Genomic DNA, 55,596 nt, shown 5'->3' with positions numbered 1-55,596 from the left:
GTCATCACTCCTCATGATCGAGGAGGGGGTCCGTTTTCAACCGTCGCCAGGGGGTCAGTTTTCACCCGTCGTCGACAGCCTGGATCACCTCGGCCCTGGCCTCGGGGGCACGGCGGTGGACCCGAGCCAGCGCCGCAGTGATCCTCGACCTGGACAGCCGCGCCGCCCGCGCCGGATCCGGGGCGCGCTCGAGCAGCTCCAAGGCATCGGCGGCGGCCAGTTCACGGGGAAGGCCTCCAGCGCGGCGGGGAAGAACTCCCGCAGTGCGCTGCGCAGCCGCTGCAGGTGACGGGTGCGGTCCCAGATCGCGCTCTGATGCACCCGCGCCACCAGCTTCAGCCCCTCCACCTGCGGGCTCTCACCGGCCATCGGCCGGTGGTGCGCCCGGTCCAGCCGGACGATCTCGGCCAGCACATGCGCATCCCCACGGTCGGACTTCGCACCCGAAGCACCGTGCCGCTCCCGGTAGCGGGCCACCTGCACCGGGTTGAGCGGGAACACCTGATAGCCGGCTGCGACCAGCGCCGACACCCACGTGCCACGGTCGGTCTCGATCCCGATCACCACGTTCTGCCCGACGAACCCGGTCTGGGGATCCACGTCCTCATCAGTGAGGTGCTCGGCGATCAGCTCGTGCAGCCGGGCCAGCCCGGCGATGCCCTCCGGCAGCCGGGCCCGGGCCAGCCGGCGCCCGTCTTGGCCTTGGACCTCAATGTCGTGGTGGTCCTCGGCCCAGTCATCCCCAACGAACAACATCGCCCCCCCCCCCCCGGTCGGCTCACTGCGGTCGGCAGCGCGGAGGGAAACAGCCAGCGGACTAATGGTCAAGTGCTCACCGGACAGCGCCCGGGGCACGTCATCCCATCAGCGGTCACGCCCCCTCACGACCGGTGGGCGCACGATCTGAGCGTAGGAATCAACGCGTTTCCGTCGAGGAGAGTGCTGACCCACCGGCCGCTACCGGCACCGAACCTGCCAGAGGACCGGAAGGCTCGGTAAGCCCCATTAGTCGAGCGTAGGCGGAGCGGAACGAGTCGATGGGAAATGGCCGACCGGACGAGCGTTGGCACTAGCCAGGCGCTCAGGAGCGGACGGCTGTCAGGTCAGCCACCCTCTGTCCCACAGCGGCCCACTATGGGACACCTGGTCTGGCTCGCGCTTCCTTGGCCCCGCCACTGTCCCGCTGGGCGCATCGCTCGCCCAGTGACCCCCTTTGGGGCAGGCGCCCTGGACAGGACCCGGTCCAGTTCGATAGCGATGCCATGTCTGCAGTTGGCGTCAGCCGTGTTTGGCGCCGCTTTGCTCGTGGCGCATGCCGCGCTGGTCCTGACCCTGACGACCATCTTCTTCGTGGCAGTGCTGACGACCGCGCCCGAAGATGGCGCCAACATCGGTGCGGAAACTGGCTCGGCCCAACTCGCGCACGCCGTGCAGGTGGGGGACCTGTGCGACTGGAGACGCCTTCCCTCCCGGGACGCGGACTTCACGGCCTTTCGGAACGGGGTCTGACGAAGCCTGGAAGTGAAGAAGCTTCGCCTCGGCGTCGAATCCGGCCTGACCGCCGCCAAGCGCAAGACGGCTACTGATCACTGAGCATTTCGCTCGTCGACTCTCTTGAACACCGTCTCGATTGCTTTTTGTGGTGGTTCGGGCACGCTACGGGAACCACTCCTGCTGGGTAGTCGATCCTGCTCAGGGAAGGTTAACCAAGGTCGCAAGTCGTCAATCAACTGATGGTGTCGAGGTGCACCGTGGTGGTCCACAGCTGCAATGGCCTTGCGACGCCATTCGTACGCGTCCTGCAAATGATCCCATACCCTTCTCGCGGCCGCTTGTGGAAATATAATCTCCAGCTCTATGTACAGCTCATAAGCGTGCGCCCATTTTTCTTCCCGGCTGTCATCCTCGAGCTTTGCCCTTTTTGATGAGCCACGCGAGCCGAGGATCGCGGCGCGCGTTGAGTCCAATGCTTGATTCAAAGCAACGATGAATCTGTGAAGGGACAGTCTGCGTTCATTCCATAGCTTGTGTAACGCTTCATTCCGTCGTTGAGCACGCGAGTGCCATGTGTTCCAAGCTTGGGTGAGTACGACTCCGGCCAGGGCTGCTGCGGCCGGAATGACACTGGAGGGCACATCAACCATGATCGCCAGTATGTGGCCAGATAGCGATCTTGCCTGCCGTCAACCCAGCCGGGATGAACATCAGCAAGGCCGTTGTCCTGCGGATCGCCTGGACGCCGATCTCGCTGGTCTCGTCGCGCCCGGCCCCGACCTGGTGACACGGCATGGCGCGACGGTCGCCCGAGGTCGTCCTGGAGCCGCCCTTCGGGCGAGCTCGGTGACGTCTCGCCGGGCGTCACCGCATGTCCGGCGCTGGTGTCCCAGAGCGGCCCACTTTGGGACACCCCAAACTCGACAACCCGGTCCTCCTCAGCTGATGGCGATGAACCAGTCGCCAGCAGCCTTGACGACAACGAGTAAGGGGCCGGCCGGCCACGGGACGGAGCCGGCGTAGGGATCGGTGGTGTTCACGACGCTTCGTGACCGCTTGTCCGAGCTCGCGTATACCTTCACCGCGAAGTGTCGGGCCGCGTGGTTGCCCGAGATCGCGGCTATCCCAGCCGGGCCTTCGTACCGGAGCACGGCGTCACCGGTGCCGGTCTGAGAGTCGGTCGGAAGCCGCGGGGATGTGCCGCCCTGTCCCCAAACGGCTCACTAGGGGACACCTTGGCCCTGCCCGCTGAGGGCGATGTCCAGTGGCCCTGACTCCGATGTCGGGTTGGAGTTCAAGAACGTGCCTTCGTGCATCTACTCATACTTCTCGAGCGTTGCAAAGCGCAAGTTTCGGGCTGTCCCAGTGCATGCTTGTGCGGCCCTATGTTGGAGAACGTCAGCCTCGCTTAGCAGTGCAAGCCAACGATCGTCAGGGGCCGATATCAATACCCGGAGTTCTCTCCGAAGACGTTCTACGGCGAGGGCGGTTGGCAGGCGCGTCCGAAGACAATGATGGCCTGCCCAAACCATTGTCCAGAGTCTGTAGCAGATGTAGCAGGTGCCGGCTGGATTCAATCAGCTCTACACGGAACTTCGCAGCATTAGCCCCTGGAGCTTCGTCGAGACGAATTAGCGCAGTATTGACGGCCACGAGGACGGCAGCCTCGGGCTGGGGTGTGTCCTTCATCCAGCTGGCAAAGCTCATGTCACTGTCTGTCAGTAATGTCTCCAAGGCCTTCAAGCGTTCGGAGTCTCTGCGCCACCCGAGAACCTGCGAGTCAAATCGAGGTCGGACAGTGGCACGTCCAGCACCCGCCTGACCCGTTGCAGGGGATGGCCCTGGTTCCGGAGTCGACGAGCTGGCCTCGCCCGGAGACAAGGTGGAGGGTGTGGCCTCGGGAGGGGGCGGCGCAGCTCCCCCCGCGTGTTGCCTGGTGGCCGGCGGGCGCGGCGCGGGGGAGACCGTGGCTGGGCCGTCGAGAGCTACACCCTCCCGGTCCGCCGGGTCCTCATCCAGCGCCGGAGGATCCTGGGCAGTTCGCGGCGTCGCTTGTACGGCGTTGACCTCAGCGATCAATTGCGCTTCAGCGGCGTGCAGGCGCTCGCGCTCGCCGGGGAGCGAGAACGGTCCCCAACCGACCGTCTGCAGCCCATCGCGGACTCGTCTGCCCATGCTCTGACCTTACGCCGCTTACTGCAACAAGGAGGTCGCAGCGAAGCCGGCGGCCGCCAAGGAGAAGAGGACCTGGAACTCTGCAGCGTGTCGGACGGAGCTGACCACGATCTCGTTCTCGCCGTGAGCCTGTCGCATCTTTCCGCTCAGGTACCTGAGGAGTTGGGCTTCGGTCCAGGTATTCGTCGTCTGAAGATCCAGCGCGGTCTGCCTGTCCGGCCACTTCAGTCGATCAAGGCCGACAGCGCACAGGGTCAAGACAAAGGCGATGGCGAGCATGGCGACCGCGGACTTGTCCCAGCCGTTCTGTGGTTCCACCTGCAGCGCGGTGGCGACCAGGGTGCCAGCGATACCCAGCGTAAAAGTCACGAGGAGCTTGATCGTCTCGACCTGGGCGGTATGCCGAGCGAAGGAACGGTCCCAGTGCTGGTCGGACCACGCGTCAAAAGATGCCGGCACAGGGGGACCCTATCGAGGTGCTAGGACTTGATCGCACCTATCTTCTGGCTTGTCGTCGCCCTCTCCTCGTAGCGAAGCTCCGAGGTGGCGCGCCGGAGTGTCCCCAAGGCCGCCTTCAAGGCGGGTGTTGCCGGGGGAGCGGACGTGGCCGAGGAGACCAAGACTTCGATCAGGTAGGTCTATTCGGCTGGGTCAGCGATGCGGAGGGCAGCCAGGTCGAGCTGTACGGCAGCTCAGCTGACAGCGCCTTCCGTAGACAGTGGTGGTCCTGTGGCGGCTCGATCGGCTCAGCGGGCGCCGTGCAGCGATGCCGCGACCTTGGCCTGCCACCACCGGTCGCACTCGGCCTCGTCGTAGAGCACCCGACGGCCGGCTTTGACCCCGGTGGGGCCGATGCCGATGTGGCGCCAGTAGCGGACGGTGGCCGGGCTGGTGCGGAATCGTGCGGCTACCTCTTCTGTGGTCAGCAGGCGAACGGCCACGGCATCTCCTTGGACGACGACGGGTGGAGCCGGTCATCCCGGAGAGGCGCTGGTGCCGCTCGATTGCTGCCAACAGCGTTGGGGTGACATTCAGCTGGTCGACGTCACCCCGGGCTGACTGGCATGTCACCACGGCGTCTTGGTCAGTTCGGGCGGGATGCCGTGCGGCTGCGGATGTAGAGCCGGCGGGTCATCGAGACGCCGACCGCGGTCAGGGCGATGGACAGCTCGTCCAGGTCACGGTTGTAGATGCGGCCGGTGTCGAGCTGGGTGACCAGCTCACTAAGCAGGCGGGGCCAGTCGTGCCGGGTCGGCTGGAGGGGCACCGGGGTTTCCACGCGTCGTTCGACGACTTGCACCGCCGAAAGCCCGGACGAGGCCGCGCGAGCCTGCTCCCAGGCTCGCTGCCGGCACGTCGCTGAGCACCACTTCGGGAGCCGCCCGGTCGCCTTGACGGTGATTGGCCCGCCGCACCACCCGCACGTCGACGCGGCTCGCCGTCGAGGCAGGGCGACAGACTCGACTGCCTCCGCCGAATCGCCACCCGGGTCACCGCACGGCGACGTGTCCGGCCGACCAAGCTGCTGGACGCCCGTTGTTCGGCGCCGGGTCTGAGACCGCCCGGATGCACTTCGACGTCTGCTCATGCCGGCCACTGTCCGGATCGATGTCCCAGCCGACGTCACCCCGATCCGTCACGACGGAAGGAGAACCGTGGATGCAAGAGGTGTGATCGATTGCGATCTTGGATCGCTGCCCTTGGGGATGAGAATGGGCGGGTCGTCCGGTGACGTCGTGACACATTGGTGCGGGGGAGCCCGCTGAGGTGTTTGGCGCGGGGTCCTCGGGTGCCCCTTGATTGCTGCCGTGAGCGCGTGGGTCTGTTTCCTGGCAGAGGACCCTCCGGGCGACGCCCCATCAGTCGCGGACCGCAAGGAGGGGTCCCAGTGGAGGTGTTGTTCGAGCGGGTCGCCGGGCTGGACATCGGCAAGGCGTCGCTGACCGTCTGTGTGCGCACGCCGGGCTCGCGGGGCCGGCGCAGTGAGGTCCGGACGTTCTCGACGACGACCCGGGCGCTGGAGGTCATGCGGGACTGGCTGCTGTCGTGCGGGGTGACGGTGGCGGCGATGGAGTCGACGTCGACCTACTGGAAGGCGCCGTTCTACTGCCTGGAGGAGGTGATGGAGGTCTGGCTGGCCAACGCCGCGCACATCAAGGCCATCCCGAGACGGAAGACCGACGTGCGGGACGCGGAGTGGATCGCCCAGCTGCTGGAGTGCGGGCTGGTCCGCCCGAGCTTCGTGCCACCGCCGGACATCCGCCGGTTGCGGATGCTGACCCGCTACCGGGTGCAGCTGATGGGCGACCGCACCCGGGAGGCCACCCGGCTGGAGCTCATGCTGGAAGACGCCTCGATCAAGCTGTCGGTGGTCGCCTCCAGCCTGACCACGGTCTCGGCGCGGGCCATGCTGAACGCGCTCATCGCCGGCGAGCGTGATCCCGCGATCCTCGCCGAGCTGGCCAAGGGCAAGATGCGCGCCAAGATTCCCGCGCTGACCGAGGCGCTGACCGGCCACTTCGACGCTGGCCACGCCCAGTTGGCCCGCTCCATGCTGCACCGCTTGGAGCTGGTCGAGGACGCCCTCGCCGAACTCGACGCGGTGCTCAAAGCGGGGTTCGCCCCGTGGGCGCACCAGTTGGAGCTGCTGCAGACCATTCCCGGAGTGGGGGAGAAGGTCGCGCAGGTGATCGTCGCCGAGACCGGCGCGGACATGTCTCGCTTCCCGACGGCGGCACACCTGGCCGCCTGGGCCGGCGTGGCGCCAGGAGTCCACGAATCAGCCGGCAAGCACACCGCGGTGGGCACCCGCCCGGGCAACAAGTGGCTGACCGCGATGCTGGTCGAGGCCGCCGGCTCGGTGGGGCGGATGAAGGGCAAGAACTACCTCGCCGCCCAGCACGCCCGGCTCACCGCCCGGCGCGGGATGAGCCGAGCCCAGGTCGCGGTCGCCCACTCGATCCTCGTCTCGGCCTACTACATGCTGCTGCGGGACGAGCCCTACCGAGACCTGGGTCCCGACTGGCTCGCCCGCCGCAACGACGAGGCCCACACCCGCCGGCTGGTCGCCCAACTGGAGAAACTCGGACACAACGTCACCCTCGACCAACCGGCCGCCTGACCAGCGGGGTGACAACCCCGGGCTGGCGCCCGGGGCGCTGACGCGCGCCTGCAACTCACCTATTCACGGGTCTGTGTCGGAAAGGCCTCTTCGGGTTCACGGCTCTAGCTAGCGCGTCGGGACACCCGTCAGCAAGCTGCCGGCCGGCCGCGCCGGCCGCCTCGCTCGCCGGCCACGCCGGCCGTCTACCAGTTCAGTCGGGGGCGCGACCTCACCCTGGCCGGGCACTGGCGGTGTGCGACAGGACAACCAGCCGGGAGCGTGGGCGTCAGTTGTTGAACATGCGGCAGGACCAGCCTTCGGCGTCCATCGCCGCTTCGATCTCCCGGGCTTGTTGGACAGGGACGTCCTGGCGCCGCACCACGGCCATGATCAGCGGGGATCCCGTGTAAGGCCACGCTGTGCCCTCGGGAGGGACGACGTAGTGCTCGACGTGGTGCACCACCGGCATCAAGTCGATGACGGGATCAGCAGCCTGCCCCAGGGCACCCGGGGCGAAAGACTCGCCGGCTCGGGGGGCGGCCGCGGCTTGCAGGTCCTCACGCAGGTAGGCGGTGTGCAGTTTCTCGTCGGAGTAGAGCTCGATGCGAACACCCAGGGGGACGGTCATGGTGCACCCTCCCAGACGGTAGGGAAGCCAGCTAGCTCACCTTTCGCGGGACAACGGCTCCAGGTCACGGGGCTGCGACCGGGCAGCTGGAGACACCCGGCGCCGTGCCGTACCCGCCCCGTCCCCAGCTGCAGCCGCGGCCGGAATTCGCCGGCACCCGGGATAGCGCACCCGCTGCTGCAGGAGCGGCTCGAAGCCTTCATCGTCGCCAGCTACCGCGAGGGCCAATCCCTGCGCGAGGTCGCCGAGCTCTTCGACCGGTCTCAGACCGCCGTCCGCGGCGCGCTGGACAAGCACCAAGTGCCCCGCCGCCCCAGCGGCGCGGCCCTGATCGCCTGAGACGCGTGGACGTCTTCGTCCTCTGAGGACGACACATCGGAAAGTTTTTAAGGGGTGCTGGACGCCGCCAGCCATATGAGCCAGCAACACCGGGATCTAAGACGCGACGGTTGGCGCGGGAAGGTAGGCGGAAGCTTTGTCTTTGCACCAGTATGAAGAGATGACCCACCTTGACCAGCGCGGCTCAGCGCCGATCGTGGAGCGGACGATCGCTCTGCGCGGCATCAGCTGGGCCGAGCGCGACTTGGTGGAGGTGATGCGAAGCGACCCGGGAACCCGACGGGAACGACTTCGTGTCAGCCGTCTACGGGAGGACCTCAGCGATCACCTCTACGGGGTGATGTTCAAGGTGCTCAAGAAGAAGCTCCGGCTGGGGCTTCTTGATGCCGAGCTTCCCTGGCCGGCCGTCTACCAGCCGGGGGATCAGCAGGCGCTGCGGGACAGTGAAGCAGTGCGCGACGACCTCGTCTGTGACGTCATCGCCATGGCCCTGCCGTTGTTCTGGACGCGTGCCATCGACAGTGGTTGGTGGGACCCCGACCGCGAAGGCGGCGCTGGGCTGGAGAGCTATGCGGTCGGCGCGGCCTTCCAGGTCTTCCCGGACGCCTACAAACAGTGGGCTCGCGTCCGGCACGAGAAGCTGAGGGATCGCTTCCGCGACGTCCCAGACGTGGCGTCTCTGGGCCCCTCTACGGAAGACGGCATCGCCATCAAGACCTCGTTCAACGAGGTGATGCAGCTGGCCCGTCCCGTCACGAGGAAGCTCCTGTTCCTGCAGCGCCTGGGCTACAGCGCCACGGAGGCCGGGGCAGTGCTCGGTCTGACGGCCCGCTCGGTCGAGGGTCACATGAGGCGCCTGCGTGATGACATCGCTGTTGCGCGGAGTCGCGGGCGGATCCGCCCACCCTGGGACACCAGGCCCGCGCCGCATGGCGGGGTGCCCCACCTCGACTTAAGCGTGCCGACCCGTGAGCAGCTGCGCCGGCGAGGTTCCGTTGTCCGCTGACCAAGAACTCGACCAGGGAGAACTCCCGGGCCGCGGGGAGCAGGGACCCGACGGGCCGTCCCGACCCAGCGATGAGGGCGCTAGCAGTGCGCCGGTGTTGTTGAGCAAGATCTTGGCCTCGTCGGTCACGCAGTCCTACAAGCAGACGTTCAACACCATGTGGCTCACCTATGGCGCAGAGCGACTTCTCCGGGCCGGCACTCCAAGCTTGGACGATGCGTCCACGGCGCAGGCTGACGGTCACCTGGCTCCTCGGAAGCGAGCCGTAAGAAGGTGGCTGACCGGCGGATGTCTGACCGTTCTCGCCACCGTGGCTCAGGCGAACGGCTGGCTCGAGCAGCTGTGGCTGTGGTGAGTCCCGAGCGGGAGGTGACGCCGACCTGGCTGCTGCGCTGCCAGGTCGGCACCCCGGGCTCGAACGGAGGGGACGGTCAGCGGAGGTCAAGGTCCTGCCGCGTCCGCCCGGCGCACCAAGCTCAGGGTCGGAGCGGTGCGCGGGTCGGCGGGCAGGGTCTCCCACGTCTCTTCGGCCTGGACCTGGAGGGTCCCGGTCAACGTCACCCGTTCACGGAAGATCGCGAGCGTCTCCCCCAGGCCGGTGGCTGAGGGTGCCAGCACCGCCTGGATTTCCAGCTGGTGGGCTGCGGCGGCGACGCGCTGGCAGGCCTCATAGTCATCGACCGGTGACCGGAGGTCGTCCTCGGTGAGCCCTACGGTGGCCAGGTTGTCGGTGTCGGTGAGGTCGAGGACCTGGGCCACGTCGACGGTCACCGTGTAGAGCCTTCGGGGCTGTACCGACTCAGCGGGGATGCCGTACTCCTCCACCAGGTGCCGGTAGGCCTCGGCCGTGACCGAGGAGACCGGGCGGCCCAGGTAGATGACGGGGAAGGTCTCTCCCCAGCGCCCCTGGTCCCCGCCGGCGAACGCATCACGGTTGAGGGCCGCATGCCGGTGGAACGTCCCTTCGACACGGACTGGCGTGACGGCTGCGACGCGTTCGGCGGTGGACCTCTGCACGATCAGCGGACCTTCGGTCCGCCGGCCAGCCGCTGCACCAGCTTCAGCACGGTCTGGAATTCACCTGTCTTCAAGACGTCCAGTGGGCGTCTGCCCTGCAGGGCGCGCTGAGGAGAGTGCAGCCAGATCTCCACGCCCTCGGGGCGGTAGACGTCGGACAACTCCTCGATCACGTACTGCAGTTCCAGTAGCCGGTCCCGCTTGGCGCCTTCGGGGCGGGCGGTGCCGGCGGCCCACTTCTGGATGGCGCGCTCTCCGGCGCCGACGATCTCGCCGATTTCCACCAGCGTCAGGGCGCGGCGGGTGTCGGCGACGACGTGTTGGTACAGGGGGGAGCTTGCAGATGATGCGTGTGGGGTCGCTGATGACGCCGCCGAAGCGGCGTGGGTAGTGCTCATGGGTGGTCCTCCTGGTGGGCTTCCGGTAGCTGTCCGGAGTGCCGTCTCGACCATAGAGGACCACCAGCATTCGCGTCTAGATACGCACTGGAGTTCGTGCTAGCGTTCACCCCAGTGGGCGACATTCGCCCGTAGGAGGTGCCACATGGACCTGTTGATCCGAGCTGGCCGCGAGGACCACAAGGTGATCGAAAGGCTCTGCGCACCGGCCACTGCTGGCCTGTGGACCCCCCGCGCTCTGCCGCTCACCGGGGTGGTCGCCGACGCCCACGTCGCTGTAGAGCGCCCCACTCTCTGCGAGACCGCCCAGATGGCGGCCATCCCCTTCCTGATCGATCCCCTCACCCACCTGCTCACCGACGAGCAGGTGCCGGGCAAGGGCTGGGCCGCGCTGCCCTACGCCCACCCGGAGAAGCTGTCGGCCGCCGACCTGGGCCACCACGCGCTGCAGGACGAGCTGATCGACCAGGTGATCGGCTTCCAGCGGGAACAGGGAGCGACCGTCCTCATCCCGCCCTACGTTTACGTCGACCGGCGCAACAGCGCCTGGCTGGGGGTCAACCACAACCTGCTCAAGCGCACCGCGCGCTACCTCGAGCGGGAGAACATCGACCTGCCCGTCGCCCCGGTCTTCGCTGCATCGCTGCACCAGTTCGGCCCCCAGGCCACCTGGACGGCCGGTCTGGACCCCTTCCTGGCCGTGGCCGATGAGATGAACACCCGCTACGTGGCCGTCTCCTACACGTGGAGCCAGCAGCGCAAGGCCAGCTACCAGGCCGTCGCGATGCTGATGACCGCGGTGCAGCACGCGGTCGGCGGTGGAGCGCGCCGGGTGTTGCCCTGGCGCCAGGGCCTCTACGGCGCCGCCCTCACCGGTGTGGGTGCCACCGGCTACGAGACCGGCCCCGGGCACGCCGAGGCAGGTCACTACCCCCAGCTGATGGCCCGTCGCCGGCCCACCGACAAGCCGAAGCAGGGCGGCGGGGGAGAGGCCAACGTCTACTTCAGCGCCTTCGGCCGCAGCTTCGACCGCACGCCGTCGGCTGCGATCCTGGGCAATCGCCTTTTGCGCGCCCAGCTGGTCTGCCCGGAGAACTCCTGCTGCCCCGACGGTGCCACCAGCATGACCACCGACTGGCGTGAGCACGCCGTCCGCGCCCGCCACCGGGAGTTGGTCGACATTGAGCGGATGCCGGCATCCCCCAGCTGGCGGCTGAACAAGATCGCTCGCGATGCGGAGCAGGCCGCCGGCCACGCCCGTGCCGCCAACGATGTCCTGCAGGACAAGAAGATCAGCTGGCAGCTGCCTGTGGACACCTACCGGCACGTCAGCGAGGTCGCCGACGACATCCGGGCCAACCTGGCCCGGCGTGTTGCCTGAGACGAGGAGGAGCAGCGATGGCCAAGGGTGACGTGCACACAGTGCCGCACGGCGAGGGGTGGGCGAACAAGGTCGAGGGCAACCAGCAGGTGTCCAACACTGCCGCCACGAAGGCCGAGGCGCAGGAGACGGGCAAGGACATGGCGGTGAAGCGGGACGCGGAGCACCTGGTGCACAAGAAGGACGGGACCATCGGCGAGCGCAACACCTACCCCCGCAGCCGAGATCCCAAGAAGTCCCGCGGCTAGAACCAGCGAGCGAGAATCAGTCGAAGGGGGTGTTTTCGGTGCTGCTGACCGTCTGGGACGGCTTTCAGGCACTCGTGCGCTGATAGTGCCTCGTGGGGCCGTCCACGGCTGCGTGCTCAGCCGAGTGCCGAGACGGCGGTCCCCACAACGACAAGGAACAACCCGAACAGCTCCAGCCGTGCGCTCCCGGCCGCAACCCTGGCCAGGTCGGCGCTCAGCTCCGCCTCCCGGGCGCGTGCTTCGGCGATCGCCTCGGAGACCATCTGTGTGATCTCCCGCTGCACCTGGCCTAGATCTTTGCGCACATCGGCTACGTCGTCGAGCAAGTACGACACCCGCCTGCGCAGGAACTGGAGCTGTTCTGGGACCGGGGCGTCCTCGGCAACCGGCGCTTCACCGACCGGTGTGCCACTGAAGGTCCAGGAGCCGGTTGCGCTTCCCTTCGCAACGGCGGTCCCAGCGGTCCGCCGGCCGAGCTGGTGCTGCATCCACTCCAGCGCCCGGGACGCCGCCGGGATCATCCCGCGGCCGTCGCCGTAAGTGCGGAGGTTGTCCCGCAACGCCCAACCTGCCGCGAGCGTGCCGACGATCTGGAGTGTCATGCCGACGATCCCCCAGCAGCTCATCTCTGGCAGCCTGCCAGGGGCAGGTCGATCCTTCCGGTGGGCGCACGGGGACGCGGGCGGGTGCTATTCGTGACCTCGCTCCGATGGCTCCTGTGACGTCGGCCGTTGCTGAGGTTGTCCGGGTCCTGCCCGCCGTCGCCCGGGTCTCGCTCCACCAGGACAACGACGGGACGCCCTGCTTCCGGCCGTACTGGCGCACAGGCGGATCGCAGTCCGGGCCGGACGCGTCTCAGTGACGGCGCAGTGCCTGGGCAAGGGAGTAGGCCGGGGAGCGGTCGAGGTTGTGTCGGGTCCGGTCATAGCGGCGGGTCGTGCGGGGGTCGCGATGTCCTTGGGCGTCCTGGACGTCTTGGAGGGGATTCCGATGGCGAGCGCTTCGGTGGTGAATCCATGGCGCAGGCTGTGCGGCTTGATCAGGTCGGCGGAGGGGATGCCGGCGGTCCTCGCGAGGCGCTTGATACTCGTTCCGCGGGATCTTGTCCCGCGGGAAGGATGTCGCTGTGCCCAAGCAGTTCCCGCCGGAGTTGAAGCGTGACGTCGTCCGGGTCGATCGCCGCGGTGATCTGAGCTAGGCCGAGGTGGCTGCCGACCTCGACATCTCGGTGGAATCGGTTCGCCGCTGGGTGCGCCAGGCCGACATCGATGACGGTGTCGTCGATGGTCAGACCAGTGCCGAGCAGAACGAGTTTGTGCAGCTGCGCCGGGAGAAGCGGCGGCTGGAGATGGAGAACGAGATCCTGCGCCGAGCCGCGGCCTATTTCGCCGCCGGCAGTCTTCCAAAGTGAGCTACCCGCTGGTCCGTGACCTGGCCGCCGAGGGCATCCCGGTGCGGCGGGCCTGCGGGGTGCTGGGCCACTCGACCCAGGCCTACTACGCCTGGACTGCCGCTCCCATCAGCCAGCGGGACCTCAAGGACGCCTACCTCACCAACGCCCTCATCGACGACCACGGCGATGACCCGGAATTCGGCTACCGGTTCCTCGCCGACGAAGTCGCCGGTGCCGGTCTGGTCGCCGGTGAGCGGCGCATCTGGCGACTGTGCTCGGAGTAGAAGCTGTGGTGGACCACGGTGCGCAAGGGCCGGCGAGGTGCGGGCGACGGCCCTGGCCCGGCGGTGCACGACGACTACGTGCAGCGGAACTTCACCGCCCAGCGCCCCGATCAGGTCTGGGTCACCGACATCACCGAACACCCCACCGCCGGGGGCAAGCTCTACTGCTGCGCGATTAGGGACCTGTTCAGCAACCGCATTGTCGGCTACGCGATCAACGAACGCATGACCGCCCAGCTGGCTGCCACCGCACTTCGGTCGGCCGTTGCCCGGCGCCGGCCAAGGGGTCTTGTGGTGGTGCATAGCGACCGCAGCTCCCAATTCCGAGCAAGATCCTTCCGCGCCATTCTGGCCGCCGCCGGCCTGCAGGGATCGATGGGACGCGTCGCCTCCGCGGGTGACTACGCCGCAATGGAGTCCTGGCACGCGCTGCTGCAGAAGAACGTTCTGGACCGCCGGCGCTGGCGCACCCGCGACGAGCCCCACGCCGCGACCGTGTTTTGGACCGAGCACACCTAAAACAGCCGCCGCCAGCGTGCCTTCGGCAAGCTCACCCCAGCCGAGTACGAAATCGCCTTCACCGCTCAGGCCGCTGTCGCGGCATGATCAGTCCCAACCACCGTCAACCGAAGCTGCAGCAGTCCCCTTCGACTGCCCAGGGATATCGCTACGCCGGCCGCCAACAGATCGGCGTTACTACTCACCTCCACCGCCTAAGCTGGCTATCCGGCGGTGGCGGTTGGAGTTGGCCCACTCCGACCCTGGTTCTGCGCCGTTCGCCCTAGTCCGACGAAGCGGCAAACCCCTGACGTCAGCCCTCCTCGGAAATCCGCGGACTTTGGCGAATCACGTCAGGTCGGCTGGCGCTGTGCGGGTCAGAGATTCGACTTCCTTAGCTCGCCCCGAGCTGCCGAGTCACCAGCACTCGCTCATATGTCTACGCTGACCGGCGAAGGTCTGGACGCTGGCAACCCGGTATTCGAGGATGGCTGCTTGGTCGTGAAATTAAGCGATCACTTGTTTGGCGTCGGTGAGCATCAATGACCTCACGAGCATTGAAGGGTGGTTTGCGGCCGAATGTCGCCGCGATATCACATAACCCTCTTAGTCGTCCTGGAGCCAGTCTTCTCCTGCGTCATCAACATCGAGTCCGGCTATCTTTAGTCGTTCGGCGATGACCTTTTTCTTACTTGGGGAGCCGTCATAGCGAACGGCATGTCGGCCACTCGCGTCGCTGAACGATTTTACGGAGCCGATTTCTATCATGACGGTGCGTTGCCGACCAATGGCATCCGCGAAGCCAGCTTCATAGTACACGTTCGGTCGAGCTTGATAGCGCAACTCCTTCTCATCGGCGCCATCTCCATCGTGCACTAACTCGTCACGCAATCTGACTTCGTCGTCCGGGGTCAGCAAAACGACAGCAGCCGTTGCCATGCCCAGACCCGCCTCCACGACGTCCCCGATGAACGGGTTGGGCGTACCGGTTCGCGCAACCGCATGCTCCCACTCAACGATGCGCAGGCCTAAGCGGCGGAGAAGATTCTTCACAACCCGCACCTGTTGATGGTCGCGGCCATGAATCAGAAAGACAGCATTGTTCACCCGTGCCCCCTTCGATGCTTCTTTGCTGGTCGCGAGCTGCGTCAGCATCTGGCCTGGTGGTCCGGTGATGAATTCGTCGGTAACATCACGGGCGCGAGCCGCTGCTCGCCAACTCATTGATGGGCCGTCGAGAAAGACGGTGCTCCCGGAGGCGTCCGCGATTCGGAGCTGCTGTATCAGTACGTCGGAAGGCTCGCTGCTGGTGGATATCCGAATGCGCGTCAAGTGGTCCGGCGGAATGACGGTACCGTTGACTACCATCGAGCGACCCTCACGGTATGGCTCCAAAAAACGGTCCTCGAGCTGGCCTTCGGTTATGTCATTAGTGACTTCGTCATGCTTTTCGCCCTCCCGCGACAGGCGGACGTGGAAGTATGTCACTCGTGGTCTCCTTGTCGCGACTCTCTTGGCGGCCCCTGATCGCGAACAGCGCGTCGTCGTTTTGAATCCGGGCGGTTGGCCCGCGATGCCGAGGGCGGGGCTACTTCGTCATGGGCCCGCTTAGGCATGAGAGCCGGCGCGTCGTTCGCAGTACCTGGCTGGTTGCGGGCTGGGGCGCGGGCGCTGGATCGATCAATGTGACGACGACTCTCCCCGCTCGAGAGCGCGGGTGGAGATTGTGGTGTGGGTCCCTTGGTTGGAGCCGTTGGCGTTGCCGTGGTGCGAGTCACGGACTGGGGTCTTCCTCGCCCAGGGTTCGGCGGCTCGCTGTCGAGAATGTTCAGTTTGACTCGCCAGCCGCTGTGAACGAGCAGATCTTCCGACAGGTTCAATTGCGCTTCGGGGTTGCGGTACTTGAATACAATCCTGTTGCGCCTACCATTAGCCCCTGGGACGTCGCGGACGTTTCCGACGGCGCTACATTCAAACAGAATTTGCAGCACCTTGGTTGCGTTCAGGCCACTAAAAGACGCGTCGGCAACGCGCATGAACTCTTCAGGGGAAAACCGCTGACGTCCGATCGCGGTGAGAAGTGGGACGATGTTGTCTCGCTCGGCTTGTTGTAGGTGACCCCAAACCTCATCCTGAATCTCCCCAGCGAAATAGTCTTTGGAATAGCGACTCAGGCCTCTGTTTACCCTAGTGGCGTTCACGAGCCCCGAAGTGGTACCGCTGCCGGCGGTACTGACCACCGCTCCGATGTTGTTCAATAGCTGCAGAAAGTCTCGCGGAGTATGGCGGGTATGTTCGAGGAGTGTTCGAAGTGTTTGGACACGTCTGCCGGACCTAGTGATGTAGCGGGGAAGATAATCCGCAAATATGTTGCCGATCTCACGGTCGGCCACTCTTGCTTTGGTGTTGGCCAACTGGGCCAGGGCCGAGTGATTAGGGTCCTGTGCGTCCTCGTACCAATTGAGCTCTAGTCCAAGGTCCCTGCGCCGCTTGTGTTGATTGGACCCAGGAAGTCGGCTGTAGAGGTCCGTCCGGCAAAGCACGACTATCTTGATGCCTCCGCCCACGTCTGCGAGAGGCTTGTTGAGGGAGCGAGCGGCTTCAAGTAGACCCGCGATGATCTCTAAAAGGTGGCTCTCCCCGGTGTAAATCTCATCCGTGCCATCGATAACAATATAGTGCCGTCTCGATGAGCTGACCGTGGTCAGTACCTTCTTGATCTGGTTGACTAGGGTTGAGAAGAGGGCCATCCGCTCGACGCGATGCGCAGTGGCAGTCGGGTGGTTCTCGACTGAGCCGTTCAAAAATGCCTGGACCGCTTCCGATATGGAACCGGCAGGGAGCAAACCAGCTAGTAGTAGGGAAGTCTTGAGTTCCCGGAAGGCATCAGCAACGGTCAGTTGTAGTCGGTCGTCCTCCTGGAGGGCTTGAACCGCCTGCAACAGAAGGATAAGTTGCCATACTTTGGGGTACCGGGCCATCCAATCAGGGTCACCTTGTATAACTTGTGAAAAGTCCTCGAATGACAACTCGTCCAACTCGAGGGTTTTGACCCTAAATTCCTCGGTGCGACTGGCTTGCAGGGTCAGGTGCTGGGCAAGCGCCGATTTGCCTGATCCCTTGTAGCCTAAGACGGCAAACTTTGGCCCTCTTAAGATTTGACCGTAGGCATTATTCAGGTCGAAGTAGCCGGCTAGCAGCAGCTCGCGATTCTGCGCGACCTCATTGTCGGCGTCCAACATCCCGAAGTCGATGTCGCCGAAGCTCAGCCTATGCACGGTTCCCCCCGCCGCTGATGCGGGCCAGGGCAGTGGAGTCGGTACGTGCCCAAGCCACACGCGTTGTGCCGTCCCAACCGCAGAGCAGCTGCGAACGAGGGGCAGGGTATGCGGATGTTGCCGTCGTGGCCAACCCAGGTTTGTTCCTGGAGGCAGGGGCGCCGAGTTCACGGCGCCCGACCTGGAGGCGCTGGTGGAGGAGCGCGAGGAGGCAATCGGGTTCGCCGCGGCGAACTACGCGGAGTCGCTCACCTTAGGGGACTAGGCCGGGCCGAGTATCAACAGCTGTTCGCAAAGGCGCTAGCGTCCTCAGCGACCACCATGGCCCATGCCGGCCGCTTGATCACTGAGGTGGCGCTGGCGGAGCGAGGCCCCGAGCCGGTGCTGGTCTCCCTGGCTTCCGCGGCGACGCCGGTCGGCGCCCTGATGAGCCTATGCGCCCCGGTTTGCGTACGGCGTCGACCTCCCGCCCTTCGCCGTCCCGATCGTGCGCGGCCCGGGGCATTGACCAGGTGGCGCTGGCACACCTGGCGTCGCGGCACGACCCCGCCGACGTCGTATTCGTCGACGTCCGGCCGGACGTCGACTGGGGCGACGCCGTGCAGGCGGCGGTCGCCACGGCCACCCCGTTGCACGCCGCGTCTGGGCTGAGTGCGTCGGGTGTTGCGGTGCTCGGCCAGGCGGCCTTGGCTGGGATCAACCGGGATTGGCTAAACCGCTTCGTCCGCCGCGGGTCCGTAACGATGCACGACAGCGGACATGCGGCGTTGGGCTTTGAGGGTCTCTCGCGGCGGCCCCTTGAACTTGACCGGCTGCCCGGGCAGTGCTTGCCGTTGCTGTTCGGTGAGTTGCCCAGCCAGGCAGCAGGTCCATGGTTGCGGAGACGCTCCCGCCTGGTCGCAGGCGGTCCCACTTCCCGTGTCTTCTTGTGGGGGCACGCATCTACGGCGAAGGTCGCGCCAGAAGCACTCTTTAGGTACTCAATATGACCGTCAACTGCAATCACGCGTTCGCAGGAGCAAAGATCAACAGGCCGCTGAGCTGCGCTAATATACTGCGTCCAATGCGAGCAAACGGATATACATCAACTCGCAGGCATGCAGCCGTTGAGTCGATGCCTGGCAAGCACCCGGATGTCGGCGGGCGCTGGCGCCGCTATCGAGGGCTCGTAACGAGAAATCGGTGGGGCGCGGCGGTCACGCTGATGTCGGAAAAACGTCGACCTTGGTCTCGGTGTGCCGGCGCTGCGGGCTGCTCGGTCGTTGATCTCGAACAGCGGGTGGAAAGGCCCAGGCGAGGAGATCGGCGATCCGGCCCTGCGCGCCGATGTTGGGCAGGCCAGGCAGCGTGACCATCTGCGCGACCGTCTCCGGAGTGGTCAGGAGGACGCCTGACACCCACTGCATCCCGACGGGCCGAGCGGCACCTGTCAGACACAGCACCGGTCGTACCGGAACAGTGACTTGCAGGCGACTCAAAGCCGCCGCTACCTCCTCGGCCTGACGTCGGACGCCGTCGAGCAACTTGCCCCGGTCACGGCCGCCGACCTGCAGCCGATCACCGGTTGCGGACAGGGATCCGGCGAGGTTCTTGGCGTCGACGACGTACACGGCGTCGGCGGCGACGACCAGGTGGTCGATGTTCGCGGCGGAGCCCACGCGCAGGCGTCGATCGTGAAGGACAGCCAGGCCGGTGCCGTCCAGCGCAGCCCCGACAGTGTGTTCACCGCGGACGCCCTTCACCCAGTTGTCTTCGGCTCCAGCAACGTGAACCTCTTTGCGTCCCGCGGCGCGTCGCGGAGTCGGGGCAGCGTCCACCGACATCGAAGCGCGCGCCGACCACGGCACCGACGCGGGCTGTCGGCGAGCTCCCAGGCGGGCACGGATGACTGCTACCGGCAGCCCGATCACCGACACCCAGAACACGGCGACTGCGGGGAAACCGATCAACGCCGCAAGCACCTGGCCCACCGCACCGGCCGCGGTCAGTGATCCAGTGAGGAGAACCGTGGCGAAGCTGAAGGCCAGCAAGCGCCACCACCGCCGAACGTGGGGCGCTGTCGTCTTGGTGGACCGTCGCGACATCGGGGCCGTCCGTTCCGGCTCCGCAGGCCTCAACGCGATGTGGGGCGCCGGCTTCGGTCCGGCTGACTGGATGATCGGTTCGCTCCGCATTTGGCGCATCGCTTCCAATTCCGCCGATGCACCAGGGCGGCCCGTGACGAAAGGACGCGCACATGCGAGGCAGAGCCACACGAAGTCCTTCTCCCCAGCGGTGACCTGCCATGCGCGCTCACCCGCCGTGACCGGGGCCGAGCACTCGTGGCAGTCCGCGCCGACCGGCATCACCCTCGGCGCCCACCCGTTGTACATAGGCGAAGTGTTCGGGATGTCTGGGCGATCGCTGAGGTCTGCGCCGGTGCCCTAGCCCGACGGGGTCAGCCAGGGAGCGACCGCCCACTGGCGATGCGTCGGCGCAGCCGAGCTGACGTCCGAAGGAGCCAAAGGCGCGTCAGTCCGCACGCAGTCCGCGGAAAGTCCGCAAGACGTCCAGTTCCGACCACGTGTGCCCATCCACAGTCAACGGCATAAGGCCTGCTCAGGACTCAGATTCGGCGCCAGTCGCTCTCGGTCAAACACCCCGTCGACGTTCCGCTTCGACGTCTCATAAGGCTCGTGCCATGCATCTTGGCACCCAGCACGCGAGCGTTCGGAAGACGGCGTAAACCTGTGCCGACGTCTTAGGCAGAAGGCTGGGGTTCCCTGCCTGAGGCATCCCGGACTGAGGGAGCGGGCGAGGTGCACCCGCCCCAGTCCGTAGCAACCGCGGGCCCTTGGCGCTGCCCCAGGCTCTGCCGGTACTCCAGGGCCTCCGGATAGTCCTGAAATTCGAGAATGTTGCCAGCCAATTCGCCGAGTAGCGCCTTCACCTCGGAAGGGGTCGCGTGGAAGAACTCCCGCCTCGGATTGACCATGTTGACCCGTCGTTCGGCCAGCCGCCGATGCACGGCGGCCTCGATCCCCACTGCATCTTCGGAGAAGAACAGGGTGTGTACGTCGAACCGGAAGGGGACCGACGCGTCACCGAGTTCACGAACGCGGTCTAAAGGATCAAGGCGTCGGGTCATCCCGACCTTGACCATAGAGTCGCCGAACGCGCCGACGTTGGAGATGACGTAGACGTAGCCGGCCCGGATGTTGGCGGCGCGATAGTCGACGTCCTCGATGGCACGGTCGATTTCGTTGAGCTTGCGTTGTAGTGCCTCGGCCCCCGCGACGTCGCCGTTGGCCAGGAGCGCAGCGTGTGCGTTCTGGTAGTGCTGGCGTTCCTTCTCAAGGCGCTGTTTTTCCCGATCGATCTCGAGTTGGGCCTGTCGCTCATCACGCAGCCGTTGCTTCTCCTCCCGCTCTCTTTCCTTTTCCTCGGCCACCCTCGCGAGGTAGTCGGCTGTTAGCTCGAGCTCACGGATGCGAAGGCGGTGGTAGGGCTCTGAAATGCGGATGTGCATCGTGGTACCGAGACGTGCGATGGTGTCCACCACTTTGGTCAGACGGTCGATGGATGCCTCGACCTTGTAGGGCTTGAGCGACCTTACGAGGTTGTCAGCTTCCGCGTTGTAAGCCCGCAGCATGAGCTTCGAGATGTTGTTGACCATGGTTCGGCCTTGAGCGGCGGAGTTGTTGACCGTCCAGGTGGTGGTGGCGGTGACCGCGCCACCGTCCTTCTTGCCCATGGTCTTGATTCGGTCCTGAAGGCTTTTGAGCTCGGCCTGGTAGGCCACGGCGTCGCTCAGTGGATGCCTGTACTCGTAGATGCCGACCTCTTGGAGGATGGCTTCCTCGTTGGTGGCCACGACCTGACCCGCAAGGTCATTGAGGCGGGATTCCGCCTCAGACGTGCGCCGGCTAAGTTCGGCGAGCTGTTGCTCCGAGCGCTGTCGAGCATCGGCGGCCTGTTGTTGAAGCAGAGCCGCCTGGTTGGCGCGCTCGGCTTCCATGCTGGCCCGCAGGGCGGCTGCCTCGTCGCGGAGGGCGTTGGCCTGACGCTCGAGGTCCGCGACCGTGAAGGCGCCGAGGCGGCTGAGTTGTTCGTTCAGGACGGTCACCTGTTGCCTGAGATCGGTCGCCTCAACTGCGAGCTCCTGGGCGCGCTTGTAGGCCCCTAATCGGCTGATCTTCTCGGGCTCCGGCGACGACGAGGCCACATGCGAGGGTGCTGCCTCTCCCCCTGCATTCGCCGTTGCGCCGCCTGCCGCCTTCCGGGCCGCTGGCTGCGGGTCAGAGGCGCGGTGTCGAGCTGTCTGCGGTGTCGCAGCGGCGGCGGGGTCCACCCAGAAGATCCAACCGTCCGGTGGCGGCCCCCAGGCCGGGTCCGGTTTCCAGTCGGGCGCTGGCACGAAGCCCGCTGGTGGGGTCGGCCAGTTGGGTGGCGTGCGGAACTCAAGCACGATGCGTTCCCCCGTAGATGGTGAGATGTCACGCCCCCGCGGGTGACATCGTCAGCGCATCTTGCCGTGGCAGGGGGAGGTGCCAACAGTCGGGCGGTGCCGACTACCCAGCCGCCAGTCGCCTCGCTAGGCGGTCAAGTAGGCGCGTAGGCAGGTTGATCAATGCTGGCCCGGTGCACACTCTCGGTGGACGCGGTGCCTGGGAGGGAAGCCGGCGCGGCGTCCGATATGCGGCCGAACCGGGATCGACGTCCCCGTACGACGTGTCAGGCGCAGCGGGTGCGGCCGCGGCTCTACGGAGTGGTAAGCGCCCCGGGTGAGCTCCCCGGCGGCAGCGGATTCGTGGGCTCGAGGATTCGAGCCTCGAACGGACCGCTCGCGCACTGCCATACTTGGGCGATCGAGAAGTCGGGCTGCAGGCCCCCGAAGGTCTTGTGCCAGCTCTGACCTTTGGGAAGGGCATCGTCGCGCAGGTACACGACAATGAGCCTGTGTTGACTCACGCCATAGAGGTCTCCTGCACGAAGACCGCGCAGAGCGGCGTGAAACTCCGATAGGTTTTGCGGTCCGGGGCCACCCTTGAAGTCGCGCCTCTTGCCGTCCAAGTCGAGCGTCCGGCGGATGACGTAGTACTTGAACTCGATCAGCATGGGGACGTCGGCGAGTTGCACGAGCAGGTCGAACCGGTGCCACTCAGTCTGGAAGCGGAGGGTCTTCTCTAGACCTTGCCCTTCTGCCGCGTCGTACGCCGCTGCCATGAAGAAGGCACGGAACGTGAATTCGTCGGTGTTGGTGGGCCCGACCTTCTCGGCGTGCGCAGAGATCCGCCGCATCGCCTCAAGCGTCACCTCGGGGACCCACTCCTTCTGGCTCACCCTCATACGTAACCACGGGGAGGTCACCGGAGCTCGTGGCGATGAACCCGGCAAGCACCTCAAGCCGCTTCGGTCGCCGGGCAGCCTGACACGTCGGGCGGGCCGCCGCGGGTGGGACTGAGTAGAGGCCGGCCGTCGTGCCGTCGCCTTGGGCTGACCGCCGGGCAGCTGAGCGTGGCCACCACGCGACTCGCCGCCTTCCACGCGGGGCTGCCTTGCTCCGGTGAGTCCGCCGAACCGACGACGAGCGACGGGGCCGCACTACCCGCGAGGAGGAGTTCCGCGTGCCCGCCCCTCGACGGGCTTGGTGGCCGCGGAGCCGTCGCCGGCGCTAAACGGTCTCGGTGCGGACTGTGACGTCCGTCTGACTGGCATTCGCGTGGGCAGGGGGGCCGTGCTGGGGAGGTGGACGCTGGATCATGCAATTAATCGTGTCGCACAGGCATCGCTTACTCATCGAAAACGCACTGGTACGTACTCATGCAGTCAACGTTGGTCAACGGCATATGCGCTGCTCAAAGCGATAGTTCGCAAACTTTCGACGTTGGCCAACTAAACGAAGATCAAATCGCAGGGTTGTAGGTTCGAGTTCGATGGCACCTTCCTCTTCTGTCGGTTCGGGCGCCCGGCATCCTCGAGGAGGTCAGTACAACGTGCGGGAGCTTCCCGTCGGCCGTCCACCGATACCGCTGGGAACCAGCATCAAGGTCCGCTTCTCGACCATGCCCAACGGCCGGGTCGAAGCCTGAGCCAGTCGCATGACTTCGGCGGCGACGTGCGGCTGGTCCCCGAGACCGCCACCTCCCGGTCGGAGGCCGAGCGTGCTCTCAGAACCGAACTGACCGTCCGCCCCGCATCGGGCGTCACCGGCACCCTGCCCCCTGACACCCACGTGTCGGCGCTGGTCGCCACGGGATTGGCCATCAACCGCGGCTGGTTGACCGGTACCGAGGGCAGTCAACGCTCGACTCAGCCAGCGCAGGTCGCCTGGCCGTCGGGTGGTTGTACCTCTGCCAGGTGACGCGGGGAACCGTTAGCCGGGCGGCGGCCGCGAACGCCAAGACTTGATCGCGCGGGGCGCGGAGTGGGCGGGAGGCGGGTGCGGGCGCCGGGACGTCTGGCGCAAGCAGGGAGAGATTGCCTTGCGCTAATCTGCCTGAACCGTTCGACCGTCTGGTGAGGAATTATGGACCTAGTCGATGCAGCCCCGATTGTCATCTCGCTGATAGCCCTAGCAGTGTCCGTGCTTTCTAGTAGGAGGGCGCTGAGGGCAACTCGGGCATCGCACTCACTCACAGTGGTCACGGACGTGCTGGACCGCCTTCATGAGCCCCAGTATGCGGATGCGGTGAAGAAGGTCAGGGAGGGTGGCTTCCTTGAGGGGATAGACCCGGACGGGGGGTACGATGCTATGCCTGGCGACAAGAGAGCGCTTGCTCTCTGGCTGACCGAGTACTTCGACGACCTGGGTAAACTCGTCGCTTACGGTGTGATTGACGAGGACTTGGTACTCGGCTCCTATGGAAACTCGATCGACCGCTCGTGGACTACTCTAAGAGGGTTCATCTATGCGCAGCGTCGATTCAATGGAACCCAGTTCAATAGCTACTTTGAACATCTGGCCCAACTCGCTCGGAAGCGGCCACCTGCGATCATTCATAAAAAGCTGGGCCTCCTCAAAGATCCAAGCATGTCGTAGTGCGTGATAGTTCGCGTATCGGTGCTTCGCCATTGCTCCCTAGTTCGCCGGCGCGCAATACTGGCGACGCCATTCGATGCTCCCGTCAGTCTGGATCGCTCGCGTGTCCGGGCGAAGATGGCTCGACGCCCCGGCCTTTAGTCCTGGCCGAATAAGGCTTGTCGGATTGCCACTGTGGCTCAGCAACCGGTGCCCCTGTAACAGGCAGGCAGTCGCTCGATCATGAGGACTGTCGAGCACAACCGTTTGGCTGTGATGCATGGCACAGTGCCTGGCGGACCCCTGCGACGGCCCGGCTGCGCCCGGACCGCCGTCGTCTAGCACCCGAGAGAGGAACTCGATGACCCAGTCCCCGCCGGATGACTCGACCCCTGCTCAGCCCGCCGTGACCACCGACGTCCTGGTGGTGGGCTCCGGCCCGGCCGGGGCGTCGGCAGCGCTGCTCCTCGCCAGCTACGGGACGTCGACGCTGCTGGTCACCAAGTACGGCCGGCTCTCCGACACCCCCCGGGCGCACATCACCAACCAGCGCACGATGGAGGTGATGCGGGACATGGGCCTGGAGGAGCGGCTCATGCAGGAGGCAACGCCCTGGGAGTTCATGGGGAACACGACCTTCTGCACCAGCCTCGCGGGGGAGGAGCTCGGCCGGATCCCCTCCTGGGGCACCGACACCGTGCGGCACGCCGACTACGAGCTGCAGAGCCCGACCTCGATGCTGGACGCGCCGCAGACGATCACCGAGCCGATCCTGGTCCAGGCGGCGCAGGAGCGCGGGGCGCGGGTCCGGTTCGACACCAGCTACGTCTCCCACGTCCAGGACGACGACGGTGTCACCACGACCCTGCAGGACCGGCTGACCGGCGCCCAGTTCACGGTCCGCTCCAAGTACCTGATCGGTGCCGACGGCGCGCGCAGCCAGGTGGCCGCGGACCTCGACCTGCCGTTCGAGGGCCCGGGCGCGGTCGGTGGCGCGCTGAGCATCGTCTTCGAGGCCGACCTCTCCCGGTTCGTGGCGCACCGCCCCTCGGTCCTCTACTGGATGCTGCAGCCGGGGGCGGAGCGCGAGGGCGTCGGGCTGGGCGTGCTCCGGATGATCAAGCCCTGGAACGAGTGGATGCTCATGTGGGGCTACGAGGTCGCCGGCGGCCCGCCCGACCTCAGCGACGAGGTGGTCCGGGAGCTCGCCGTCGCGCTGGTCGGCAGCGACGACTTCGAGATGCGGGTCAAGTCGCGCTCCCCGTGGACGGTGAACCACCACTTCGCCACCACGATCGCCCGCGGGCGGGTCTTCTGCGCCGGCGATGCGATCCACCGGCATCCGCCGACCAACGGGCTGGGCTCGAACACCTCGATCCAGGACTCGTACAACCTGGCGTGGAAGCTGGCCCACGTGGTGGCCGGGACGGCGGACCCCTCGCTGCTGGACAGCTACGACGCCGAGCGGGCACCGATCGCCCGGCAGGTCGTCGAGCGGGCCAACCAGAGCATCGCGGACACGGGCCGGATCCTCAGCGCGCTCGACCTGGAGCACACCGAGGCAGCGGCACTGGAGCGCCAGCTCGCGCTGTGGAAGGCGCCGGGCCCGGAGGGGGAGAAGATCCGGACGGCGCTCCGGGAGGCGATCGCCTACAAGGCGCACGAGTTCGACGCCCACGGGGTCGAGCACAACCAGCGCTACGCCAGTTCCGCGGTCGTCGGCGACGGGACGCCGATGCCGGAGTACCGCCGGGACCCGGTGCTCTACGCCCAGCCGACCACCTGGCCCGGCGCCAAGCTCCCGCACACCTGGGTGACGCGGGGCGGGCACCGCATCTCCACGCTCGACCTGGTCGGCCGGGGACGGTTCAGCGTGGTGACCGGCATCGGCGGGGAGGCGTGGCTGGCGGCGGCCCGGAGCCTCGGCGAGGAGCTCGGCCTGTCGATCACCACCGTGTCGATCGGGCCGGGTCGGCCCGTCGAGGACCCGTACGGCACCTGGGCCGACCTGCGGGAGATCGAGGACGGCGGCGTGCTGCTCGTCCGGCCGGACGGGTACGTCGCCGCCCGCTACCCGTCCACGCCGCCGTCGGAGCAGCAGGCCGGCGAGTGGCTGGCCGGTGCCCTGCACGCCGTCCTCGGCCGACAGAAGGGCTGAACCCCGGCAGCGGTCCCGGTCGTCCGTAGGGCCAGTGAGCCTGCGGACGACCGGGGCACCTCAGGGGGCGACGGGGACCCGGACCGGGTCGGGGAGTGCGCCGAACAGCGGCAGGCGGGTGAGGTCTGCCGCTCGGGGCGCGAGGTGCACCCCGGCGATCATGCACCGCACCGATCCGCCCGCCAGCTCGACCGTCGGCACGGCCACCGGCAGCAGCTGGGTGGTCGCCTCGATCCGCCGGCGCTGGGCGGGGGTGAGGCTGGCGGCGGCCCGCGCGGAGAGCGCCAGCACCGGTCCGTCACGGCCGGTCAGCTCGATGGCGTTGCCGGCGAACTCCCGGACCTGGTGCTCGGAGAGCTCGACGACGTCCCGCCCTGTCGCACCGAGCCGGTCGACCACCCGGGCCCGGTCGGCGGGCGTGCTGATCATCCCGAGCCCGACGAGCGCCACTGCGCTGCCGACCGACATCAGCACGTTGGTGTGGTACACCGCCCGGCCCTCGGCGTCGGCTGTGTCGAACAGCAGCGCCTCGTAGCCGAACGTCCCGCAGAACCGCGCCAGCGCCTGGGGGTGTGCCCGGTGGGAACGGGAGACGTAGGCGACCCGCTCCTGGTGGTCGAGCACCATGGCGCCGGTCGACTCGAGGAACAGCCCGTCCCGCTCCATGTCGGAGAAGTCCACGACCTGCGTCACCCGGTAGCGATCCTGGAGCAGCTGGACGACGTCGGCGCGTCGTTCGCTGCGCCGGTTGGCGGCGAACATCGGGTAGAGGGCCACCCGCCCGTCGGGGTGGGTCGACAGCCAGTTGTTCGGGAAGACGCTGTCCGGGCGGTCGTGCGCGTGGTCGTCGAAGAGGTGCACGACCACCCCCGCCGCCTCAAGCACCTCGGCCAGCCGGGTCACCTCGTCCCGCGCCCGGGCGGCGACACCGGCGGCGTCCGGCCCGGCGGGCAGTGACTGGAAGGCGTTGTCGACCCGGGTCAGCTCGTTGGGCCGGAAGTGGTCCGGGCGGATGAGCACGACGGCACCCGGTGCCTGTGCGGGCGCTGCCATCAGGCTCCGACCGGGACGACGGCGGCGATCGGTGCGGCGGAGAGCCGGCGGATCGTGGTGCGGACGTCGACGAGCGCAGTCATCCGAGCCTTCCTGTCAGCGGTACCTCAAGGCTAGGAACGGACGATGTGCACCCGCAACGGACGAACAGCGCAATCCTGCACGTTCGGATGAGCACAATTGACGCTGCGATTAGCCTTTCTGCATGGCTGCGCTCACCGACCTCGATCGCCGGCTGCTCGCCGTCCTGCGCGAGGACGGTCGGGCGCCCGTAGCCGAGATCGCCCGCCGGCTCGGGGTCACCCGGGCCACGGTGACCAGCCGGATGGACCGGTTGGTGGCGGAGGGCGTCATCGTCGGCTTCACCGTGCGGGTGCGGGAGGACGCGGTCGCCGGTGAGGTGCGGGCCGTGACGCTGATCGAGGTGGAGGGCCGCTCGACGGACGCGGTGATCCGCCGGCTGCGGGGCTTCACCGAGATCGACGCGCTGCACTCCACCAACGGGGGCTGGGACCTCGTCGCGGAGCTCCGCACCCCTGACCTCATGGAGTTCGACCGGCTGCTCGGCCGCATCCGCTCCATCGACGGTGTCCTGAACAGCGAGACCAGCCTGCTGCTGTCCTCCGTGTTGCGCTGACCTCGGCTGGCAGACAGCGGGCCCGACACCGCACGTGCGGTGTCGGGCCCGCTGGGCACCGGTGACCTACAGCCGCAGTCCCGTACAGGCGACCGAGCAGTCGAGGTACCAGATCGAGCGCGGAATGCTGCGGAACAGCGGGGAGGAGACGAGCCGCTGCCCACCGGGGGTGGTGACGACCTGCTCCGGGCTGTCGTCCGGCTCCGCCCCCTCCACCGGCGGGAGGGCCGGGTCCGGCGGGTCCACGCCGTCCTCCGGCGCGGGGGCAGGGACCGGCTCGCCGGACGTGTCGACGTAGGTGAGCCCGCCGGAGAGCACCGACTCGGTCCCGTCCAGCGCGAACACGTGCACGTCGTACGTCCCGGGCACCAGCGCGGGGGTGGTGAACACCAGCTCCGTGCCGGTGTTGCGGGCGACGGCGGCGGCGCCGGTGTCACCGACCCGGACCCGAGCCCCGTCCGGGATGGCGGTGCCGGTGATGGTGACCCGCGTGCCGCCGTCCGCGCTCACCCGGGTGGGCGAGATCGACGTCAGCCCGAACGGCCCCGTCCCCGGGTACTCCTGCTCACCGCCGAGGTCCGGCGCAGGCGTGCCGTCCTCCGGGGCAGGTGCAGGAGTGGTGCTCGGCTCCGGTGACGTGGGCAGCGGGGCGGTGCCCGGCGTGGGCGCGTCCTCCGACTGCTCAGGCGCCTCCGGGTCCGTTCCCGGCGCCTCCGTGCCCGGTGCCTCCGGTCCCGGCGTCTCGGTGCCCGGCGTATCGGCGTCCGGTGCGTCGGGAGCGGACCCGTCGCCGCCTGGGCTCTGGTCCACCGGGGCGTCGGTGACGGGCTGGGTCGTGTCCGGAGCGGGGGCAGGTGACTGGCTGTCCGGTGTCTGGGAGTCCGGCGACTCGGGGGCAGCGGGGTCGGACCCGCTCCCGTCCGGCTGCTCCTCCGAGGGCGCCGGGGTGCCGGGAGCCGGGGAGGTCGGGGCGGGAGCCGGGGTGGGGTTCGGAGCCGGGGTGGGCGACTCCGGTGCCTCCGCGGCCACGTGACCCACCAGCAGCGGCGCTGCACGGGGGGTGGTCAGCGCGGCGCCGTCCACCTGCAGCTGGCTCACCAGCGCGTACCGGCCGTCGGTCAGCTCCAGGCTGGGCGACAGCATCACCGTGCCCAGCGATGCGCGCTGGCCCAGCGGCACGACGACCTGGCCGCTGTCGTCGGTCGTGTAGGTGACGCCGTCGGCCGTGATCGACTGCCCGGACACGGCCATCAGCTCACCCTGGTGCTCCATCCCGAGGAGGAGGCGGAGGGAGTACTCACCGGCCGGGGCGGACCCGCTGACCCCCACCGTGGGGGTGAGGACGCCGGCGGCGCCGGACATGCCGGCGAAGCTGTAGGACACGTCGGCCACCGAGTCGCCCAGGGCGGTGAGCGACAGCCGGCCGCCGGTGACGGACTTGCCCACGAAGGCGGGGACCGGGTCCACGTCGGCGAGGAGCCGCGCCTTGAGCTGGGCCGCGGTGTCGGTGTCGTGGACGCCCCGGTAGAGCGCCAGTGCGCCGGCCACGTTCGGAGCGGCGATGGAGGTGCCGCTCACCAGCCGGTACGAGCCGTCGTGCCAGGTCGTGTAGACGTAGTGCCCGGGGGCGAAGAGCTGCACCGACCTCGCCCCGTAGGCGGACGAGGTGCTGACGCCGTCCACGGCGTTGCTGTTCCCCACCGTGATCAGGTTCTCGGCGCTGAGGCTGGCGGGGTGGAACAACGAGGTGTCGCGGTCCAGCGCGTCGTTGCCCGCTGCGGCGACCACCACGGTGCCCTTGCTGTTGGCGTAAGCGATGGCCTCGGTGAGGATGTCGGCGCCGCCCGGGCCGCCCCAGCTGGCGTTGACGATGTCGGCGCCGTTGTCGGCGGCGTACTTGATGGCCTGTGCCCCCAGGAGGAGGTCCACCGAACCGCCGGAGCCGATGACGAGCGGCATGACGGTGACGTTCGGCGCCACCCCAGCGCTGCCCTCGCCGTTGCCCGCCCTTGCGGCGACGACACCGGTCACCGAGGTGCCGTGCGAGTTGTCGTTCCCGGCGTTGGTCACGTCGGCGCTGTTGGTGTAGAAGTTCCAGCCGTTGACGTCGCCGGGCTTGCCGTTGCCGTCCACGTCGGCCGAGCCGGGCTGCTCGTCCGGGTTGCGCCAGAGCGCTCCCTGGAGGTCGGGGTGCGACGTCATCAGCCCGGTGTCGAGGACCGCGACCACGACGCCGGTGCCGGTGCCGGCCAGCCACCCCGCCGGGGCGTCGATGTCCGCCCCGGCGGTGCCCGGTTGGCCGTAGGAGTTCGAGCCGGTGTTGGCGAGGTTCCAGCCGTAGCGGGACCACTCCGGGTCGGAGACCGCGCCGGCCACCGCGCCCGGCGCGGACAGCTCCACCGTCGAGCCCGGCACTGCGGCGGCCAGGGCTGCGGCCGGCAGGTCGTGGGTCGCGACCAGCGCTGAGCCGTCGAACAGCGGCTGGGCGTGCGCCACCCCGGGCAGCGCCGCCAGCGCAGCGAGATCGCCGTTGGTGATCGGGCCGTCGGCGCTCACCACGTACCGGGTGAGACCGTCCCCGGCCGGGCCGAAGTCCGCGACCTCATCAGCCACCGCGAGAGCGGGGGAGAAGAAGGTGTCGACGACGGCGGCGCCACCGAAGCCCAGCGCGGCCGCCATCGTGCCGGCCAGCACCCGCGTGCCTCGGCTCCGGACACGGCCCGAGCCGCTGTGGTGAGGGGTGGACATCCCGATCTGCCTCTCCTGTCATCAGCTCTCTACGGAGAGCTCTGCACAGGAGTTGTCGACAGGAGTGGGGGGCGCCCGCATCGCTCTATCGGGGGACCGGCCAGCAGTCGACCGGCAACCGGCCCGGTGCGGTCCCTGGTGACCGAGCCGGCGGTCAGTCCTCGGTGAGCCAGGCCGCGGTGTTCGGCGGCAGGGCGATGCTGCCGGCCGAGGCGTGCACCCGAGTGGTGGAGGCGAGCAGCACCTGACCGCGGGAGCGGACCAGCACCGTGGTCGAGCCCATGTTCACCACGCAGCGCACCGCCTCCTCGTCCCTGACACAGCGGACGGTGAGGACGTCGCCGCGGGTGCTCGCCGTCGCCTCGCCGGAGCCCAGCGCCGGGTGGGCCGCACGAAGGGCGAGCGCCCGCCGGTAGAGGGTCAGCATCGAGCCGCCGTCCCGGGTCTGGCCGGAGACGGCGTAGTCGCTCCACTCGGCCGGGATCGGCAGCCACGGCTGGGCGGCGCCGTCGGGGGAGAAGCCGACGCCGGCGGAGTCGTTCCACGGCATGGGCACCCGGCAGCCGTCCCGGCCGGCGCGCTCGCCGCCGCTGCGGAAGAAGATCGGGTCGGTCTTCGCCTCGTCCGGCACCACGGCCTGGGGCAGCCCCAGCTCGTCGCCGGCGTACAGGTACGCCGACCCGGGGAGCGCCAGCATCAGCAGCGCGGCGGCCCGGGCCCGGGCGGTGCCCAGGGCACCGCCGCCGAACCGGGTGACCTGCCGGTCCTTGTCGTGGTTGCCCAGCACCCAGGAGACCGGGGCGCCCACCTGGCCGAAGGCGTCGAGCGCGGTCTGCACGCCGTCGGCGAAGGCGGCGGTGTCCCACGGTGACTTGAGCAGCCGGAAGGAGAAGGACTGGTGCATCTCGTCGGGCCGGGAGTACAGCGCGACCTCCTCGAGGTCGGCCAGGCAGACCTCGCCGACCAGCATGGTGTCGGGGTACTCGTCGCAGACCGACCGCCACTGGCGCCACACGTCGTGCACCTCGGGCTGGTTCCAGGTCATCGCCTGCTCGGGCCCGTGGCCGAACAGGGTGGGGGAGTAGGCGCCCGGGTTGTCCCGCAGGTCGGCGTCCTTGAACAGGCCGTAGGCGACGTCGACCCGGAACCCGCTGACCCCACGGTCGAGCCAGAACCGGAGCGTCTTCTCGAAGTCGGCCGCGACCGCCGGGTCCCGCCAGTTCAGGTCCGGCTGCTCGGGGGCGAACAGGTGCAGGTACCAGCGGCCGTCCGGGGTGCGCGACCAGGCCGGGCCGCCGAAGAGCGAGCGCCAGTTGTTCGGCGGCTCCTCCGACGGCGGGGCGAAGTGGTATCGGGCGGCCTCGGGGCAGTCGGGGTCGGCGAGTGCGGCCTGGAACCAGGGGTGCTGGTCGGAGGTGTGGTTCGGGACGACGTCGAGGACGACGCGCAACCCGAGCTGCCGGGCGTCGGCGACCAGGGCCTCCAGGTCGGCGACGTCGCCGTAGTCGGGGTCGACCGCCCGGTAGTCGCAGATGTCGTAGCCGCCGTCGGCCCCACCGGACGGGTAGTGCGGGTTGATCCAGAGGGCGTCGACGCCGAGCCAGGACAGGTAGGGCAACCGGGAGCGCAGACCGGCCAGGTCGCCGATCCCGTCGCCGTTTCCGTCGGCGAAGGACCGCAGGTAGACCTGGTAGACCACGGCCGACCGCCACCAGGGCGACGGGGACCGCTGGGCCGCGACCTGCTGCTCGGTCGAGGTCCGCATCGTTGCGAGCCGACGTGACATGTCCTCAACATCGGCAGCTCAGCCGGCGAACTGTGTGGCGCGCGTCACGAACGACCCCCACGGTCTCTGGCGGATCTCGCCAAGTCGGCGCGCCGGGGCCGGTCGGCAGTCGGTCGGGACGGCTCAGTCCGACGGGGGGAGCAGGCGAGGCGCGAAGACCTCGTCGATCGGCCGCGGGCCGATGTACTGGCGGCAGCTGCAGGCGACCCAGGTGTGCCCGGCCCACTTGCCGCGCTTGGTGTAGGCGTCCCGGGCGATCTCGGAGTGGCAGGTGCCCTGCTCCGGGTCGTGCTGGCTCAGCGGGTGACCGCAGGCGCAGACGGCCTGGGGCACGGGAGGGCCAGTCGGACGGCGACGTCCCAGCCGGCCGGCCACGAAGCCGACGGCGATCAGCAGTGCACCCACACCCAGGCTCACCGGGTCCACCGGGACACCCCCTCCAGTCGCCGTCGACGGTAGCGCGGGAGCCGGTGCGGCGGGACATCCCATGATTGGCCCGGTGTGGCGTGGGGCACAGGACGGGAGTGGACAGCTACGCCGTCGGATTCGCCCGGCCGGACCGTCGATCCTGGGCCCAGCCGGTCGACCAGCCCAAGTCCTGGCACGCCGTCGAGGCGCACCGGCCCGCCGACGAGCTCGACGGGGAGGTGGAGCTCGCCGTGTGTGGGGCGATCGTGCAGATCTGGGGCGCGCAGCGGTGGGGGCGGATGAGCAGTGGCCGGGACACCTGCGCCGAGTGCCGGCGCCGCACAGCGCCGGCACTGCGACAGGTCGGCTAGATCGACTGCGGCGGCTCGGCCGGCTTCTGCTCGGCGCGAGGCGTCCGCCGGCCGGTGATCGCCGAGATGCCGGTGATGTCCCGGCCCACGATGAGCGCCTGCACGTGGTCGGTGCCCTCGAAGGTGTAGATCGCCTCGATGTCGGCGTGGTGGCGGGCGATGTGGTGCTCGAGCAGGATGCCGTCGCCGCCGAACAGGTCGCGGGCGTCGGCCACGATCTGCCGGGCCTTCTTGCAGTTGTTCATCTTCGCCATCGAGGCCATGGCCGCGGTCATCCGACCCTCGTCGGCGAGCTTGCTCAACCGCCAGCTCAGCAGCTGCATGCTGGTGATCTCAGCCAGCATCCGGGCCAGCTTCTCCTGCACCAGCTGGTAGCCGGCGATCGGCTGGCCGAACTGCTCGCGCTGCATCGTGTGCTTCAGCGCCAGCTCGTAGGCGGCCTCGGCGATGCCCAGCGCCCGCCAGGCCACCGTGTATCGGGTGCGGTCCAGGACCACCGAGACGTCCTTGAACGAGCGGCAGTTGGCCAGCTTGTTCTCCGCCGGCACCCGCACGTCCTCCAGGGTGATCTCGGCCTGCCAGACCGCCCGCAGCGCGGTCTTGCCGGTCATCCGGGTGGCGGTCCAGCCGATCGACCCCTTGGGGACGACGTACCCGCCGACCGCCCCGTCGGAGTCCCGGGCCCAGATGAGCACCAGGTCGGCGATCGTGCCGTTGCCGATCCACTTCTTGGCGCCGTTGAGCACCCACTCGTCGCCGTCCCGGCGGGCGCTGGTCTCCAGTGCCACGGCGTCCGAGCCGTGCTGCGGCTCGGTCAGCCCGAACGCGCCGATCAGCTCCATCCGGGCCATCGCGGGCAGCCAGCGCTCACGCTGCTCCTCATCGCCGAGGAGCGCGATCGACTGCATGGCCAGGAAGCTGTGCACCCCGTAGAAGGTGCCCAGGCTGCCGTCGGCGCGGGCCCACTCGGCGGCGACCAGCCCGGCGGACACCGCGCTCATCCCGGCCGATCCGTAGCCGGCGACCGTGCCGCCGGCCACGCCAAGCTCGGCCATCTTGGGGATGAGCTGATGCGGGAACTCCGCCCGCTCCCAGTAGTCGTTGATGATCGGCGTGACCTCGCGCGTGCAGAAGTCGCGCACCCGGTCCCGCAGCTCGATCTCCTCCGGCTCCAGGAGGTCGGCGAGGGCGTAGAAGTCAGGGGAAGCGTCGTTGCTCACCGTTGCGAAGCTACTCGCGGGTGGCACTCGGTGCCGTGTGCTCAGCGCCGCTCCAGGGAGCCGCGCAGGAGGGCTGCCTGCCCAGCGTGCTGCAGGTCGTCGGTGACCACGCTGACCAGCCGGACGCCGAGGGTGACCGGCGGGTCCCAGCGCTCGTCGACCACCCGGTCGAGGTCCGCGGCGGTGAGCGTGCCCACGAACTCGGCGGTCCGGCGGTGCACGTCGGCGTGGTAGCCGATCAGCAGCTGCGGATCGCTGACCTGGGTGCGTGCGACGTCGGTGCTGCTGAAGCCGTAGCCGATGGCGCCCGGGTCGAACGGCAGCCCGAACCGGTCGTGCCACCCGGCGTCGGTGTATGCCTGGGCGGTGCCGGCGACCTCGGCGACGTGGTCGTCCTGCACCCGGGTCAGGTGCCAGACCAGCCAGGCGATGGTGTTCGCCTCCGGATCGATCCGTGCGGTCAGCAGCTCGGGGGCGATGCCCTCGACCGCCCCGCGGACGGCTTCCTCGACGTTGTCGAACGCGGTCAGCAGCAGGTCCCGGCTCTCCATGATCGCCGGGCTACCCGAGCTCCCGTCGGATCACTCGCCGGGCGGCTCGCTGGCCTCCTCCAGGTCCTCGACCTGCTCGGGGGTGGCCTGCTCCAGGGCGATGTCCCGGGGCTCGGGGAGGTCGTCGTCGGTCGGTGTCGTCATGACGACACCCTGACCCCACTCCGACGCGCACGCTAGGTTGCTCGGGACCTCGACCTGGCAGGAGACCCGTGTTCGGCTTGTTCTCGCGCTTCTCGCGGGTGGTCCAGGCGCGGCTGCGCGGCTGGCGGCTGCCGCTGGCCGTGATGGTCTTCGTCTTCGTGACCAGCTGGCCGGCGATGGCCCTGGTGGAGGGCGCCGACAGCGACATCGTCGCGCCGGCCAACTACTGGTGGTACTTCGTGGTCACCGCCGCCACCGTGGGCTACGGCGACTTCTTCCCGGCCTCGGCCGCCGGCCACGTGGTCGGCGCCTACGTGATCATCGGTGGCATCGTCACGCTGACGTTGCTGTTCACGCGGCTTGCCGACTATCTGCAGTCGGTCCGCAGCAGACGCCTGAAGGGTGTGGACGAGCTGGACCTGACCGATCACGTCGTCGTGCTGGGGTACTTCCCGGGCCGCACCGAGCGGATGCTCGCCGAGCTGGCCGCCGAGGGGCGCACCCGGGTCGCGCTGTGTGCCTGGGAGGACGTGCCGGAGGACCCCGTGCCGGAGCGGACCGAGGTCTCCTTCGTCCGCGGCGACCTCAGCCACGTCGACGTCATGACCCGGGCCAACGTGGCCGCGGCCCGCGTGGTGGTGATCGACGGGCGGGACGACAACGAGACGCTGGCCATCGCGGTGGCGCTGCACCACGCCGCCCCGGAGGTGCACAAGGTCGCCGCGCTGCGCGACCTGGACCGCCGGGACAACCTCCGCTACGTCGACCCCCGGATCGCCTGCGTGCAGTGGCACATGCCCTTCCTGATCACCGAGGAGGCGCTGGACCCCGGGCTCACCGAGGTCTACGGCGACCTGATGAGCAGCCACGGCCACGGCAACACCTACTCCGTGCGGCTGCCCGCCGGGCACCGGCTGGGCACGTTCGGCGACTGCCAGGTGCGCTTCGGCCAGGCCTTCGGGGCGACGGTGCTGGCGTTGCGCGGGCCCGACGGCCTGACGGTCAGCCCGGCCTGGGAGACCCCGGTGGCCGACGGGACGACGCTCTACTACGTCGGCCGCCGCCGGATCGACGCCGGAGAGCTGCTCGCCGCTCGCTGAACCGGCCGTTTGCGTCGGCCGGGCACCTCGTCGATGCTGGCCGCCCCGGGACCCACCACAGCGAGGAGCGGGCTCGATGCAGCAGTCGGCGACGCAGCGCAGCGGCAGCCGGGCGGGGCGGTGGCAGGCCCGGATGACGGCCGGCGTCGTCGGCTACCTGGTGTTCGTCGAGTTCACCAGCGGCGTCCTGCAGGGGTACTACATCCCGCTGCTCACCGACATCGCCCGGCACCTCGGCATCAACGACGCCGACGTCAACTGGCTCGAGGCCGGCCAGCTGATGCTGTCCGCGATCGCCGTCCCGGTGCTGGCCAAGCTCGGTGACCTGCACGGGCACCGCCGGATGCTGCTCTGGTCCGCCGTCGTCGTCGCGGTGGCCACCATCGTGCTGGCGTTCGCCCAGACCTTCCCGGTGTTCCTGCTGGCCTGGGCCGTGCAGGGGGTCTACGCGGCCTGGCTCCCGCTGCAGGTGGCCCTGATCTACAGCCGGTCCCGCGGGCTGCCGGACACCGCGGCCCGCACCCGGCGGGCCACCGGCCTCATCGTCGCCGCGCTGCAGCTGGGCGCCATCGTGGGCGCGCTCAGCGGCGGGATGATCGGCGACCTGCTGGGCGACGCGCTCTGGCTGGTGCTGCTGGCTCCCGGCGTGCTGGTCGTCGGGGTGGTCGTGGTCGTCTGGAGGCTCGTGCCCGAGGGGACCGACCGGATGCAGGGGGTCGTCGACTCCGGCGGCGCCGCGCTGCTGACCGCGATCCTGCTGGTGGTCACCGGCGGGCTGACCTTCGTCCGGCTCAACGGGGCGGAGCAGGCCTGGCCGTGGCTGGTGGTCGCGGCCGGCCTCCTCCTGGTGTGGCCGTTCGTGCGCTACGAGCTGCGGCAGCCGGACCCGCTGGTCGACTTCCGGGTGCTGCGCAGCTCGGCGATGTGGCCGGTCCAGCTGACCGCGGGCCTGTTCGGGGTCAGCGTGCTGGGCGCGCAGGGGCCGCTGTCGACGTTCGCCCGCACCGACCCGGACGTCTACGGCTACGGCCTCGGGCTGTCGACCAGCTCGGTGTCCCTGGTCATCGGTGCCTACGTGATCTCGATGCTGGTCGGCGCGAGCCAGTTCGCCCGGGCTTCGCGGCTCACCACGCCACGGCTGACCCTGATCGGTGCGGCGGCCCTGGTCGCCACCGGCTACCTGCTGCTGGTGCCCTTCCACGACCAGCTCGGCCAGGTGCTGGCCGGCATGACGGTGGCCGGGGTGGGGTCGGGCGCACTCGTCGCCGCCCTGCCCGCCGCAGCAGCCGCGGCCGCCCCGGCCGGCCGCACCGCCGTCGCCACCGGGCTGACCAACACGACCAAGGTCATCGGCGGCATGTTCGCGTCGTCGGTGTTCGCCCTCGCCCTCGCCGCCGGTGCGCCGGTGCTGGCCGGCGGGGTCGAGGGCACCGCCGGATCGCTCACCGGCTACGTGACCGTCTGGACCATCTGCGGCACCACGGCGCTGGTCGCCGCTGTCGCGCTCGTGTTCGTCCCGCGGCTGGCCTTCGCCGACCCCGCACAGACCGAGGACCGCGCCGTCGCGGCCCGGGAGGAGACAACTGGATGAAGCTGGCCCTGCTGACCACCGGAGCCGCCGTGGGAGCCGGCGCCGCCCTCGCCCGGGCGCGCCGCTTCCGGCCGCCGGCCAGCCCGGACGTGCCGCACGCGGACGTCGGGGCGGTCGACGCCTGCCGGGCCGCCGACCACCTCGCGCAGCTGATCCGGATCCCGACGGTCTCCCGGCGCGACCCCGAGCAGGTCGACCAGTCGGTCTTCAGCGCCTTCCGGGACCGCCTCGGCGAGCTCTACCCGCACACCCACCGGGAGCTGGAGCTGGAGCTGCTGGGCACCGGGGCGATGCTGTTCCACTGGCGCAGCGGCAGCAGCGACGCACCGCCCCTGGTGCTGATGGCGCACTACGACGTCGTCCCGGCCGACGGCCAGGCGTGGACGCACGACCCGTTCGCCGGGGAGGTCATCGACGGCGTCGTGCACGGCCGGGGCGCCATCGACGACAAGGGCGCCCTGGTCGCCGTGCTGGAGGCGGTGGAGTCGTTGCTGGCCGAGGGGTTCCGGCCGGCCCGGGACGTGTACCTCTCCTTCGGCAACGACGAGGAGGTGGCCGGCACCGGGGCTCGGACGGCGGCCGAGACGCTCGCCGCACGGGGGATCACCCCCTGGGCGGTCGTCGACGAGGGCGGCGCCGTGGTCACCGGGGTCTTCCCCGGCGTCCCCGGGCCGATCGCCGTCGTCGGCGTCGCCGAGAAGGGGGTCGTCGACCTCGAGCTGACCACCGAGGACGCCGGTGGGCACGCGTCGTCGCCGGTCCGGGGCGGCGCGACCGCACGGCTGGCCCGGGCGCTGGTCCGGCTGGACGAGGAGCCCTTCCCGGCCCGGGTCAGCGACGTCGTGCTGGCGCTCGTCGACACCGTCGGCCGGCACGCCCCGGCCGGGTACCGCGCGTTGTACGCGCACGCCGCGCTGCTGCGGCCGGCGCTGGCCACCCTGCTGTCCCGCGCCGGCCGGGAGGCCAGCGCCCTGGTCCGGACGACGGTGGCGATCACCCAGCTGGAGGGCAGCCGGGCACCCAACGTGCTCGCGACCCGGGCCCGGGCGGTGGCCAACGTCCGGGTGGTGCTCGGGGAGACGGCCGAGTCGGCGATCGAGCGGATCCGCGGGATCATCGACGACCCGAGCGTGCGGCTGGAGGCGACCCGCGCCGACGACCCGTCACCGGTGTCCCGGACCGACAACGAGGCCTGGGCGACGCTGACCGCGGCGATCCGGGCGGCGCACCCGGGGGCGACGGTGACCCCGTACCTGATGGTGCAGGCCAGCGATGCCCGGCACTTCGCGAAGATCAGCGACAGCGTCTACCGGTTCATGCCCTTCGACCTCAGTTCGGCGCAGCTCGCGTCCCTGCACGCCGCAGACGAGCACCTCACGGTGGCGGCGCTGGCGCGCGGGGTGGCGTTCTACCGGGAGCTGCTGCAGCGGTCGTGACCCGCTCCAGCTCCGCCACGGCCAGCTCGGCCTCCACGGCGGCGACCGCGGCGGCCGGGGCGGGCAGCCAGCCCGAGGCCAGCACCGCCCCGTCGCAGACCAGCGACTCGACCACGATCCCGGCCCGCACCGAGCGCCACAGCGCCGCCCCCCGCAGCCCGCGGCGGCGCCCGTCGGTCACCAGGGCCGGGACCAGCCAGACCCAGTTCGTCGGTGAGACGACCTCCACGGCGACGTCGCGGGGGAGCACCGCGCGCAGCGCCCGGTAGACCGCGCCGACGTCGTCGACCGGGGGCACGTGCCGGTGCCCGCCGCCCTCGTCGAAGGGACGGGTGGCGCCGCTGCAGCAGCCGCCTCCACCCGCGGCGGCGCGCGGTCCCCGGACGAGGACGACCCGGTGCCTCACTGCGGTTCGTCGCGCGAGGTCTGGCCCAGCTCCGTCTCGTCGGTGGGGGACGTCGGGTTGGCCCGGGCGACGGCCGGGTCGGAGGTGGGCCGCGCCTCGGCGCCGGGCTGCGGACGCTCCCGGAACGCGGTGCGCAGCGCCATGGCGGCCTCGACCATCAGCCAGATCGCCAGCAGGAAGATCAGCGCGTCCAGTGGGGCGAGCACCCAGTTGTCGGCCTCGACGAAGCGCTGCAGGTTGACGATCAGCGCCCACGAGGTCATGGCGAGCAGGAACACCAGCGGGATGAGCACGGCCAGCGGGTTGCGGCCCCGGCGGGTCACCCACACCGCGATGACCGACAGCGCCAGGCCCGCGGTCAGCTGGTTCGTCGTCCCGAACAGCTGCCAGAGGACGCCGAAGGTGTAGCCGGCTTCGCCACCGCCGGGCAGCAGCGCCATCGCCAGCGGGATGGCCACCGCGACGGTGGTGGCGAGGGTGAGGTTCCGGGCCAGCGCCCGGACCTTGATGATCTCGCCGATCTCCTGCACGACGTAGCGCTGCAGCCGCACACCGGTGTCCATCGTGGTCGCGGCGAAGCTGATCACCACGACCGCGGCGAAGATGGTGGCCAGGTCCAGCGGGACACCGATGTTGTTGGCGAACACCGCGACGCCGTTGACGAAGTTGCTGGTGGCGCCCCCGGAGGCGGTGGCGAAGTCGGGGTAGAGCGCCTGCCACTCGGCCTGGGAGGCGGCCACGCCCGCGGTGGCGGCGAGCACGGCGCCGGTGGCCAGCGAGCCCTCGCCGACCGCGCCCATGTAGCCGACATAGCGGGCATCGGGTTCGGTGTCGAGCTGCTTGGACGTCGTCCCCGAGGAGACCAGGGAGTGGAACCCGGAGATGGCGCCGCACGCGATGGTGATGAACAGGAACGGGAAGAAGCTGGGCGCACCCTCCGGGACGTCGTTCACCAGGGGTGCCTGGATGGTGTTCATCCCGACGATCACGCCGACCGCGATGACCGCCAGGGCGATGAAGAGCTGGTGGCTGTTGATGTAGTCACGGGGCTGCAGCAGCACCCAGACCGGGATGCGCGAGGCGATCCAGGTGTAGGCGAACAGCAGCACGACCCAGACGTTCCGGGTCTGCTCGACCCCGAGGGCCTCGGCCAGACCGTCGAGCTCGATCGGGAAGGCGTTGCCGACCAGGATCAGCGCGTACAGCACGATCACGCCGGCGATCGAGGGGATCAACGCGGAGGAGCGGGTCCGGTAGATGTACTGGCCGATCGCCATGGCCAGCGGGATCTCGACCACGATCGGGATGACCGCGCCGGGGTTGGCCACGAACAGGTTGCCGATGACCACCGCGAAGACGGCGTTCACCAGGGTCAGCAGGAAGAAGATGATCGCCAGGAACAGCATCCGGGCCCGGCCGTTGACCACCTCGCCGGCCAGCGTCCCGATGCTCTTGGCCTTGTGGCGTACCGACACCACGAGCGACCCGAAGTCGTGCACGCCGGCGGCGAAGATCGTGCCGAGCACGATCCAGGCCAGCGCCGGGCCCCAGCCCCAGAAGACGGCGATCGCCGGGCCGACGATCGGTGCGGCGCCGGCCACCGAGGTGAAGTGGTGGCCGAACAGCACGTGCTTGTTGGTCGGCACGTAGTCGACGCCGTCGTTGAACTCGTGCGCCGGCGTCCGGAAGGCCGGGTCCAGGACGTAGACGTTGCGCGCCAGGTAGCTCGAGTAGTACCGGTAGCCGAGGAAGAACAGCACCCCGACGACGGCGGCCACGGCGAATGCGGGCACGGACAACCCCCCACGTCCTGGGCGGCCGGACGACCGCCGCAGGCGAAGAGTAGACAGTTGCTGTGACCGGCACCACATCACTGAGCGCTGCAGTCCGGGCCGCCGGCGTCGCCGAGCTCCTCTGGCGGCGCGGCGACCAGCCACCGGGCGCCCTCGGCGTGGTCCCGCTGCTGCTGGGGGAGCTGCCGGCGGTCGCGCTTCCCTGGGCACAGGTCGAGGCGGCGCACGCAGCCGCTGCCGGTGGTGAGGCCACGCTGGTGCTGTCGGACCCGCGGCTGGCCGGGCCGGGCTGGGAGCCGATGGTGGTCACCGGCCGGCTGACCCTGGTCGAGGACGGCGACGGCAGCCTGTTCACCGAGCAGCTGCTGGACCAGGAGCTGCGCAAGCACCCGCCGTCGCGGGCGCTCGCGGACTCACCGATGCTGCGCCGGGAGCACTGGTGGTACCTGCCGCGGCTGGTCCTGCTGCTCGACCCCGTCGACGTCGTCCCCGGTGGGCGGCGCGACGGACCGGCCGACGCGGTGCTCGCGGTCGACGACGACGGGCTGCACGTGCGCACCGTCCGGGTCGCCGACTGGGAGGCCGACCCGCTCGAGCTGACCGGCGCACCGCCCGGCGTCCGCGGGCCCGCCGTGCTGGTCGGTCAGGAGATCTCCGTGCCCGACGCCGAGCGGTGGACCGTGCACGTGACCAGCGGCTCCTGTGCCGACGGCCGGCTCACCGGGGTGTGGCCGGCCGAGCGCCGGGCGCTGGAGCCGGTGCCGGGCCTGCGTGCGCGGGTGCAGCGGCAGCGGGCGCTGGAACGCGGCTGCGTGCAGGCCCTGCGGGCGGCTGGCCACCGGTGACCGTCGGCGCCGGCGGCCGTCGGTCGTGGGTCAGTCGGTCGTGGGCTCCGGCACCGGGTCGGGCAGCAGGCTGCTGAGCATCCGGGCGCTCATCTCGACGAGCGGCAGGTGCCGGGTCAGGGTGCGGGGCTGCGCGCGGGAGGCCACGCCGCAGAGGGTGCCGAACACCGCGCCGTCCCGGGTGACCAGCGGGACGCCGATGTAGGCGGCGACCCGCTCGGCGTGCCCGGTCATCAGGTCGCGGTAGGCCGGGGTGGCGGCGGCGACGGTGGCGACCCGGGGGCCGACGCCGCTGACCATCGAGTGGCAGAAGCTCTGCTCCCAGGGCACCACCGTGCCCTGCGGGATGACCTCCTGGGGGTGCGAGTACAGCACCACCTGCGCCGGTTCCTGGAGGTGGGTGACCATCCAGACGTCCAGGCCGACGGTGCGGTGCAGGAAGGCGAGGGAGGCGCGGGCAGCCGCCGTCCAGTCCTCGAAGGGGACGACGTCGTCCACGACGAGCTGGACCATGCCCCGATGATCCGCCCCGTCCGGCAGGCATCCAACAGCCGCAGACGGTCACGATCCGGTACCGGCGCGACCTCACCTGCTGGTGATCGACCGATGACGCGGAGCGACGGTCGGCGAACCGTGGTGTCGGTACCGTGAGGGCCATGGCCACGAGCAGGTCCGGTGCGCCCGGGACCACCGGTGAGCCGGTCCGGCCCGGTCTCCTGCGCTGGCTCTGGTACGCGATGGGCGGCGCGCTGCCGGCGCGGCACGCCAGCTGGGTGCTGCACGACACCACGACCGCGAGCTGGGGCTGGCGGCACGTGCTCCGGGCGGGAGTGCAGATGGCGGTGCCGATCGCGCTGGTCCTCCTCTTCGTCCCCGGCCCGTTCTGGATCCGTGGCATGACGGCCCTCGGCGGGCTGCTGCTCGGGCTGATCTTCTCCCTCGCCTACATGACCGAGACGACCGAGAACCGGGTGAAGAAGGCCGGGTACCCGGTCGGCACCGCCCAGACGGTCCGCGACCGGGCGCAGGTCGGCCGGGACGCCCAGCAGGCCGCGCGGCGGCGGGCGGCTGCGGAGAAGCGGGCCGCCCGGTACCGGGAGCGTCAGGGCCGCTGAGCCCCCGGGGCGTCGAACCAGGTGACCTGCTCGGGCACCGCGGTGAACGGGTTCGCCCACTCCGAGGGGGTGCCGGTGATCGGCTGCGCGTCGGTGACCACGACGAACGGCGTCCCCGGGTAGACGGCGAGCACCCGGGTGGGGGAGGAGAGCTCCTCGGTGCGCTCGATCAGCTCTCCGCGGCGCAGCTGCTGGGTGGTGCGGCGGCCGCGCAGCTCCTCACCGACGGCGGCGACCCACTCGGCGCCGTCCTGGGTGAAGGAGATCCACCGCACGCGCTGCCCGGGCGGTGCCGGTTCGCAGCCGGCGAACTCGGCGAGCGCGTCGTAGAGCCGCTCGGCCTGCTCGTCGTCGCTGGCTCGCGGGAGGAAGAAGGCCACCATGGCCGCCATCCTCGCGGCAGGCGCCGACAGTCCGCGCCGTGGCCCCGGGTCAGCCTCCGCCGCTGCTCCGGAGGACGTCGAGGTTCCCCGCCCGAGCCGCCTCGAGGCGGAGCCGCGCGAGCTCGGCCTGCACCGAGGACAGCTCGGCGGAGGAGCGCAGCAGCTCGATGAGCGCACCGGCGCTGTCCGCCCGGGCGGCGCGGGCGAGGGAGTCGATCAGCTCGCGCAGCGAGCCGCTGCGCTCACCGTGGTCGAGCAGGCGCGCGACGCCGTTCACCGTGGTGCGCACGTCCTGGACGAGGAACGGCAGCTGGCGCACGGTGTAGCCGATCAGCACGAGCAGGTCGAACGGGAGGCGGACGAGCGCGACGACGGCCGGGATCAGGCCGAACGTCGGTGGCGGGGGGCGGTCGGCCGGACCCAGGTCGTCATCGGGTGTCATGGCTGGCTCCTGGGTGGTCGTGGTGCGGCCTGCGCTGAGCCGGCACCTGGCGGGGATGCTAAGGAGGAGCCGCCGGGCCCGCATCCTCCTTCGCCGGGCTACGCCAGTCGACGGCGGAGCAACTCGTCCTCCTTGCGCAGCACCACGGCGACCAGCTCCCGTACCGCGCCCTCCGCCTGTCGGCCGATCAGCGGCGCGTCGACCGTCGCGTCGCCGGTGACCGTCGAGCGGGTGCCCGCGCCCTCGGGGACCAGTCGTCGCTCGCCGGTGACCTGGACCGTCCGGCCGAAGACCTCGGCCCGCACGTCCAGGTCGGTGCGGTGGCCGCCGGCGCCGTCCGGGGTCCAGTCGCTCCGCTCGACGACCGAGACCGACGAGCCGACGAAGCGGGCGAACACCGGCGGGATGCCCTCGGTGGGGGCGGCGAGCCGCGTGGTGGTGCTCGTGCCGGTCACGGTCAGCTCGTGGACCTGGGCGCCCAGGGCGGCGGCACGGTCGCGCAGGAACTGCTCGTCGGTGAGGAGCGCGAGGACGGCGTCCGGGGTCGCGGGATGGGTGCTGGTGGAGTCGATGGGCACGCCTCCCATCGTCGGCGGTGTGCGCCGTCCGCGCCCTGTGACCCCCCGGTGATCGACATCCGACCAAGCACACCCTAAGTTGTGTTAGCCAAGCCTCAGTTGCTCGTCCCGCCCGGACGTCGTCGGGCGAGCACTGCACCACCACCGGAAGGACCCCATGCGCCGCGCCTCGAGACTCGTCGCAGTCTCCACCGCAACCCTGCTCGCCGGCGGCCTCGCCGCCTGCTCGTCGTCCTCGTCCGGCGACGAGGCCGAGGCCGCCGCCGCCGACTTCACCCCGATCACCGTCGAGCACGCCTTCGGGACGACGACGATCGACTCCGAGCCCGAGCGGGTGGCCACGGTCAACTGGGCGAACCACGAGGTGCCGCTGGCCCTCGGCGTCGTCCCGGTCGGCATGGCCGCCGCCAACTTCGGTGACGACGACGGCGACGGCATGCTGCCGTGGGTCTCCGAGCGGCTCGAGGAGCTGGGTGGCGAGAGCCCGGTGCTGTTCGACGAGACGGACGGGATCGACTTCGAGGCGGTCGCCGACACCGATCCCGACGTCATCCTCGCCGCCTACTCGGGGCTGACCCAGGAGGACTACGACACGCTCAGCGAGATCGCTCCGGTCGTGGCCTACCCGGAGGCCCCGTGGGCGACGCCGTGGCGGGAGATGATCGAGGTCAACGCCGCGGGGATGGGCATGGCCGAGGAGGGCGAGGAGCTCATCGCCGACATCGAGCAGGACATCGCCGACACCGTCGCCGAGCACCCCGAGCTCGAGGGCAAGTCGACGATGTTCCTCACCCACGTGGACACCGCGGACCTGAGCGAGGTCAGCTACTACACGCCGTACGACACCCGCAGCGCCTTCTTCGAAGACCTCGGGCTGTCCACCCCGTCCAGCGTGGCGGCGGCCTCCACCGACAGCGAGCAGTTCTCCGGGACGGTCAGCGCCGAGCAGGTCGACGTCTTCGACGACGTCGACATCATCGTGACCTACGGCGGCCAGGAGCTGGTCGACGCGCTGAACGCCGACCCGCTGCTGTCGCAGATCCCGGCGGTCGCGAACGGGGCGATCGTGCTGCTCCCCGACACCCCGCTGGGCACCGCGGCGAACCCGACGCCGCTGGCCATCTCCTGGGTGCTCGAGGACTACGTCGCCATGCTCGCCGAGGCTGCTGACAAGGCAGCATGACCTCGGTCCGGCCTGCCCCGGCCCTGGACGCCGCCCCCGCGCGGCGCCCGGGGCCGGTCCGGTTCCTCTGGCTGCTGGTCGTGCTCGGGCTGCTGGTCGCCCTCATGGGCGCCTCCGTCGCGATCGGCTCCCGGGACGTCGGCTGGTCGGAGATCCTGGCGGCCCTCGGCGGCTCCGCGGAGACCATGGGCGAGGCCGCGGTGACCAAACGGATCCCGCGCACGGTGCTGGCGGTCGTCGTCGGCGCCGCGCTGGGGCTCTCCGGTGCGGTCATGCAGGGCGTCACCCGCAACCCGCTGGCCGACCCCGGGGTGCTCGGGATCAACATGGGCGCCTCGCTCGCGGTGGTCGCCGGCATCGCCTGGTTCGGCCTGTTCTCCGCGACCAGCATCGTCTGGGCGGCGATCGTCGGCGCCGCCGTCGCCGCGGTGTTCGTCTACGCCGTCGGCTCGCTGGGCCGGGGTGGGGCGACCCCGCTCAAGCTGGCCCTGGCCGGGGCCGCCACGTCGGCCGCGCTCACCTCCTTCATCACCGCCATCGCCCTGCCCCGCGGCGACATCGTGGAGAACGTCGTGTCCTGGGAGATCGGCGGTGTCGGTGGCGCCACCTTCACCGGCATCGGCACCGTGGCGCCGTTCCTCGTGGTGGGCTTCGCCGTGAGCCTGGTGTCTGCGCGCAGCCTGAACTCCCTCGCGCTGGGCGACGAGCTCGCCGCCGGCCTGGGGGAGCGGGTGGCCCTGGCCCGGGGCGTGGCCGCGCTCGGCTCCGTCCTGCTCTGCGGCGCCGCCACCGCGGTCGCCGGGCCGATCGGGTTCGTCGGGCTCGTCGTCCCGCACCTGTGCCGGCTCCTGGTGGGCGTGGACCACCGGTGGCTGTTGCCCTTCTCCGCGATCGCCGGCGCCTGCCTGCTGACCGGCGCCGATGTGCTCGGCCGCATCGTGGCCCGCCCGACCGAGCTGGACGTCGGCATCCTCACCGCGCTCATCGGGGCCCCGTTCTTCATCGCGATCGTCCGCCGGCAGAAGGTGCGCGAACTGTGACCGCCGTCGTCTCGCCACCGCGCTCGACCGTCGACACCGTCGCCCGCGGGCGGGTCCGCCGTGCCTCTCGCCGGCGGCTGGTGATCACCGTGCTGACGCTCGCCGTCGTCGTCGCCTTCGCGGTGACGCTGATGGTGGGGCGGACCTTCTACCCGCCGGGGGACGTGCTCCGCGTCGTCCTGGGCTCCGACGTGCCCGGGGCGTCGTTCACGGTCGGGCGGCTGCGGCTGCCGCGCGCCGTCCTGGCGGTGGTGGCCGGGCTCAGCTTCGGCCTGGCCGGCGTCACGTTCCAGACCATGCTGCGCAATCCGCTGGCCAGCCCCGACGTCATCGGCATCACCTCCGGTGCGAGCGCCGCGGCGGCGTTCGCCATCGTGGTGCTCGGCTGGTCGGGCACGGCGGTGTCGGTCACCGCGATCGTGGCGGCGCTCGGGGTGGCGCTGCTGATCTACACGCTGGCGTTCAAGGACGGCGTCGCCGGGACGCGGCTGATCCTCATCGGCATCGGCGTCGCCGCCATGTGCAAGAGCATCACCTCCTACGTGCTGTCGAAGGCCGGTGCCTGGGACTTCGCGGAGGCGCTGCGCTGGCTGACCGGCAGCCTCAACGGCAGCACCTGGGAGGCCACCGTGCCGACCCTGCTCGCGCTGCTGGTGTTCGGGCCGGTCCTGCTGGGGCAGACCCGGAACCTCTCCGCGCTGCAGCTCGGAGACGACACCGCCGCCGCGCTGGGGGTCCGGGTCGAGCGCACCCGGGTCATCGCGATCGTCGCCGCGGTGGGCCTGATCGCCTTCGCCACCGCCGCCTGTGGTCCGATCGCCTTCGTGTCGTTCCTGGCGGGTCCGATCGCGGCCCGGCTCGTGGGGCCGAACGGCTCGCTGCTGGTGCCGGCCGCGCTGGTGGGGGCGCTGCTGGTGCTCGTGGCGGACCTGTGCGGCCAGTACGCGTTCGGCACCCGTTACCCGGTCGGCGTGATCACCGGGGTGCTCGGAGCGCCGTACCTCATCTACCTGATCATCCGCAGCAACCGCACCGGAGGCTCCCTGTGACCGCCACCCACTCGCTGGCAGCCGAGGACCTCACGCTCGCCTACGGCGATCGCACCGTGATCGAGGGGCTGGACCTGCTCGTGCCCCCGGGGCGGATCACCGCGGTCGTCGGCGCCAACGCCTGTGGGAAGTCGACGCTGCTGCGGTCGATGTCGCGGCTGCTGGCCCCGCGCAGCGGGCGGGTGCTGCTCGACGGCAAGGCGGTGCACCGGCTACCGGCCAAGGAGCTGGCCCGCACGCTGGGCCTGCTGCCGCAGTCGCCGATCGCACCGGAGGGGATCACGGTCGCCGACCTCGTCGGCCGGGGGCGGCACCCGCACCAGCGCGTGTTCTCCCGGTGGAGCAAGGAGGACGACGCCGCGGTCGCGGCCGCCCTGGACGCCACGGAGACGACGCCGCTGGCCGACCGGGCGGTGGACGAGCTCTCCGGCGGGCAGCGCCAGCGGGTCTGGATCGCGATGGCGCTGGCCCAGCAGACCGACGTGCTGCTGCTGGACGAGCCGACCACGTTCCTCGACGTGGCCCACCAGATTGAGGTCCTCGACCTGCTGACCGACCTGAACCGGTCCCGCGGGACGACGATCGTGATGGTGCTGCACGACCTGAACCTCGCCGCCCGGTACGCCGACCACCTGGTCGCGCTCTCCGGCGGCCGCATCCACTCCGCCGGGGAGCCGGCGGACGTGCTCACCGAGGAGTGCGTGCGGGCGGTGTTCGGGCTCGACAGCCAGGTGATCGTGGACCCCACCTCAGGCAAGCCGCTGATGCTGCCGATGGGCCGCCACCACACCGCCCCGCGCGCCGACGTCCTGCAGGGCACCCCCGGCAGCTGAGCCGCCGGGAGGGAGCGGAGCGCCCGTCAGCCGAAGACGGTCACGGGTGCGGGGAGCTCCCGATGCCGGTCCGCCCCGGTGACGGGGGCCATGTCGGCTCAGCTGGGGCGTGTGCCACTTCGTCCGAGATGTCTGGAGTGTCAGAGCGCTCGCGAGGGGGGCGAACCCAGGCCGCCGAGCGTTCGATCGTCCAGCGAGGGCAGGCCCCCGACGCCACGAACGCAAGGCAGGACACCACACCTGACTGATATAAGTGGAAACCGGTACGCTCCCGGATCATGCACGCGTTCGATGTCCTCGGCGACCCTCGACGCCGGCGCATTCTGGAGCTGCTCGCCGACGGCGAGCAGACCTCTGGCGCGATCACCGACGTGCTCCGGGCTGAGTTCGCGATCTCCCAGCCGGCTGTCTCACAGCACCTGCGCGTGCTGCGTGACAGCGGGTTCACCTCGGTTCGAGCCGAGGGCGCTCGCCGGTTCTACACCGTCGAACCCGCGGCGCTGAGCGAGGTCGACGCATGGCTGGACCGCTTTCGCCGGTTCTGGGATCAACGCCTCGACGCCCTGGGGACCGAGCTGGCCCGGGGCAAGCGTGCAGCTCGGCCTGCGACTGGTGGGGAGCCCACACGACCGGCCGCATCCGGCACCGATGCGGACCAGATCGATCCATCAGCGAGGGGAGCGTGACATGAAGGACGTACTGGACGAACTGGCTGCCGCGCGCCGGGCAATGGGCAAAGGCAGCGTGTCCGCCGGCGACGCGTACACCATCGAGGTGCGGCGTCGATACGAAGCGCAGATCGACGACGTCTGGGATGCCCTCACCAACCCCGAGCGGCTGCGTCGCTGGTTGAGACCGGTCACCGGGGACCTGCGGCTCGGTGGGGAGTTCGAGCTGGACGGTGGTGAGCGCGGTGAGATCCTCCGGTGCGAGCCGCCGCGTCTGCTGAAGGTGTCCTGGCTCTACGGGCCCGACGCCGACGCTTGGCCCGGCACGAGTGAAGTGGAAGTGCGCCTGGTCCCGGGCCCGACCGGCGACACCGCATTCGAACTGACCCACGCAGCGGTCGTCGAGGAGCCCCTCTTCCCGACCTACGGCCCCGGTGCCGGCGGCGTTGGCTGGGACCTGGCTCTCCTCGCCCTGGCCCAGCTGTTGGCCGATGGAGAGGCCGCCGCCCACGAGGAGGTCCAGAAGTCGCCTGAGGGGCAGGAGTTCATCCGGCGCAGCGCCGCTGCCTGGGGACAGGCTCACCTGGCCGCCGGTGGCGAGCCGGAGCACGTCGCGGCCGCAGTCGAGGCCACCACCGAGTTCTACGCACCCGACCCGACCTGACATCCCCGCTGCGGTGGGCTGACCAGCATCCCTGGTGCTCGAACCGGCGATGAGGATCGTCGATCGAGACGGACCCAGACCTCTCCGTCGAGGAGCAGGACGAACAGCGCAGCAGCATGTCTTCCCACACCTGAGGAGTGCACGCCATGAAGCACACCAACTCGATCGAGATCGCCCTGCCGCGGGAGGGCGTGGCCCAGCTGCTCTCCGACCCGGCACACTTCCCGAAGTGGCTGCGGGGACTGGTGCTGCACGAGCCGCTGAGTGGGACACACGGGCAGCTCGGGACCACGTCGCGGGTCGTGATGCAGTCGGGTCAACGGGAGATCGAACTCACCGAGACGATCACACGCCGGGAGCCGGCAGACCTGCGGGGGATCCCCGAAGGGATCGTCGTTCACTTCCACCGCGAGATCGTCGGCGCGGGCATGCGGAGCGTCGTGCGCGACCGGCTGACCGAAGCCGATCCAGAGACGACGCTGTGGGAGAGCGAGAGCGAGTACCGGTTCAGCGGTCTGCTGATGCGACTGGTGGGGCTTCTCATGCCCAGTTCTTTCCGCAAGCAGTCGCAACAGCACATGCAGGACTTCAAGGAGTTCGCCGAACAGGGGAAGGACGTCCGCGACGGGCAGGACTGATCTGCCGCAATCAGCACGAAGACCTTCGACGGCGATCGGGAGCTGCTCGGCGCGCCCGGTCACGGGATCTAGTACCTGCGTGCTCCCTGGTGGTGGGGCGGGTGGGGCTCGAACCCACGACCCAGGGATTATGAGGTATCTCAGGGCCCTTCGCTGACCTGCATGATCATCTGTAGTTGCCGCCTGACCTGCGGTTTCATGCTTGGCGGCCGATGGTCGTCGATGGTCCGAAACGGCCCTTTTGTGGGCACCGTGTGGGCACGGTGTGGGCACGGCGGGTACGCATACGAGGCAGGGGTACCCGTGCGGCACGCATCGCGGCGGGAGCGGTCGGGTCGCTCCGGCGGTGTGCTGCCTGCGCGGCTTGGCGCCCGTGTTGGGGACGCCTACACTGAGCATTGCCTGTCGCGCTGAGCTTCAGGAAGTGGGCCCGGCTCCTCTCCGGACGGTGAGCGGCCGGGCTTTGCGCCGTCTACGGCGGCGACACGTCCTCGGCCGCGGTGATATTCGCGACGCGCGCTCGCCAGGTGCCTCCGGCGGAATGACTCCAGGCCAAGGCGTCGGCGACCCACAGAAACGGGTCGCCGTGCAGCGGCAGGTGCACGTAGCGAAACGGTTGGGGTCGGGCGAGGCGGCGGAGTTCCTCGATGAGCACCTGACGGTCGCGCTGATCGCGCCGGCCCGCCGCTACTGGTCCGGCTTGCTCCGTTGGGTCCTTCGCTGAGCCTTCACTTCGTACATCCGCTCATCGGCCTTCGACACGACGGTGTGGAGGTCCACGTCATCGTCAGGCCAGACGGCGACTCCGTGACTGAACGCTGGTACCCCGGACGTAGCTGCAAGTTCCGCGAGGATATCCGCGAGGCTGCCTGCCTCGGAGGGCAACATCGCCGAGAATTCGTCGCCGCCGTACCGATAGCTGGCACCTCCTCGACCGTTCACGGCGATCTCGAGCCGTTGTCCGAACTCCCGCAGCACCTTGTCCCCGGCGGGGTGCCCCTGTGAATTGTTGATGGCCTTGAGCCCGTCGAGGTCAATGCTCGCGTACGCCAAGGGTTGAGCCAGGGTCAACGCGGCCTTGGCATCGCGCTCCCACCCGGCGCGATTCCGCAACCCCGTCAACTCGTCCTGCTCGGCCTTGTCTCGCCACGCTTCCACGGCGACACGTGCTGCCGCGGCAGAGAGAACGGTATGGACACGGGCCGCACGTCGATGGTCAGCACCCTCTTGTCGCGCTAGGACCTGCATCAGTAGTCCAATTTGTAGCTGCAGGACCTCACCACTGGCGTGCCAATCGCCAGCGGCAAGACCTGCGGCAAGGGCGCTGAGCACGACATCTGGAGAGCCCCCTGTGCCGAGCGCGCGGGCGAGCGACTCCTTGACCAGCGCCAAGGAGTCGGGGACAGGCAGGTTCGCGAGCACGTCATGCGCCCTACACGCGGCCTGCCAGTCGGCCAACACGAGCTGGGCCAGCTGTGCGTCAGTCACGCGATGTTCCTCGGCCATGTCTCGACGGCGGCGCTAGCCAGGGCGGCCTGCCGCTCGTTCACGCCGTGGTGCAGCCATTCGTCAGCATCGCGGGCGTACTGCCGGACAAGCCCAAGCCGCTTCTCCACAGAGTTCCGGATCTCACCTGTATCGGCCTTCGGAACCAGGAGGTAGTTGCCAATCCTCTTATCTAGCGGATCGTCTTCGTCGAGACTAAGGAGGGGTTCGTATTCTGGGCGAGTGAGGACGGGCAAGGCGACAAAGTCGCGTTCGTCCGTCGCCGGGACCGCCGCCCCGTCGCCAAGTGCGCGAAGAAGATAGCGCAGCATTCCAGACTTGTGTATGCGCCGGACCGCAAACTGGGCCTGGAAGTCAATGTCGGTGGGAATGATTGGCTCGAGACTTGCCATAACCTCCTGTGCGCTGCTGATCCTGCCCGCAGACAGCATGACGGCCGCTTCCGCATAATAGCGCTCAGTCGTGCCGCCACCGATGCCACCGACGATCAACCCCCGCACCGACCAGGAGATGAGGCCGTGAAGCACTCTCTTCAACTCGTTCGGTGAGAGGTGCTTCATTGCCGCCAGCAGGAGAGGGCGGTGTTGTTCTAACCCGAGGTCTAGAAGCACGCGCACGGCCTCGCTGAGCGCGACGTCTTGTCGACTCCAATACTCGTTCTCCGGATTGAGGATGGCGGCGAAGAGTGGTGCGGCGTCGGAGATGCTCTCGATTGCCTGCGCGGCAGATGTCTCCGTCGTGACGTTGTTTCGGATGCGGCGGTACAGGTCTCGCTCTCGAGTGGCCCCATTTGTGGAACTCCACCACTGGCGTAGAAAGGTCGTGAACTCGAAGGAGGAAGCCCCGTTGTCGAAGTGGCTGGTTGCGCGGACCCAGCGATCCTCAACCTGGTCGATGCGTTCGCGAGCCAATCCGAATAAGTAGTTCTTGACGAGATCCGCAACCGTTAAAGCAAGACCGCGGTCGTTTAGAGTCTCGAAGATCATAAATGCGTCGGCGTCATCACGTACGCTGACAACAATTACTCGGGTTCGAACGTCGAGCATCTGTATCCAGGCGATCAGGCGTTGCCGCCAGTAAGGTCCGGCCGCTCCAACGTCGTCGCGGAGCGCAGATCTCAGCAGGTTGTAGCAGTCGACGATCCGTTGGTTGCTGTCGAGAAGCCCGGGAGAGGGCGGCTCGCGGTTCACTACTACTGTGAGATATGCGTCGCGATCAACGTGGTTCAGCAGGATGCGAGGCTCTGTTCGTTGAGTGACAAGCGATGTACTACTGACGTATTGGGATGCAACCTGCGCCGCTGAGACTTCGTCCCCACGCTCCTGAAATACATCTCGAATGGCGGCGAGCAGCATGCTGGTAGTCGCGAGCCGTTGCTGACCGTCTATGACGGTGCTGCGGCCCTCGGAGCCCAGCGTCAGGACAACCGTTCCCAGGAAATACACAGGCTGCTCCGCTACTAGCGCGGCCCTCAGGTCATGCCAATACGCCAGCACCTCATCGCGCGTCCACGAGTACGAGCGCTGATAAGGCGGAACCTCGAGCTGCCGGTCGCGCAGCAAGTGAGCGACCCCCATGAAGGCCGTCTCAATGCCGGCGACGTCTGGTGCAACTGACAAGACTCATGCTCCTTCTGGCTGCCGACATACCGTCGTCGGGCCGTGGTCCACTGTGTCCACTGTGTCCACTGAAACGTACGACACCTCGCGCGGTACGAGTGTCAGCAACGTCAGTGCCGACCGACCCATTACCCAATCACCGCTTGAGCGGCATCCCCATAGCTGCTGCCGTAGCAGCGTGGGAGCCTGACAAGGGCCACCGAAGGTGGGCTCCCCGACATCATCGGGGCATGATCCGCTGACCTACGAGGACTGCCCTAGTGCGGCCCTGACCAGTGCTTATAGGTGACGGAAGCGGTGGGCTGACGATAGCTCGTTGTGGGCGTCTTGCGGACTGTCTGCGGACTCTGTGCGGACTGGCCCGCCGGATCATCGCTCCGAGAAGTGGCCCCGACGGTCTTGAGACGCCGCTCCCCACACGGTCAGCGTGCCGGCTCCCTTGGTCGCCGGAAGGGCGCTTCGCGTCCCTACGGGATCGGCCTGCGGCCGACCCTTCCCCCGACCGGCGGCAGCCGGATGGGGCGGGTTATGGGCAGCGTCGGGGGGTGTGTACGACGAGACATGCCGGTCCGGTTATCACGTAGATGGTGGTGGGGCTTCGCCGTGGTGGTGTTGTGGGCGGGGTGCGGCAGGTCGACGCAGCCTGCAGCAGGGCCACGGCGTCCCCAGCACCGGCGTCGGTCACTCGGACCGGCGCCGCATCGGGCATGCCGGCTGGGGAGGTCATGAGGCTTGGTCCTGCTCGGCGCGCAGCCGGTCGGTGAGCTCGACGGTGCCGAGGTACCACCAGAAAACCCAGTTCAGAAACGCCTCGCCGTAGTCGCCCTGCTGACCAGGGCGGCGGTGCCGCAGGTCAAACTCGTTGGCGATCTGGAACAGCGCGCCCTCGTCCTTACGAGGCAACTTGTCCTTAAGCAGCGCTCGCCGGTGCTCGAGCACCCGGGCCAGGGCGACGACCGCGCTGCGCTTGTCCTCCCTGGTGGCGCCGCGGGCTCGGAACAGCGCCACGGCGTGCTCGACCTCGCTGCGGTCGGTGGCGTCGGGCGTGGTCAGCGCCTGCTCCAGTAGCTCGTCGCGCGGATCGCCGGTGGCTTGCACCAGCAGACCGGCGTCCGGACCGGAGTCGGCCAGCCGCAGGTTCACCTCCGATCGGGCGAGGAGCTCGTTGACGCGCCAGCGGTAAACCGCCTGCCCGGGACGGCGAGCGAACTCGTCGTAGTCCCACTCGTTCGCATAGTCGTGCCAGCGCCGCCGCCGCGGTCGCGCGACCACCTCATCGAGCGCCTCGACGAGATCGAAGAAGAGGTCGTCGTCCCAGGTCAGCTCGACGTCAGCGGGCTCCCCAAGCCGGCCCAGCGGCCAGAGCTCGCCATCGATCTCGAGCGCCTC

At 69.2% G+C, this 55,596-nt stretch carries 51 protein-coding genes and 1 pseudogene (1 of these 52 cut by a window edge); 23 read left to right on the top strand and 29 right to left on the bottom strand.

What is annotated here, in order from left to right; genetic code table 11:
* Positions 1–84 precede the first annotated feature (84 nt).
* A complete protein-coding gene (locus tag O2W18_RS21075; protein WP_269189375.1) occupies positions 85–855 on the bottom strand; it encodes an IS110 family transposase in 771 nt (256 codons plus the stop codon).
* 402 nt (positions 856–1,257) lie between these two features.
* On the opposite strand from O2W18_RS21075, the gene O2W18_RS21070 reads away from it, so the two are divergent.
* A complete protein-coding gene (locus tag O2W18_RS21070) occupies positions 1,258–1,509 on the top strand; it encodes a hypothetical protein (RefSeq protein ID WP_269189374.1) in 252 nt (83 codons plus the stop codon).
* A gap of 77 nt (positions 1,510–1,586) precedes the next feature.
* Here the strand turns inward: O2W18_RS21070 and O2W18_RS21065 are convergent, their stop codons facing one another.
* The 4 genes from O2W18_RS21065 to O2W18_RS21050 all read right to left on the bottom strand — a co-directional run bounded on the left by O2W18_RS21065 (position 1,587) and on the right by O2W18_RS21050 (position 4,936).
* The gene (locus O2W18_RS21065) at positions 1,587–2,144 is read right to left on the bottom strand and encodes a hypothetical protein (protein WP_269189373.1); all 558 of its coding nucleotides are present in this window, start codon (positions 2,142–2,144) and stop codon (positions 1,587–1,589) included.
* Positions 2,145–3,687: 1,543 nt separating this feature from the next.
* A complete protein-coding gene (locus O2W18_RS21060; protein ID WP_269189372.1) occupies positions 3,688–4,128 on the bottom strand; it encodes a hypothetical protein in 441 nt (146 codons plus the stop codon).
* Positions 4,129–4,415: 287 nt separating this feature from the next.
* Complete coding sequence (locus O2W18_RS21055) at positions 4,416–4,610, bottom strand: helix-turn-helix transcriptional regulator (RefSeq protein WP_269189371.1); 195 nt, start codon at positions 4,608–4,610, stop codon at positions 4,416–4,418.
* A 143-nt stretch (positions 4,611–4,753) separates the two neighbouring features.
* Entirely contained in the window at positions 4,754–4,936 is a 183-nt protein-coding gene (locus O2W18_RS21050) for a hypothetical protein (protein WP_269189370.1), read from the bottom strand.
* A 621-nt stretch (positions 4,937–5,557) separates the two neighbouring features.
* Here O2W18_RS21050 and O2W18_RS21045 point away from each other — a divergent pair.
* On the top strand, positions 5,558–6,790 hold the full coding sequence (locus O2W18_RS21045; protein WP_269189369.1) for an IS110 family transposase: 1,233 nt from the start codon (positions 5,558–5,560) through the stop codon (positions 6,788–6,790).
* 268 nt (positions 6,791–7,058) lie between these two features.
* On the opposite strand, the gene O2W18_RS21040 is transcribed toward O2W18_RS21045, so the two are convergent.
* Positions 7,059–7,400 carry a hypothetical protein gene (locus O2W18_RS21040; RefSeq protein WP_269189368.1) on the bottom strand — a complete coding sequence of 114 codons (342 nt, stop codon included), beginning with the start codon at positions 7,398–7,400 and terminating at the stop codon, positions 7,059–7,061.
* A 499-nt stretch (positions 7,401–7,899) separates the two neighbouring features.
* Here O2W18_RS21040 and O2W18_RS21035 point away from each other — a divergent pair, with 499 nt between their 5' ends.
* Positions 7,900–8,745 carry a hypothetical protein gene (locus O2W18_RS21035; protein ID WP_269189367.1) on the top strand — a complete coding sequence of 282 codons (846 nt, stop codon included), beginning with the start codon at positions 7,900–7,902 and terminating at the stop codon, positions 8,743–8,745.
* 441 nt (positions 8,746–9,186) lie between these two features.
* On the opposite strand, the gene O2W18_RS21030 is transcribed toward O2W18_RS21035, so the two are convergent.
* Both O2W18_RS21030 and O2W18_RS21025 read right to left on the bottom strand, forming a co-directional pair.
* Positions 9,187–9,762, bottom strand: a complete 576-nt coding sequence (locus tag O2W18_RS21030; protein WP_269189366.1) for an RES family NAD+ phosphorylase — start codon at positions 9,760–9,762, stop codon at positions 9,187–9,189.
* A 2-nt stretch (positions 9,763–9,764) separates the two neighbouring features.
* The gene (locus tag O2W18_RS21025; protein ID WP_269189365.1) at positions 9,765–10,160 is read right to left on the bottom strand and encodes an antitoxin Xre/MbcA/ParS toxin-binding domain-containing protein; all 396 of its coding nucleotides are present in this window, start codon (positions 10,158–10,160) and stop codon (positions 9,765–9,767) included.
* Positions 10,161–10,305: 145 nt separating this feature from the next.
* Here O2W18_RS21025 and O2W18_RS21020 point away from each other — a divergent pair, with 145 nt between their 5' ends.
* Both O2W18_RS21020 and O2W18_RS21015 read left to right on the top strand, forming a co-directional pair.
* On the top strand, positions 10,306–11,541 hold the full coding sequence (locus O2W18_RS21020; RefSeq protein WP_269189364.1) for a hypothetical protein: 1,236 nt from the start codon (positions 10,306–10,308) through the stop codon (positions 11,539–11,541).
* Between the two features lie 17 nt (positions 11,542–11,558).
* Entirely contained in the window at positions 11,559–11,789 is a 231-nt protein-coding gene (locus tag O2W18_RS21015) for a DUF2188 domain-containing protein (RefSeq protein WP_269189363.1), read from the top strand.
* Between the two features lie 116 nt (positions 11,790–11,905).
* Here the strand turns inward: O2W18_RS21015 and O2W18_RS21010 are convergent, their stop codons facing one another.
* The gene (locus O2W18_RS21010) at positions 11,906–12,391 is read right to left on the bottom strand and encodes a hypothetical protein (RefSeq protein ID WP_269189362.1); all 486 of its coding nucleotides are present in this window, start codon (positions 12,389–12,391) and stop codon (positions 11,906–11,908) included.
* A 524-nt stretch (positions 12,392–12,915) separates the two neighbouring features.
* Between O2W18_RS21010 and O2W18_RS21005 the strand changes: the two are divergent.
* A pseudogene (locus tag O2W18_RS21005) lies at positions 12,916–14,072 on the top strand (IS3 family transposase).
* A 498-nt stretch (positions 14,073–14,570) separates the two neighbouring features.
* On the opposite strand, the gene O2W18_RS21000 reads toward O2W18_RS21005, so the two are convergent.
* Both O2W18_RS21000 and O2W18_RS20995 read right to left on the bottom strand, forming a co-directional pair.
* A complete protein-coding gene (locus tag O2W18_RS21000) occupies positions 14,571–15,452 on the bottom strand; it encodes a nucleotide-binding protein (protein WP_269189361.1) in 882 nt (293 codons plus the stop codon).
* Positions 15,449–17,242 carry a P-loop ATPase, Sll1717 family gene (locus O2W18_RS20995; RefSeq protein ID WP_269189360.1) on the bottom strand — a complete coding sequence of 598 codons (1,794 nt, stop codon included), beginning with the start codon at positions 17,240–17,242 and terminating at the stop codon, positions 15,449–15,451. Before O2W18_RS20995 ends, O2W18_RS21000 begins: the two co-directional genes overlap by 4 nt.
* Before the next feature lie 108 nt (positions 17,243–17,350).
* On the opposite strand from O2W18_RS20995, the gene O2W18_RS21795 reads away from it, so the two are divergent.
* A complete protein-coding gene (locus tag O2W18_RS21795; RefSeq protein WP_442929155.1) occupies positions 17,351–17,893 on the top strand; it encodes a cysteine protease StiP domain-containing protein in 543 nt (180 codons plus the stop codon).
* A 545-nt stretch (positions 17,894–18,438) separates the two neighbouring features.
* On the opposite strand, the gene O2W18_RS20990 is transcribed toward O2W18_RS21795, so the two are convergent.
* The 3 genes from O2W18_RS20990 to O2W18_RS20980 all read right to left on the bottom strand — a co-directional run bounded on the left by O2W18_RS20990 (position 18,439) and on the right by O2W18_RS20980 (position 22,564).
* Positions 18,439–19,272, bottom strand: a complete 834-nt coding sequence (locus O2W18_RS20990) for a nuclease-related domain-containing protein (RefSeq protein WP_269189359.1) — start codon at positions 19,270–19,272, stop codon at positions 18,439–18,441.
* Positions 19,273–19,982: 710 nt separating this feature from the next.
* Positions 19,983–21,689, bottom strand: coding sequence for a DUF4041 domain-containing protein (locus O2W18_RS20985; RefSeq protein WP_269189358.1), 1,707 nt, complete (start codon positions 21,687–21,689; stop codon positions 19,983–19,985).
* 293 nt (positions 21,690–21,982) lie between these two features.
* A complete protein-coding gene (locus tag O2W18_RS20980; RefSeq protein ID WP_269189357.1) occupies positions 21,983–22,564 on the bottom strand; it encodes a hypothetical protein in 582 nt (193 codons plus the stop codon).
* 1,186 nt (positions 22,565–23,750) lie between these two features.
* On the opposite strand from O2W18_RS20980, the gene O2W18_RS20975 reads away from it, so the two are divergent.
* Together O2W18_RS20975 and O2W18_RS20970 are read left to right on the top strand one after the other, a co-directional pair.
* Positions 23,751–24,263, top strand: a complete 513-nt coding sequence (locus O2W18_RS20975; RefSeq protein WP_269189356.1) for a DUF4760 domain-containing protein — start codon at positions 23,751–23,753, stop codon at positions 24,261–24,263.
* A gap of 340 nt (positions 24,264–24,603) precedes the next feature.
* Positions 24,604–26,400, top strand: a complete 1,797-nt coding sequence (locus O2W18_RS20970) for an FAD-dependent oxidoreductase (RefSeq protein ID WP_269189355.1) — start codon at positions 24,604–24,606, stop codon at positions 26,398–26,400.
* Positions 26,401–26,460: 60 nt separating this feature from the next.
* Here O2W18_RS20970 and ctlX read toward each other — a convergent pair whose 3' ends face one another.
* Positions 26,461–27,453, bottom strand: coding sequence for a citrulline utilization hydrolase CtlX (gene ctlX, locus O2W18_RS20965; protein WP_269189354.1), 993 nt, complete (start codon positions 27,451–27,453; stop codon positions 26,461–26,463).
* 205 nt (positions 27,454–27,658) lie between these two features.
* On the opposite strand from ctlX, the gene O2W18_RS20960 reads away from it, so the two are divergent.
* Positions 27,659–28,090: an Lrp/AsnC family transcriptional regulator gene (locus O2W18_RS20960; RefSeq protein ID WP_269189353.1), complete on the top strand. Its 432-nt coding sequence runs from the start codon at positions 27,659–27,661 to the stop codon at positions 28,088–28,090.
* Between the two features lie 66 nt (positions 28,091–28,156).
* Here O2W18_RS20960 and O2W18_RS20955 read toward each other — a convergent pair whose 3' ends face one another.
* The 3 genes from O2W18_RS20955 to O2W18_RS20945 all read right to left on the bottom strand — a co-directional run bounded on the left by O2W18_RS20955 (position 28,157) and on the right by O2W18_RS20945 (position 33,041).
* The gene (locus tag O2W18_RS20955; protein ID WP_269189352.1) at positions 28,157–30,838 is read right to left on the bottom strand and encodes a S8 family serine peptidase; all 2,682 of its coding nucleotides are present in this window, start codon (positions 30,836–30,838) and stop codon (positions 28,157–28,159) included.
* Positions 30,839–30,992: 154 nt separating this feature from the next.
* A complete protein-coding gene (locus tag O2W18_RS20950; protein WP_269189351.1) occupies positions 30,993–32,603 on the bottom strand; it encodes a glycoside hydrolase family 13 protein in 1,611 nt (536 codons plus the stop codon).
* Between the two features lie 144 nt (positions 32,604–32,747).
* On the bottom strand, positions 32,748–33,041 hold the full coding sequence (locus O2W18_RS20945; RefSeq protein WP_269189350.1) for a hypothetical protein: 294 nt from the start codon (positions 33,039–33,041) through the stop codon (positions 32,748–32,750).
* Positions 33,042–33,148: 107 nt separating this feature from the next.
* On the opposite strand from O2W18_RS20945, the gene O2W18_RS20940 reads away from it, so the two are divergent.
* On the top strand, positions 33,149–33,403 hold the full coding sequence (locus O2W18_RS20940) for a hypothetical protein (protein ID WP_036341512.1): 255 nt from the start codon (positions 33,149–33,151) through the stop codon (positions 33,401–33,403).
* On the opposite strand, the gene O2W18_RS20935 is transcribed toward O2W18_RS20940, so the two are convergent.
* On the bottom strand, positions 33,400–34,623 hold the full coding sequence (locus tag O2W18_RS20935; RefSeq protein WP_269189349.1) for an acyl-CoA dehydrogenase family protein: 1,224 nt from the start codon (positions 34,621–34,623) through the stop codon (positions 33,400–33,402). The genes O2W18_RS20940 and O2W18_RS20935 overlap by 4 nt on opposite strands.
* A 41-nt stretch (positions 34,624–34,664) precedes the next feature.
* Positions 34,665–35,174, bottom strand: coding sequence for a mycothiol transferase (locus O2W18_RS20930; protein ID WP_269189348.1), 510 nt, complete (start codon positions 35,172–35,174; stop codon positions 34,665–34,667).
* Positions 35,175–35,386: 212 nt separating this feature from the next.
* Between O2W18_RS20930 and O2W18_RS20925 the strand changes: the two genes are divergently transcribed.
* From O2W18_RS20925 to O2W18_RS20915, 3 genes are all read left to right on the top strand, one after another.
* On the top strand, positions 35,387–36,418 hold the full coding sequence (locus O2W18_RS20925) for a potassium channel family protein (protein WP_269189347.1): 1,032 nt from the start codon (positions 35,387–35,389) through the stop codon (positions 36,416–36,418).
* Positions 36,419–36,494: 76 nt separating this feature from the next.
* Entirely contained in the window at positions 36,495–38,009 is a 1,515-nt protein-coding gene (locus O2W18_RS20920; RefSeq protein ID WP_269189346.1) for an MFS transporter, read from the top strand.
* Positions 38,006–39,445 (top strand): M20/M25/M40 family metallo-hydrolase, encoded by a 1,440-nt coding sequence (locus O2W18_RS20915; protein ID WP_269189345.1) that lies wholly within the window; start codon positions 38,006–38,008, stop codon positions 39,443–39,445. Before O2W18_RS20920 ends, O2W18_RS20915 begins: the two co-directional genes overlap by 4 nt.
* On the opposite strand, the gene O2W18_RS20910 is transcribed toward O2W18_RS20915, so the two are convergent.
* Positions 39,384–39,851: a hypothetical protein gene (locus O2W18_RS20910; RefSeq protein WP_269189344.1), complete on the bottom strand. Its 468-nt coding sequence runs from the start codon at positions 39,849–39,851 to the stop codon at positions 39,384–39,386. The two genes, O2W18_RS20915 and O2W18_RS20910, sit on opposite strands and share 62 nt — an antisense overlap.
* Positions 39,848–41,644: a carbon starvation CstA family protein gene (locus O2W18_RS20905; RefSeq protein ID WP_269189377.1), complete on the bottom strand. Its 1,797-nt coding sequence runs from the start codon at positions 41,642–41,644 to the stop codon at positions 39,848–39,850. Before O2W18_RS20905 ends, O2W18_RS20910 begins: the two co-directional genes overlap by 4 nt.
* 62 nt (positions 41,645–41,706) lie before the next feature.
* Here O2W18_RS20905 and O2W18_RS20900 point away from each other — a divergent pair, with 62 nt between their 5' ends.
* On the top strand, positions 41,707–42,489 hold the full coding sequence (locus O2W18_RS20900) for a hypothetical protein (protein WP_269189343.1): 783 nt from the start codon (positions 41,707–41,709) through the stop codon (positions 42,487–42,489).
* A gap of 30 nt (positions 42,490–42,519) precedes the next feature.
* On the opposite strand, the gene O2W18_RS20895 is transcribed toward O2W18_RS20900, so the two are convergent.
* Entirely contained in the window at positions 42,520–43,002 is a 483-nt protein-coding gene (locus O2W18_RS20895) for a GAF domain-containing protein (RefSeq protein WP_269189342.1), read from the bottom strand.
* A 143-nt stretch (positions 43,003–43,145) separates the two neighbouring features.
* Here O2W18_RS20895 and O2W18_RS20890 point away from each other — a divergent pair, with 143 nt between their 5' ends.
* Positions 43,146–43,604 carry a DUF5313 family protein gene (locus tag O2W18_RS20890; protein WP_269189341.1) on the top strand — a complete coding sequence of 153 codons (459 nt, stop codon included), beginning with the start codon at positions 43,146–43,148 and terminating at the stop codon, positions 43,602–43,604.
* On the opposite strand, the gene O2W18_RS20885 is transcribed toward O2W18_RS20890, so the two are convergent.
* The 3 genes from O2W18_RS20885 to O2W18_RS20875 form a co-directional block, all read right to left on the bottom strand.
* Positions 43,592–43,987 (bottom strand): hypothetical protein, encoded by a 396-nt coding sequence (locus O2W18_RS20885; RefSeq protein WP_269189340.1) that lies wholly within the window; start codon positions 43,985–43,987, stop codon positions 43,592–43,594. The genes O2W18_RS20890 and O2W18_RS20885 overlap by 13 nt on opposite strands.
* Before the next feature lie 49 nt (positions 43,988–44,036).
* Positions 44,037–44,429, bottom strand: a complete 393-nt coding sequence (locus O2W18_RS20880) for a hypothetical protein (RefSeq protein ID WP_269189339.1) — start codon at positions 44,427–44,429, stop codon at positions 44,037–44,039.
* Positions 44,430–44,527: 98 nt separating this feature from the next.
* A complete protein-coding gene (locus O2W18_RS20875) occupies positions 44,528–45,007 on the bottom strand; it encodes a DUF2505 domain-containing protein (protein ID WP_269189338.1) in 480 nt (159 codons plus the stop codon).
* 157 nt (positions 45,008–45,164) lie between these two features.
* Between O2W18_RS20875 and O2W18_RS20870 the strand changes: the two genes are divergently transcribed.
* From O2W18_RS20870 to O2W18_RS20840, 7 genes are all read left to right on the top strand, one after another.
* Positions 45,165–46,190 (top strand): iron-siderophore ABC transporter substrate-binding protein, encoded by a 1,026-nt coding sequence (locus tag O2W18_RS20870; protein WP_269189337.1) that lies wholly within the window; start codon positions 45,165–45,167, stop codon positions 46,188–46,190.
* The gene (locus O2W18_RS20865; RefSeq protein ID WP_269189336.1) at positions 46,187–47,230 is read left to right on the top strand and encodes a FecCD family ABC transporter permease; all 1,044 of its coding nucleotides are present in this window, start codon (positions 46,187–46,189) and stop codon (positions 47,228–47,230) included. The genes O2W18_RS20870 and O2W18_RS20865 overlap by 4 nt, the downstream gene beginning before the upstream one ends.
* Positions 47,227–48,279, top strand: coding sequence for a FecCD family ABC transporter permease (locus O2W18_RS20860; RefSeq protein WP_269189335.1), 1,053 nt, complete (start codon positions 47,227–47,229; stop codon positions 48,277–48,279). The genes O2W18_RS20865 and O2W18_RS20860 overlap by 4 nt, the downstream gene beginning before the upstream one ends.
* Entirely contained in the window at positions 48,276–49,112 is an 837-nt protein-coding gene (locus O2W18_RS20855) for an ABC transporter ATP-binding protein (protein ID WP_269189334.1), read from the top strand. The genes O2W18_RS20860 and O2W18_RS20855 overlap by 4 nt, the downstream gene beginning before the upstream one ends.
* Before the next feature lie 278 nt (positions 49,113–49,390).
* A complete protein-coding gene (locus O2W18_RS20850) occupies positions 49,391–49,798 on the top strand; it encodes an ArsR/SmtB family transcription factor (protein WP_269189333.1) in 408 nt (135 codons plus the stop codon).
* Position 49,799: 1 nt separating this feature from the next.
* Positions 49,800–50,444, top strand: coding sequence for an SRPBCC domain-containing protein (locus tag O2W18_RS20845; RefSeq protein ID WP_269189332.1), 645 nt, complete (start codon positions 49,800–49,802; stop codon positions 50,442–50,444).
* A 146-nt stretch (positions 50,445–50,590) separates the two neighbouring features.
* Entirely contained in the window at positions 50,591–51,082 is a 492-nt protein-coding gene (locus O2W18_RS20840) for an SRPBCC family protein (protein WP_269189331.1), read from the top strand.
* Between the two features lie 687 nt (positions 51,083–51,769).
* On the opposite strand, the gene O2W18_RS20835 is transcribed toward O2W18_RS20840, so the two are convergent.
* The 3 genes from O2W18_RS20835 to O2W18_RS20825 form a co-directional block, all read right to left on the bottom strand.
* On the bottom strand, positions 51,770–52,570 hold the full coding sequence (locus O2W18_RS20835; RefSeq protein WP_269189330.1) for a GGDEF domain-containing protein: 801 nt from the start codon (positions 52,568–52,570) through the stop codon (positions 51,770–51,772).
* Entirely contained in the window at positions 52,567–54,207 is a 1,641-nt protein-coding gene (locus O2W18_RS20830; RefSeq protein ID WP_269189329.1) for a DUF262 domain-containing protein, read from the bottom strand. The genes O2W18_RS20835 and O2W18_RS20830 overlap by 4 nt, the downstream gene beginning before the upstream one ends.
* 723 nt (positions 54,208–54,930) lie before the next feature.
* On the bottom strand, positions 54,931–55,596 hold the 3' portion of the coding sequence (locus tag O2W18_RS20825) for a hypothetical protein (protein WP_269189328.1). Its footprint extends 519 nt past the window's final position; only the last 666 of its 1,185 coding nucleotides appear in the window; the start codon falls outside the window, past its right edge; its stop codon occupies positions 54,931–54,933.

Origin of the sequence: Modestobacter sp. VKM Ac-2983 (assembly GCF_026967885.1) — a bacterium.
Classification (GTDB): domain Bacteria; phylum Actinomycetota; class Actinomycetes; order Mycobacteriales; family Geodermatophilaceae; genus Modestobacter.
Note: the sequence above shows the minus strand (reverse complement) of the source record. Positions and strands in the feature narration are given on the sequence as shown.

What these genes read in the sequence shown, in the direction of transcription:
- O2W18_RS20975 (WP_269189356.1), top strand. Translation starts at nt 23,751, where the DNA reads ATGGACCTAGTCGATGCAGCCCCGATTGTCATCTCGCTGATAGCCCTA.
- O2W18_RS21025 (WP_269189365.1), bottom strand. Translation starts at nt 10,160, where the DNA reads ATGAGCACTACCCACGCCGCTTCGGCGGCGTCATCAGCGACCCCACAC.
- O2W18_RS20845 (WP_269189332.1), top strand. Translation starts at nt 49,800, where the DNA reads ATGAAGGACGTACTGGACGAACTGGCTGCCGCGCGCCGGGCAATGGGC.
- O2W18_RS20930 (WP_269189348.1), bottom strand. Translation starts at nt 35,174, where the DNA reads ATGGAGAGCCGGGACCTGCTGCTGACCGCGTTCGACAACGTCGAGGAA.
- O2W18_RS20955 (WP_269189352.1), bottom strand. Translation starts at nt 30,838, where the DNA reads ATGTCCACCCCTCACCACAGCGGCTCGGGCCGTGTCCGGAGCCGAGGC.
- O2W18_RS20885 (WP_269189340.1), bottom strand. Translation starts at nt 43,987, where the DNA reads ATGGTGGCCTTCTTCCTCCCGCGAGCCAGCGACGACGAGCAGGCCGAG.
- O2W18_RS20950 (WP_269189351.1), bottom strand. Translation starts at nt 32,603, where the DNA reads ATGCGGACCTCGACCGAGCAGCAGGTCGCGGCCCAGCGGTCCCCGTCG.
- O2W18_RS20865 (WP_269189336.1), top strand. Translation starts at nt 46,187, where the DNA reads ATGACCTCGGTCCGGCCTGCCCCGGCCCTGGACGCCGCCCCCGCGCGG.
- O2W18_RS20890 (WP_269189341.1), top strand. Translation starts at nt 43,146, where the DNA reads ATGGCCACGAGCAGGTCCGGTGCGCCCGGGACCACCGGTGAGCCGGTC.
- O2W18_RS20850 (WP_269189333.1), top strand. Translation starts at nt 49,391, where the DNA reads ATGCACGCGTTCGATGTCCTCGGCGACCCTCGACGCCGGCGCATTCTG.
- O2W18_RS21065 (WP_269189373.1), bottom strand. Translation starts at nt 2,144, where the DNA reads ATGGTTGATGTGCCCTCCAGTGTCATTCCGGCCGCAGCAGCCCTGGCC.
- O2W18_RS21015 (WP_269189363.1), top strand. Translation starts at nt 11,559, where the DNA reads ATGGCCAAGGGTGACGTGCACACAGTGCCGCACGGCGAGGGGTGGGCG.
- O2W18_RS21035 (WP_269189367.1), top strand. Translation starts at nt 7,900, where the DNA reads ATGACCCACCTTGACCAGCGCGGCTCAGCGCCGATCGTGGAGCGGACG.
- O2W18_RS21010 (WP_269189362.1), bottom strand. Translation starts at nt 12,391, where the DNA reads ATGACACTCCAGATCGTCGGCACGCTCGCGGCAGGTTGGGCGTTGCGG.
- O2W18_RS20970 (WP_269189355.1), top strand. Translation starts at nt 24,604, where the DNA reads ATGACCCAGTCCCCGCCGGATGACTCGACCCCTGCTCAGCCCGCCGTG.
- O2W18_RS20870 (WP_269189337.1), top strand. Translation starts at nt 45,165, where the DNA reads ATGCGCCGCGCCTCGAGACTCGTCGCAGTCTCCACCGCAACCCTGCTC.
- O2W18_RS21795 (WP_442929155.1), top strand. Translation starts at nt 17,351, where the DNA reads ATGCGGATGTTGCCGTCGTGGCCAACCCAGGTTTGTTCCTGGAGGCAG.
- O2W18_RS21020 (WP_269189364.1), top strand. Translation starts at nt 10,306, where the DNA reads ATGGACCTGTTGATCCGAGCTGGCCGCGAGGACCACAAGGTGATCGAA.
- O2W18_RS20880 (WP_269189339.1), bottom strand. Translation starts at nt 44,429, where the DNA reads ATGACACCCGATGACGACCTGGGTCCGGCCGACCGCCCCCCGCCACCG.
- O2W18_RS21040 (WP_269189368.1), bottom strand. Translation starts at nt 7,400, where the DNA reads ATGACCGTCCCCCTGGGTGTTCGCATCGAGCTCTACTCCGACGAGAAA.
- O2W18_RS20960 (WP_269189353.1), top strand. Translation starts at nt 27,659, where the DNA reads ATGGCTGCGCTCACCGACCTCGATCGCCGGCTGCTCGCCGTCCTGCGC.
- O2W18_RS20920 (WP_269189346.1), top strand. Translation starts at nt 36,495, where the DNA reads ATGCAGCAGTCGGCGACGCAGCGCAGCGGCAGCCGGGCGGGGCGGTGG.
- ctlX (WP_269189354.1), bottom strand. Translation starts at nt 27,453, where the DNA reads ATGGCAGCGCCCGCACAGGCACCGGGTGCCGTCGTGCTCATCCGCCCG.
- O2W18_RS20895 (WP_269189342.1), bottom strand. Translation starts at nt 43,002, where the DNA reads ATGGTCCAGCTCGTCGTGGACGACGTCGTCCCCTTCGAGGACTGGACG.
- O2W18_RS21070 (WP_269189374.1), top strand. Translation starts at nt 1,258, where the DNA reads ATGCCATGTCTGCAGTTGGCGTCAGCCGTGTTTGGCGCCGCTTTGCTC.
- O2W18_RS20915 (WP_269189345.1), top strand. Translation starts at nt 38,006, where the DNA reads ATGAAGCTGGCCCTGCTGACCACCGGAGCCGCCGTGGGAGCCGGCGCC.
- O2W18_RS20840 (WP_269189331.1), top strand. Translation starts at nt 50,591, where the DNA reads ATGAAGCACACCAACTCGATCGAGATCGCCCTGCCGCGGGAGGGCGTG.